This is a genomic window from Paraburkholderia sp. EB58 (genome assembly GCF_050436665.1).
In the GTDB taxonomy this organism is placed as follows: domain Bacteria; phylum Pseudomonadota; class Gammaproteobacteria; order Burkholderiales; family Burkholderiaceae; genus Paraburkholderia.
In genome coordinates, this window is sequence record NZ_JBNDMQ010000015.1 from 1 (window position 1) to 57,671 (window position 57,671).

Genomic DNA, 57,671 nt, shown 5'->3' on the forward strand with positions numbered 1-57,671 from the left:
TTCGTCGATCAACCGGCACACCAGCAGATCGGCCTCGCTTGCTGCGCGCGGCGAGCGCTGTGCATACACCGTCGCCCGCGCGACCTGGGCAAGCCTGCATTGCCGGGCCACCGGCACTTCGTCCGACGCGTCGATCCATCCCAGGCGCGTTTCCCGGCTCACAGCGACAACTTTTTTTTGAGCCAGTCCACTTCCATCTTCAGCCGTCCAATCTCGCCGTACAGACGCTCCGGCGCGCCTTGATCGTCCGCCGGCTTCGGCCCCCGCTTCGCTTCAAACAGCGCCGCGGCACGCTCCTGGATCTCCTTCTTCCACTGCCCAACCAGAACCGGGTGAACCCCGTATTTCTGCCCGATCTCGTTGATCGTCTGCGTACCCCGTACCGCCTCCAGACCCACCTTTGCCTTGAACTCCGGCGTGTACACTTTTCTTGTTTTTCCTGCGCTCATTATCCGTTTCCTGTCATCTACGACGACAGCTTAAATGCTTGTCTCATTTTCTGGGTCCACTTTAGGACATCCCGGTTGCGATTTGCTGCTCTACAGATGCGCCGTAAGCTCACATTTCGCTTCGTTCGCGTTGCGGCACATCCTGAATAACGCAGCGCGCCACTAATCGGACGACAGCGATCAGACACTGGCCTGTGGTTTCATCGCTTAACTTGACGCACATAATCACCGCTTTTCTTGGACTTTTTAGTTAAATTTTTTGCTTGCCGTCCTTAACCCGCGTATCTGCAGTCCGCCGCTCGCATACATGGGGCAGCCGACCAGCGCGATACCCCGCCTGTTACGCGCGAGGCGGGCGAACGGGGGGCGGCCCTGTCGAGGCAACCTACGTAGTGTCAAACTGCAGCGTGTCTGTGACCGGAAAAAAACACCAGGACAGCTCACGAGCGCCCAGCCTTCAGGCCTTTGCATAAAACTGAATTTAGTCTATATTCAGTCTGAACGACGTGACGAATGGAGGATCAGACATGCGCCTGGCAGATCACGTAAAGCCAATCAGCTACCTGAAAAGCGATGCAGCGCAGATCGTCAAGGATCTGACGGCTTCTGGCGAGCCACTGCTCATCACGCAGAATGGCGAAGCGAAGCTCGTCGTTCAGGACGTGCAAAGCTATGAGGACACGCAGCAAACGCTGGCTCTGCTGAAGATTCTGGCTTTGGGTCAGAAGGACATCGAGCAGGGGAAATTCAGGGATGCCGATGAGTTTCTCGCCGAGCTCGACGACCTTGACCGGAAAGAACAGATCGGCTGATGGCGCAGACGGAGTTCAAGCTACAGATTCTCGCCGAGGCACAAGAGGATACGAAGGATTTGCGTCGGTACATCCTCAGGAGCTTCGGCGCTGACACGTGGAAGCAAACGTCCACACAGCTGGCCGTCACGTTCGGCAACATCAGGCGGTTTCCTCAGAGTGGTTACGTTCCGGCGGAGCTTTCAGATTTTGGCGGTCTGCACTTCCGGGAAGCACTGAGCGGTCAGAACCGGGTTATATATGAGGTGCGCGAGGACACGATTTACATTCATGTCGTCACTGATACGCGCCGCGATTTACGCACGCTTCTTCAGAAGCGGCTATTGCGCGCAAGCTAAAGAATGGGCAGCCGTACAAGGGGTGCTTAACGCATTGGGCGTAACGGCTGTTGACCATCCTTCTATACAGCGGCGGGATGACGTCCATGAGTCGCATCAAATTGGGCTTTCCCCGTTGAACGCTACAGACGAGCCGTTGCAGATCAAAGGTGCGCGGACTGGCTTGGAGAGCTCTTCGAACTCTCCAAGCCAGTGGGCAGCGGAGACGTCTATTGCGTATCCGAGGCTGGCCTTTCCGTTTCGCTTGTCATGATCCTTCCCGCAGAAGCTCACCAGTCGCGAGCAATAACAAGTGCAAACCCATGGCTGATGGTCGGAGCCGCTACAGCTATGAGCCGAGCCGGCGGTCAGTTGACCCTCAGGTTGCCGCCGTTGCCGAGACCACCATTGACGCTCTGGGCTTTGTACTGCTTGACGGAGTCTACGAGGTTGTTTAGCGAATCGGTGAAGGCTGCGACCACGACCTTACCTTGCGGTGTGTTCGAATAAGCGCCGACCGTGCCGCCGCTTTTGGTGGTGATAAAGCTCGCGAGCATGCCGAAGTCGATGTTGCTCGCCGAACCGGTCGCCGCCGCGAGTTGCACACTTGAGCGGGTGTCGACTAGCGTAAGCACCGTCGACGCTTCCTTGGTGTTCATCGATCCAGCGACGCCAGCGAGCGCGCTGCCGACTACCGGCACGTAGGCAAGCAGGCTGGATGCGCCGCCCGTGTTCTGCGTGGAGAAGGTAATGCTCGGGCTCATCTCATAGTCGGCAGCGACCATCTGCCCCTTGTGCATCTTCGAGGTCTTGCGCAGTTCGCCCGAATCGTTCAGCTGGCGCTCCGCGAGAGCGGCATTCAGCGCGCGGCCGCGGTCTACGATGACAAAGCAGTTCGATTGCTGGACCAGCATCTTGAGCACCGGGACGGTACTTCCCAACTGGTATTGTCCAGTCAGGACGCTATACCACGGTGCAGTCGTGTCTTCAACGATCGACACGGTACCAAGCGGTGTCGCGCAGTGCTTCAGTCCATCGTCCGCGTCCTGGCGGGTAGCACCCGCCACCGCCGTGCTATCCGGCGTCTTTCCCCCGCCACCGAGTTGCATTTGAGCGCACGCCGAAAGCAGGGCCAACGACGTCGCAGCGATAGCTGTCATTTTTGTAATCATGGAAATGGTCCCTCGACCGGAAATAGGTTCATACAGTGGTGCCGCCTGTATATCGGCAAACCGGCGGTGCAATTGAGGGTGCGATCAAAATTGAAGTGCAACACCTTGCTCACCATGGACAGCGCGCGATCGCTCATCCGCGCTTGACATAACATCTGATCTCGCACACAAATCCGCAGGTCGGGCAGAAGCGGGCAGGGTGCATAGGTCACGGCCCCAAGATCGTGGCGTCCTGCATCAGGCGAAAAGGTGACCCGCAGGTCGCAGTGGCCTGCAGTTTCCGTACAATTCTATGCAGTCGGCAAAAACCAATCTCCACTGACATTCGGAAACAACCTGGACGGCATCATGGCTCACTGCGATGGCGGTCTGATCATCAATGGCATAGACCGGCAGCGCTATCCTGGCGGCCCGTTTTTCAGCATTCTCTACGGAGGCATCCGGATGATCCGGATTGGCGAAATGCGAGATCAATGCAAAGTCGACCCAACCTGCTCCGTGGGCCGTGACCAGGAGGCTTGTGACCTCGCCCTCTGCAGTTGCGAACAAGAAGTGCTCAGACGCCAGCGCATCGCGATTACCACTGGGCGGCTGGGTGTAGCTTTCTGAAAATGCCGAAGACATCGCCATGCTACCGGCGCTAACGCCCAGGTAAGCCAGTTCAGCTCGCAGTGAAGGCAATAGCTCGGCGAGGCCGGAACGACGCATCCAGCCAGCTAGATAGATGCGGCGATGTATTGTTAAAACGGACCGAAGGTAGTGCGCAGTCATGCGTGTAGTTGCCGTTGAAAACAATCGTGGCCTGCCACTGCGAGGAAAACTGCAAACCTATTGCTGCACCACGGGCTACCTGACGTTTCAGCGCGGCCCTTGGAATGGCTAGAACCTTTTAAGGAGTCCTGGTTGGATCGGTTTTCTTTGAGGCTCGTATGGGCGCACAACAAAGTCTGCACCATTCAATAACTGCTGTCGTGCCGCCGCCCGTTCCATCTCTTTTACGCCTGGTGTGGTCTTGGCTTTGGACAACCAGAAGAGGGGGGGGTGAGTCCTGCGGCACTGGACGGGAGGGCGGCACTCGTATCGTACGTTCCTCGTTTCCACGTTCGAACCCGATACGGTGCCTGGACGTATCGCGCGTGTGCTTAAGTCTTATGCGGTAAGGCGAAAAACGATCGAGGCAACCGTTGCCCTTTAACTTTGTCTCAAACCAGACGATAACAGGAAAGCATTTAACGGAGGAGCGATCAGCCAGACCGGCAGCTGCTAGCGAACGGTTTTTCTCGAATTCTGAGACGACCCCTAAAGCAACCATATCGTCATCGCGGAAGTTGGGGCCGTTCGACGGCCTGTCATAGTGGGTCTCTGTATCAGCAGACATTTTTTATGTCACCTCGCACGACTGCGAGGATCGACAGAAATTTCAGACGTCTGAATTTGTACGCCAAAGACTCCTCGTGTGCATGAGATCACCATGATGGTCTCTGTACTTCGTCGTGACTAGACATCTCACGAAATACTGCCGAAAGCGGATCACTGGCGCAGCTCGCAACCTTTGAAGATCCTGGAACTATTGCAGCAGGCTTTCCCGCGGCCCTCATAAAACTCAATGTCCCAATAGGAGCAACGTGAGTCAGTCATTCAAGCTATCTCGCCGTGCCTTTTTCAAGGTCAGCTTAGTGGCCGGAATCAGCGTCTGTATCGCCCCGTGGAGCCAGGAAGCATTGGCCGAGCTGTTCGAGGAGCGACTCTTGACTCCGGTGCGCTGGGACCCGCGCACCAGCAAAACCGCGTTTCGCATTGATGGCGTCGCCAAGGTGACCGGACAAAAGATCTTTGCACAAGATATCCGGGCGCGTGACATGCCCCATTGGCCCCAGCAACAAGGGCATGCTTTCATTGTGCGAATCCCCTGCGCTGATCGGATTTATCAGGGCATCGACCTGGGCTACCTTGGCCCCGATCTGCAGCCCGACCGTGTGGTGACCGCCGAAAGCCTTGAGCGGGACGGCTTGGTGCTGCCGGGGTCTTACGGCGGCGAGCCGTTTCTTGCTACCGGCCGTTCCGCCCTGTATCTCGGCCATCCAGTGGCGATGCTGATCTATCGGGACTTTGCTCGCTTCAACCGCGCCAAGGCGCGCTTGAAATTCAACGAGGACAAGTATTTTCGCTACGGGGCACACGCGCCGTTTCGTGAGAACGACCCTTATGCGAGTTTCCGTTTTGTGCGGGTGGCCGGCGATGCACGCCAGGGGCCAGACGTTTACTCGTCGTTCAAGGACACGGAAATCTTCGGACACTATCTGAAGAATCACAAAACGGCCTGGCCGGAAGCGCTCCGGCACGGCAAGCTCGACGAACAGGGCATGGCCTATGCACAGGAGATCCGTGAGGAACTGATCTCACCTCCTCCGGAGTGGCTGGTCATGACCCGGCAATACGCCTCGCAGTCCACCGACGGTGGAGCGATGGAACCCGACAACGCCAACGGCTGGTACGACGCTGGGCAACAAGCCCTGCATCTGGTGATCACCTCCCAGTCACCGGCCGAAGATGCCAATGGGATTGCTGAAATGCTGGCCAGGAGTCGCTTCGGCATCAAGTCGCTGTTCATCCACCCCTGCCATACCGTGGGCTACGGCACCAAGGAGAACAGCATCTTCCCGTTCTACGGCCTGATTGCCGCCCTGTACGGCGCCAGCTTGCCGGTGCGGCTATCCAACGACCGCTACGAGCAATTCCAGTCCACCCTGAAACGCCATGCCTTCGACATATCGCGCACGATTGCCGTGGACCGCAAGAGCGGACTCTTCCAGATCCTGCAAACCTCGCTGGTAAGCAACGGCGGCGGACGTGCCAATGTCGGTCCCGCCGTTGCCGTCAGCGCAGCCACGGCCTCCCAGTCGATCTATTACTTTCCACGTAACGACATTGATGTCGTGTGCAACTATTCGCGTGCGATTGAGTCGGGCTCAGTGCGTGGCTTTGGCACCCTGCAGAGCATGCTTGCTACCGAAATGCTGGTCGACGAACTCGCAGAAGCCCTGCATATGGACCCGATCGAGCTGCGGCTGCGCAACGCGCTGCACAGCGGCGACCCAACCACTCAGGGGATCGCGGCAGCCGGCGCTGAACGTATCGTCGAGGTGCTGCAAAAAGCGCAAGACCACCCCATCTGGAAGCAACGAGCCGCCACCAAGGCGCGCTTTGACGCCGGCCATCCCGGCCAGGTCTACGGTGTCGGCTTCGCCTGTGTGCAAATGAAATTCGGCCACGTTGGCGGCGAAGCCTCGTTCGCCAAGGTGGAAATCGACCCGCACGGACGGATCACCCTTTACCACACCTGCACCGAGATGGGCACCGGCATGTCGACCTCCCAGGCGGTCAATTGCGCGCGCTGGCTCGGGCGCCCCGCCGATAAGGTGCACACTTCGTTGCTCGCCTGGCCGGAATTGCCGCTCAAGACCGGCGGCAATCCCCATGCCATGTCCCAGGCCGAACAGGACCGGTGGGCGCGGGACTCAGCCTGGACACCTATCCTGGTCACCGCTGCGAGCGCCAGCAACTCGTCTTACTTTAATTCGCATACCACACTCGAAGCCTGTCGCCTGATCTTTGACCATGGCCTGTGGCCGGCAGCCATGGCGATCTGGAGCCAGGGCCCTGGCGGCGGCCAGGCCTCATCGTATCTGGTGCGCCCGGAAGACGCACGCTGGACGCCGGAGGGCCTGACCGCCAACGGCATGGAACCGTTGCCGCTAGAGCATCTGGCGGCCGAAGCGCATGCCCGCGGGCTCCTTACCGGGACCATGGTCCATGCCGTCAGTCGCTACGAATGGGCCGAGGCCACGTTCGACTTCGACGGGCAAAGCAAACACGTGCCGCTCGACGGCGTCTCGGTCCGGCATGGTCTGGCGCCCTACCGCATGCTGCCGCGTCAGCAGGCGTTCTACCCCGATGTTCAGCGCAAATTCGCTATCGCGACCTATTTCAGCCTCACCAGCACCCTGGTCGAACTATCGGTGGAAATCGGCACAGGAAAGGTGACAGTGCTGAACCATCACCACGTAGTCGACTGTGGTCGGCCGATCGTGCCTGAACTGATTTCAGGGCAACTGCAAGGTGGTGTGGCTATGGGTATCGGCCACGCGCTATATGAATACCTGCCCTTATATGAGGACGGCCCCGGCAACGGCACCTGGAACTTCAATCGCTACCATCTACCGCGCGCCAGCGAAGTGGCGGTCTGGCAGCAAACCGGCGAATTGCTGCCGCCCTTGTCGGACACAGACCCCAGCAAGGGCATGGCCGAAGTGGTGATGATTCCGATCGTGCCGGCCATTGCCAATGCCATTCACCACGCCACCGGACACCGTTTTTACGACCTGCCCGTCACTCCGGAAAAAATCAAGGAGAAAATGTCATGAGTCTCGTGGGCAAACCACTAGCACTGCAAATCAATGGTCAGCAGATCAAGGTCGACAACGTGCCAGAAGACGTCTGCATGGCGGACTTTCTGCATGAATATGTGAATTTGACCGGGACGCGCGTCACTTGCGGACAAGGCATATGCCATGCCTGTGTGGTGATCCTGGATCAACCCGACGGCAAGAACGAAACCATGCGCACTTGTATCACAGGCGCGCACCTGTTCGCCGGCAAACGCATTCGCACTATCGAAGGCCACGCGGTGGGTGACCCGAACAGTGTCGAGATGAAACTCACTCAGGTGCAGGATGCCTTTCTGAAAAATTATTCGTTTCAATGCAGTTACTGTACCCCGGGGTTCGTCAACGAATCGATTGTCCTGCTTGAGCAGCTCAAGCGGCAGCCAATCGCCCGCAAGGATGTCGAGCAAGTCATCATGGACGCACTCGATAGCCATCTGTGCCGCTGCACCGGTTACGTCCGCTACTACGAAGCGTTGCGGCAGCTGATCGTGTCTACCCCTGGCTTGATCAAGGAGTAAGGCATGCTCCACGTATGGAAAGGCAAATACTTCGCGCTGTGGCTGGTCGTCGGATTGATACTGCAGGGATGTCATGGCAACGTGCCGGACAACGCCGGCTCAGCGGTAAGCGCACCGGCGGATGCCGCCAGCATCGCACGCGGCGAATATCTGGCCAACGCTGCCGACTGCGTCAGCTGCCATAGCGTGCCGGGCAAGGGCGCGTTTTCCGGCGGTTATGCCATGGACACGCCCTACGGCCCGATTTACGGCCCCAACATTACCCCGGACAAGGAGACAGGCATCGGCCACTACACGCGCGACGACCTATACCGCGTCTTGCACGACGGGCGCCGACCGGATGGTAGCCCGCTCTATCCCGCCATGCCGTACACCTCCTACCAGGGGATCAGCCGGGCTGATAGCGACGCCATCTACGACTATCTTATGTCGCGGCCGGCGATCCGTCACGCCAACATCCCTTCCGGAATGCACTTTCCCTACAACATTCGCAGCGTGATGTTCGTTTGGCAGTGGCTGTTCATGCCCTCCGCGGATGAGACGCTGCCGGATGGCGCCAGCGCAGAATGGCGGCGCGGCGCCTACCTCGCCAACGCGCTGGCGCATTGCACGGAATGCCACACCCCGCGCACCATGACCGGCGCGCTGGACACAGCAGCGCGTTTTAAAGGCGCAATGATCGGGCGCTATGAAGCGCCGGACATCACCCCCGCAGCGCTGGCACAACGCGGCTGGACTGAGCGCGATCTGGCGAGCCTGCTCGCCACCGGCATCGCGCAGCAAGGTAGCGCGTATGCCGACATGTTCCCGGCGGTGCATAACAGCACGCGCTATCTCACCCGGGAAGATACCGCCAGCCTCGTGCGCTACCTCGGCGGCCCCGCTGGCCTGCCTGCCCCGACGCACGTCACACCAGTGAACATGCCGCAGGTTGCGCTCCAGCGCGGTTGGCATAGCTACGCCGCCTTGTGCGCAAGCTGCCATGGCGCGCAGGGCGAAGGCAGGCCGCATGTCGCGCCAGCACTGCAAGGCAACGCCAGCTTGCGGCTGACCTCGCCCAACAATCTGCTGGTGGCGATGCTCGACGGGGTGGAAGCACAGCACATTTCGACACTAGAGAACATGCAGGCCATGCCCGGCATGCCGAACTTCGTGTCCGACCAGGAAGTCGCTGATCTGGCCAATGTTCTGCGCACGCAATGGGGTGGCGTGCCCTCGCAGGTTTCCGCGGCAACGGTCAAAAAACTGAGGTAGCAGCATGCGCTGTGAAGGGGTCGCAGTAAGGGTAGGTGGTCGCGGTGGGGACAGGAGTTACCTCCCGCCCACCGGGCGACCGGAGGCAGCCACCCGCCACCTGTAGTGGTCCAGACGTACTTCTTTGACGCGCAGTGTGCTGCACCGTGACGACTCTGTTAAGCGCGATGCCGAGCCGACCCGGTGCAGCTCCCATCATGCAGGAACGAGCTCGTCCTGTACCGCGCCGACTGTATAGAAGCTGCGACGGAAGTAGATCAGTGCCGCACTATCGCTGTGACGGACAGCTTCGACTTCGACAAAGAACACGGTGTGTGTGCCCTTCTCGACCACGTCAGTGATTCGCCCATCGAACGAAACAAGGGCGTCCTGCAGCACAGGTGCACCGGTCGCCAGTTTTGTCCAATCGCCGCTCTCGAAGCGTTGCTCAGGACTACACCGGGTGGCACCGGCAAACACGGAAGAGATTTCCGTTTGCGAGGAACTGACCGTGTTCACACACAGAACACCATTTTTTTTGAAAAACGGATTGCTTCGGTTTGAACGGTTGATGCATACCGCAAGCATAGGCGGGTCGTCGGTTACGCTGCATACGGCGCTGGCCGTCACGCCTGCACGACCGGCGGCGCCGTCGGTTGTGATGACATTGACTGCAGCACCTAGCTGAGCCATGGCGTTGCGAAAGTCACGAGGTTCGACAGACATTGATCTTCTCCTTTGCGGTAGGAATCGCGATGCAGCAAGCCGGTCTTCTCGAATTCGGCTGTTACTGCATGACTTGAGTATTGCCTCAGGCATTTCGCAAGTGAAGCCAACTAACTGCGAACCACTCTTTCACTGCTGACGGGAATCGGGGACCTTGGGCTGGCCGTTGCAGCACCTCCGGCCTATTGCAATTCATTCACAGCAATTCTGCAAGGTTGCTTGCCAGCCTGTCGTCTTCTGCGCGGCGCGCCATAGCGGGATACGTTCTCCACCGTCATTGCGGTTCCAACCGCCCTAAGGAGAAAAGACATGCTTTTTGGATTGTTTGGCAGTGCGCAGGCTAACAGTACGGCATTGGGTGCAGGCATCGGCCAAGGCTTCCTCGACTACATCGACTTCAACGTAGAAGCGGAACAGCTTGGGTACTACAGCACGTACCTCGTAGAACACCACTTTACAGGCTGGGGTCAGGTTTCCTCGATGCTGAATGTTCTGACGTGGTTGGCTGCGCGCACGACTACCCTCCGTTTGGGTACGGCTACGATGGTGCTTCCGTGGCACAACCCGGTCCTGCTCGCGGAGCAGGCTGCGACACTTGAGCTTCTTTCGGGCGGCCGGCTCAATCTTGGCGTTGGCAAGGGTTATCGCCATGCCGAATTTTCGGGCTTTAACATCCCTATCGAAGAGGCGGAAGCGCGCTTCGAAGAGTGTCTTGACGTGATGCTCAAGGCGTGGGGCGCAAGCGAGCGGTTCTCGCACCACGGAAAATTCTGGAACTTCAACGACATCATTGTCGAGCCCAACCTCGTCAAGCGGCCTGCAATGTGGATGGGCGCCGGCAGCGAACCGTCCATCCGGAAAGTTGCTTCGCGCGGCTTCAATCTGTTGCTCGACCAGTTTGCCGACCCCAAACTCCTGCGCCAGCGCATTGAGATATTCAAGCAGGCTATCAGCGAGCAAGGTCGTGTCTACAACCCGAACGAAGTGACAGTGGCGCGTGAGCTCTTCATCGCGAAGGACGAGCAGGACAAGCAAGCGGCGATTGAGCGCCTGAACACGGCACGCCGACGCACAATCGAACATGCTCGTGCGCCGGACAAGGCCGGCGGCTCGCACATTCTGTCGTACGCGAAGGAAGGCCTGCCCCCGACCGACACCGCCTTGATTGGCACTGTCGCGGAGATTCGTGACCAGCTTCATGCCCTTAAGGAAGCCGGCGCTGGCTACCTAATTTTTACCATCCTCGGCGGCTCTCGCGACACCCTCCAGCGCTTCGCTGGCGAGATCATGCCGGAGTTTTAAACGGCTCCGGATGAGGAGGATGTGTCTGTCGCCTGATCAGTTGATATGCAGATTGTCATAAACAGGAGTTGCTTTTTATGCTCGTCAAAATTGCCAGTGACTGGTCGGTCTCGCTTGAGGACCCGGAAGACTTCAAGCGATTTGGCGTTAGCGTTGCCACGAGCGCGGACGAACTGCCCCGCCTCCGTGATGCAGTTTCTCGTGCAGGGAGCCTGATCGACAAGGACCCCATGTGGGTCAGCGAAGCGTGGCTCAGAACTGCACCGGGCCGCATTGAGGGAGAGAAATGGCAGGACTCCGTGTCCGCCATGATTGCAGGGGCGAAGAAATATGGCTGGGTCGACGAGGCGAACGGCTCGATCAAGGCTCACGTTGTATGGGCCGTAACGGCTATCTAATCGCAAGCATGCTTAGGAATTTGCAAATGAACCAGCTCAAACTTGATACGGCTTCGCAGATCATCGACGTCGCATTGGCAAAAGGACGGGAGCTTGCGCTCGCTCCTCTTTGTGTCGTCGTGTTAGACGCCGGTGGCCACCTGATTGCGGCCAAGCGGGAAGATGAAGCGAGCCTCTTGAGACCGGATATCGCAACGGGCAAGGCGTACGGATGCCTTGCCATGGGGTTCGGTGGGCGGGAACTGGCTCGCCGTGCGGAGAGGTCGGCGCCATTTTTTACCGCGCTTTCAGGCCTGACAGGAGGGAAAGTGGTGCCCGTTCCCGGCGGCGTCCTGATACGGAACCGGGAAGGATTTCTGCTCGGTTCGATAGGGATTAGCGGCGATACCTCTGTAAAGGACGAGGAGTGTGCCCTTGCAGGAATCGCATCTGTCGAGTTGGTCGCCGATACGGGCGATGCGATGTGACTAGTCACGCCAGCCGACACCTCATGGCGATCCATTGGAGAGACTGATGAAACGTGCAATCTACTGGATCATGGCAGCTGCCGCAGGTGTCGTCGTGGCGAACAACTACTACAACCAGCCGTTGCTGGCTGACTTCGCGCGCGACTTCCATACCGGCGTGCGGCAGGCCGGCATGGTCCCGGTCGCCGCGCAGGCGGGTTATGCGCTTGGCCTGTTGCTGTTCGTCCCGCTCGGCGACCGGCTCGAACGCCGTGCACTAATTAGCACGCTGCTCGCGGTTGCCTGCGTGGCGCTTGCCGCGATCGCGCTGTCTCCGACGCTCGTATGGCTTGTCGCGGCCAGTTTCGTCACCGGTCTCGCGAGCGTGGCGCCGCACTGCTCACACCATTTGCCGCGGAACTCGCCGGTGCCCGGCAACGCGGCGAGGCGGTTGGTATGGTGATGTTCGGGTTGCTGAGCGGCATCCTCGTATCGCGTTCCATTTCCGGATCGATCGCACAACATTTTGGATGGCGAACAGTCTATTGGCTGGCCGCCGCGGCGATGATCGTGACCGCTACTGTATTGTCGTGCGCGTTGCCGAGGGCAGAGCGGAAGTATACCGGCAGCTATCGCGGCTTGATGCGCTCGTTGTGGACCCTGGTTCGCGAAGAGCAGCTGATCCGGCGGACTTCCGCGATCGGTGCGCTGCAGTTCGCCGGGTTCAGTGCATTCTGGACGACCCTGGCGTTTCAGCTTCATACCCTGAATGCCCATTACGGCAGCGAGGTTGCCGGGTTGTTCGGGCTCGTGGGCGTGGGTGGTGCGCTCGCGTCGATGGCCGCGGGCAGATTGACCGATTCGCGCGATCCGCGTCAGGTGGTGGCGGTGGGCAGTGCCATCTACCTCGCGTCATTCGCCGTCTTCGCACTCGCCGGCCACACGATTGCTGGGCTGATTGCCGGCGTGGTCTTGCTCGACCTTGGCGTGCAGAGTGGACACGTGTCGAACATGGCGCTCAACATGAGCATCCGGGGCGGCGCGATGAGCCGTATTAACACAATCTACATGGCGAGCCGATTTGGCGGTGGCGCACTCGGTTCGTCGTTGGGCATCTGGGCGTGGAGTTTGTGGCATTGGCCCGGCGTCTGCGGTGTCGGGCTGCTGGTCGGGTGCGCATCGTTGATACTGCAGGTAGGGCGCCGATCTAAATCGCTACGCGAAGCGCAAGTCGACTGACTTTTCCGAGATTGTGCGAGTAACCCGTGCGCGTTGCCATCGGGGCGTTCATCGCCACGGTCGTTTGTTTACAAAGTATCGAGCAAGGCGCGTGAATCGCGCCAATCCGCCGATGAATGTCCATCTGGAATCCTTAGCAGGATATCCTCTAGCAGGATTCGGGCTTCCGATTTGCGCGTCTCGTCGGCGAGGCGTCTTGCAAGATCAAGGGCAATTCGCAATTCCCACGCAGGCATTCCACACGCTTTCGCATGTTCGAGGGCGTTCCACAGGTGGCCTTCCGTCATGATTGCGTCCGTTTGCATGCCATTCTTCGTCGGGGCTGCGAGGCGCATGAACTCCGGCGTGGCCCAGTGGCGTTGCGGCGCTTGTCCCGCCCTGTCGGCTGCGGCGCGTAAGACATCGCGTGAAGGGCGCGCCAGCCTTTCGTCGTCAACCAGATCCATCAGCATCGGCGTGTAGTGAAAACCGAAGCAGGTACGCTCGAGCGTGGCCAGCAGCGCGACGGTCCGGTCGACGGTCACCCTCGTGGGTTCGGCGCGGGCAAGGGCCCAGAATTCGAACAATTCTCCGTATGTTTTCCAGAACTGGAGACCATGACGCGCCGCCGTTTCGATGAGCGTGCGGGCCGATGCTTCAACCTTGGGAATGTCCCGATTGAGCATGGACACCATGCACATCCCTTCCGCGAGGACGCAACAAAGCGTACAGGCATGATCGAGGGCGGTGGCATGATCAACGGCGAGTTCGGCGGTCGAGACGGCCTGTCCGGCGTCTCCCTGCAGCCACAGAATGCGTGCCAGGTACGCAAGTCCCGCAGCATGCTGACCGAGGCCGAAACGAAATGCTGCGTGCGACGGATGGCTTTCGTGCCAACGCAGTGATGCTTCGACCTGCTCGCGGGCAGCGGCCTGATCACCGCTCACATGAAGGGAGAGACCGACGATTCTTCGCGCAACGGCAACGGCCTCGACGTCATTCGCCAAGGTAGCTGCATCGAGCATGGCATTCGCTTCGCGGAGCGCCTCGTCGTGGTCTCCGGTACGTACTCCGTAGAGCCACAAGCCGTAGTGTGCCTGCAGTTCGATTTCGATATCACCCAGCGTATGGGCAAGCGTCAGTGCGCGGGACCATGCAATCTGCGTTTCCGGGATCGGACCGCGGGCCCATGTCAGCGACGTCCCCAGCGCGGCCCGCAACGCCATTTCATGCCACGCGTCCAGGTCGACGGGTTCACCGAGCGCAAGGGAGATCCAGTGCCGGCAATCGTCCAGCAGGGAAAATTCGACCCAGAAGGGGATGGCAACGGCCAGCAGCCGAATGCCGACATCACGTGATTTTTGTGTGGTCAGAGTCCGCGACAACACGCTGTGAATGTCCTTCCAATCGCGCCGATACGTATCGCGCCAGTCGTTTGTCGGCATGCGCTTCCAGTCGGCAAGCGCTTGCCGGCTCCGTTCAAGGAACCAGGCAGCGTGACGGCGCGGCACTTCGTCGACGTCAACGCTTGCGCCAAGCTGCTCCTGAGCGTACTCGCGAAGTGTCTCGAGCAGTCGGTACCGGACGACGCGCCCGGGAAGATCGGTTTGCAGCAGGGACTTTTGAACGAGACTGGCCAGCAGGTCGGCGGTCCGCCAACGATCGTCGCAGAATCCCGCGACCGCGTGCGCCGCCTCGAGTGTGAATGCAGACATGAACGGAGAGAGGGCGTGGAAGAACCGCCGCTCGTCGTCGTCCAGCAGGCTGTCACTCCAAGCCACCGTCGCACCCAGGGTCTGGTGCCGGTGCGGCGCGTTGCGGCGGCCGCCAGTCAATAGCCGGAACCGATCCGTCAGGCCGGTCAGGACGCCGTGAACGCCGAGCGTTGAAACGCGCGCGGCCGCCAGCTCGATGGCGAGCGGTATGCCGTCGAGGTGCCTGCAGATCGTCGCGACCTCGGCCGCCTGGGTGTCGTCACAGGCGAACTCGTGCATGTGTGCCACGACGCGGTCGACGAAGAGCTGCACGGCCGGATACCCTAGCGTAGCCGTTTTCGTCAGGACGTCAGCGGGCGGGGTCGCAAGTGGCGCGAGACGGAAGATGTACTCCCCATCGGCGTTCAGCACTTGCTGGCTGGTGGCGAGGACGTACAGGTAGGGGTTGATCCGGCTCAGGCGCTCGACGATCCGGCTGATTTGTCCGACGAGATGCTCGCAATTGTCGATGAGGAGGAGGATGCGTTGCCCCTGCAGCCCGATAACTGCATCCGGGGTGGGCTCACCGCCCGTCGGCTCGATACCCAGCGCTTCGGCCAGCGCTGGCCAGGTGGCTTCTGGTGTCGCGACGGCGGCCATTTCCACGAAATGGACACGGCCATCGAACCTCTCCGATCTTGCGCGGGCGGCTTCGAGTGCCAGCCGCGTCTTGCCGATACCTCCAGGGCCGACAATCGTGACAAACCGGTTGTGGTCGAGCAGGCGGACGACCGAATCAAGGTCCTGATCACGCCCGATCATCGGGGTCCGGGTGACCGGCAGCGGCAGGGGGGCGATGTTTCCCGCAGGCGCCCGAAGCATCGACGTGGCCGCTCGCGCCGGTAGGATCGCTCGATAGCCCCGGCCGAACTCCGTGACGATCATGTCGCGGTCGGCTCCGAGCACACGCCGGATGGTGGAGATGTGGGCCTGCAGGTTGTTTTCTTCCACGACTTCGTCGCCCCAGATCCGGGCCAGCAGCGCGTCTTTGGTCACGCATTCGCCGTTCGCCTCCACGAGCACCCAGAGGACGTCGAACGCCCGCTCGGTCAACTTGACCTTTTCGCCGCCGTGCAACATGAGCTTCAATTGCGGGAAGAGGCGGTAGGGTCCGAACTCGATGCCGACATCGCTCGGTTCGGGGTTCGGCATGGTTTGATTCATGGAAGTGAAGCACAGAATGGGCGGTCGACGGCGTGCGACAGGGCCTGACGATTTTAGCAGCACATCGCTCATCTCTGGAGCCGCAATTCAGACGTCTGAAATCCAATCCCAAAGACTGGTCGCCGGATGTGGCGGACGATGCAGATTACGGCGCAACGTGTCTGCGCGGCACTCTTTCAATAATCGGCGCGAGCGACGGATTGCGAAAGTGCATGCCGGCGGGGCACGGACAGATCGTCAACGAGCAAGAAGATGCGGACTGATTCGACGTTTTAGATACTTGTACGGGCGAATTCACTGAATGTGGAAAGCAACATGACAAGAGTGCTTACGATAGAAGACGATGCAATTACCGCGGGCGAAATTGCGGGGGAATTGCGGACGCGTGGCTTCAGTGTCGACTGGGTCGACAACGGAAGAGACGGCATGGCACGCGCGATGAGCGACGAGTATGACGTCATCACGCTCGACCGCATGCTTCCCGGCGTGGACGGACTCACCATTGTTTCCACCATGCGCAGCGTCGCCGTGTACACGCCCGTCCTGATGCTGAGCGCGCTGGGTGACGTCGATGAACGCATTCGCGGCTTGCGCGCGGGCGGCGACGATTACGTGACGAAGCCGTTCAACCTCGCCGAGATGTCGGCTCGTCTGGAGGTGCTGCTTCGTCGTCAGCAGGCGCCGGCAGTTCAGAAGGAGGCGACGCTGCGCGCCGGCCCGCTCGAGCTCGACCTTATTGCACGCAAGCTGAAGCGCGGCAACGAGGAAATTGTGCTGTTGCCGACCGAGTATCGCGTGCTGGAGTTCATGATGCGGCATGCCGGCAGGACGATCACGCGCACGATGTTGTTCGAGGCGGTGTGGGGGTACCACTTCGATCCGGGTTCGAAGCTCATCGATGTGCATATCGGACGTCTGCGCAAAAAGATCGATCCACCCGAAGCACCATCATTGATTCAGACTGTCCGCAGTTTCGGCTACGTCCTGAGCGAGAATTGAGCAAGACCACTTCACTCACGCAAACCCTCGCGTTCGCGCGACGCTGGCACTCGACGTCCGTCCGGCTGATACTTCTCCATGCGGCTGTCTTTTCGGTGTCCATCATGGTGTTGCTCGGACTGATCGCTTGGGCCGTTACGCGCAACATGGAGCGCCAGACGGATGCCATCATGAACTGGCAATTGGTCTATTTCGACTCCGTGGCGGACAGCGACTTAAGCACGGTCATACGCAGGCGGCTCGAACGCGAGCGCATGCACACCAACTATTACGGTCTCTTTACACCGGACCATCGCTATCTCGCAGGCGATGTGATGGCCCTGCCGCCGCAGTTGCCGAGCGACGGTAGCTCGATGATCATTCACCGGACACTCCAGGTTGCCGGAGCGCAGCATCCCCGTGTCGTGCGCGCGAAGGAGGAGCGGCGCGCGGACGGCAGTATCCTCGTGGTCGCGCGGGACATCGGCGAGGAGTCGCAGATCCGCAGTACGATCATCAACGCACTGATTGCCGGCGGGTTGCTGTGTCTTGGCGCGGGCCTGGCGGCGGCGTTCGGATTGAGCATGCGTCAGATGCGCCGCATAGCGCAGATCCGCCGTGTAATTCAACGCATTTCGCAAGGCCATCTTGCCGAGCGCCTGCCGACTGGTGGGCGCGACGAACTGGACATGCTCGCGCATCTCGTCAATCACATGCTGGAGGAAGTCGAGCGTTTGATGAACGAGGTTAAAGGGGCATGCGACGGTATCGCTCACGACTTGCGAACGCCGCTCACCCACGTGTGCGCGCTGCTCGAACGCATCGAGGAACATGCATGCCGCTCCGATGACGAACTGCTGGCAAAGCTTGTCACGCAGGCGCGGGGAGAGACGGATGCGCTGCTCGAGCGGTTTCGCGCGATGCTTCGCATTTCGGAGATCGGCTCGATGAACCGGCAGGGCGGATTCGGCGAAGTCCGGCTCGAAGAGCTTGTCCGGGAAGTGGGTGGACTGTACGAACCGCTCGCGGACGATGGTTCGACGAAACTGTCGGTCGAGGTGACGCCGGTCGAGCCAATACGCGGCGACCGCGCGCTACTCTTCGAGATGCTCACGAACGTCGTGAACAATGCCGTCAAGTTCACCCCTCCGGGCGGCGCGATCCGCATCGCGCTCATGAGCGCACCTGGCGGGACGCGGATCGAGGTGGTCGACGAGGGGCCCGGCATCCCCGAGGACGAGCGCCATGCAGTGCTTCAGCCTTTCTACCGGGCAAAGAACGCGAGTCGGTTCATCGGCTCGGGATTGGGCCTGAGCATCGTTTCCGCGGTTCTTCGCGTCCACGACTTTTCAATGCGAATTACCGATGCGGAACCTGGTACACGAGTGACAATCGACTGCTGGCCGAAAACGCTCGCGTGACGAGGAAACATGGACATTTTCGGAGTTTGCCCCTTTTATGCGCACATTGTTCATTCCCTGTCGGCATCCGTATTCAGCGTGGCTATTCGATGCGCTTCATGAGAGCGGGCATAGCCTGCAGCGTGCCGAGGACTTGCCAGACGGCATCCTGCTGGCGGAGCAGGAAGTGTTCGACGCCGTCGTTGTCACAGCACTTGATCCTCAGGCCCAGGACACACTAGTCGCCGCACTGGGCGTCCTGGCGAGCGCAGCGGGGCCGGCGGCCGTCGTCACCATGATCGGTCAATCGGCGCCGGCCGACCGTGTTCGCATGCTTCACGCCGGTGCGGCGGGCTGCTTCTGCATGCCATTGTCGTTCATCGAGTTGCACGAGCGGCTGCATGCATTACAACGCTTAAGAGAGACGCGACTGCCGCGGTCGCAGGTCGCACAGCATGGCCTGAAGCTGGATCCGGTCCGGCATGTGCTGATTGCGGGCGAAGAGCGTGTGGCCGTGACTCGACTCGAATACCTCCTTCTCGAATGCCTGATTCGACACTTCTTTTCCCCGGTCGCGCTCGATCAGTTGATCCGTTATGCGTGGCCTGATGCGGAGCATGTCGGCCGTTCGAACGTCAATGTTGCCGTTACGCGATTGCGCCAAAAGATTGAACGACGTCTGCCGTGGGTGCAGATCGAAACCATCAAGCGGTATGGCTATCGGCTCGCCATAAGCGGGGAGCGCCGGCCGGCAACAGGGTCGCGTCAAACGTTCGATGCCTCGCTGTCAGGCACGTCCCCGATATTGGACCGTGCCGTTACCGCTTAATTTCCGAAATACCGGGCGCAGTAGTCAGCAGTGCCAACCCATCCACTCGATGCCGTGTGGCCAGCTGGCCGTCACGCTCTGCCTGCACCAGTTCGGGATAGATCTGCGCCCGCGTCTTTGGTGCGGCCTCCTTGTCGTTTGGAGCACGCCTCGCTTACCGCGATCTGAGCCTCGCCGTTAGCGGTCAATGCAGGGCAGGAGCGTGCCTGGGCGTAGGCTGAGGCAAAAGCCGTGCAGCCGAGCAGGGTGACAATCCAATAGGCGTATTTCATTTCAATCGTTACTGGAACGGAGAAAATATGTAATCCACAAAACAGAGAATTCGGTTTATCTGTTTATAAGTATGGGACTTCGCCGGTATAGCGATAGCAATAAAGCCGTAAAGAAAATTTAACCACTCCGCGCACCGAGGATCGCTGCGTAGTCCAGATAGCCAGGCAGACGTTCCTGCGCCAACGCATCCGGCCGCAAGTAAAAGAAAGTTTTACCTGATTGAACTGCTTCCTACGGCCGCGTTCGCGGAAGATGCAACATGTCCGTAACTTCTTCTCGCTCTCCTATGAATCAGCTGCAGGCATTTCACGCGGGTCGTCGAGCAGTTCGACGTGTCCTCTTTGGCCATCGCCTTGCACGTTTCCGGACTAGAGGCGCACTGGTCTACGTAGGACTGCGGCCTATGCGCGCCGAGATATCGCACCTAGTACGTCAATGCATGGCCCTGGTGCCGCGCCGACGCAATGCCCCATCCGACATCGACACTTTCAAATGAACGCCATTGTTCTGGTTGCCCTGCGCCGCCCCCTCACCTTCGTGGTGATGAGCATCCTCATCGTCCTGTTCGGCGCGATGGCCGTATTGAAGACGCCGACGGATATCTTTCCCGACATCCGCGTTCCGGTGGTCGCGGTCGTGTGGAATTACACCGGATTGTCCCCGCAGGACATGTCCGGCCGTGTGGTCTATTACTACGAGCGCGCCTTGACCGCGACTGTGGCTAACATCGAGCACATCGAGAGCCAGTCCCTGTACGGTGCCGGCATCGTGAAGATCTTCTTTCAGCCGGGCACCGACGTCGCCGCTGCCCAATCCCAGATCACAGCGATCTCGCAGACCGTGCTGAAGCAGATGCCGGCGGGCATCACGCCGCCTCAGGTGCTCGTCTATAGCGCGTCCTCGGTCCCGGTGCTGGACCTTCAGGTCTCGGCGGCGAACCTGACGTCCGCGCAGTTGTGGGACATGGCAGCCAACCTGATCCGCCCGCAACTGGTGTCCGTGCCGGGGGTTTCGATTCCGAATCCGTACGGAGGCACAACGCTCAACGTCGAGATCGATCTGGACCAGAGCAAGCTGCTTGCGCACGGCCTCACGGCCGCAGACGTAGGGGCGGCGCTCAGTGCGCAGAACGTGGTGCTGCCTGCGGGTGACCAGAAGATCGGCGCACTCGACTTCATGGTGCAGACGAATTCGACGCCTATCGAGGTGCCGACGTTCAACAGCATGCCGATCAAGACGGTGAACGGAGCGACCGTCTATCTGCGCGACGTCGCCTACGTGCATCGCGGCGCGCCGCCGCAGATTAACGCGGTGCTGGTGAAAGGCAAGCAGTCAGTGCTGATCCAGATTTTCAAGAGCGGCAACGCGTCGACGCTTTCGGTGGTGGCAGGCATCAAGAAGGCGCTGCCCGGCGTGATCCGGACGTTGCCGGCGGGCGTGCAGATCACACCGCTTAACGATGCCTCGGGGTTCGTGCGCGACTCAGTGCTCGAAGTGGTTCAGGAAATGATCACCGCAGCGCTGCTGACCGGCATGATCGTGCTGCTCTTTCTCGGCAGCTGGCGTTCGACGCTGATCGTGGCGACCTCGATTCCGCTTGCGATCCTGTGCTCGATCCTGGTGCTGCACTACACCGGGCAGACGATCAATGTGATGACGCTCGGGGGCCTGGCGCTCGCGGTGGGTATTCTGGTCGACGACGCGACCGTCATGATCGAAAACATCGATTCTCACCTCGAGGCGGGCGCCGAGCTAGAGCCGGGGATTATTACGGCGGCAAACCAGATCGTTGTGCCGACGCTCGTCGCGACGCTGTGCATCTGTATCGTCTGGCTGCCGTTGTTCCAGTTGAGCGGTATCTCTGGGTATCTGTTCCGGCCGCTCGCCGAAGCCATCATCGCCGCGATGCTCGCTTCGTTCGTCCTCTCGCGTACGTTGGTGCCGACCATGGCCGCGTGGCTGCTGCGCGGCCAGGTGAAATCTCATGGGCATGGGCATGAACACGACGCCAATGCTGGCTTCTTCACCCGGTTTCAGCGAGGCTTCGAGCGCAGCTTCACGCAGTTTCGCGATGGATACCGCGACGTGCTGACCGCCGCGGTGATTAATCGCAAGCGCTTTGTCATGGGTTTCGTCGCCTTCGCGGTCGCGTCGATGGGACTGCTCACTTTCCTCGGTCGCGACTTCTTCCCGAGCATCAAGTCCGGCGAAATCGACATGCATATGCGCGCGCCGATCGGTATGCGACTCGAAGATGCATCGAAGATCTCCGTGCTCGTCAATGGCGAAATCAGGAAGCTTCTGCCGGGCCAGGTCACCAATGTGGTCGACAACTGCGGGTTGCCCGTAAGCAGCATTAACCTGGCCTATACCTCGGACGGCGCGATCGGCCCGCAGGATTGCGACATCACCGTTAGCCTGAAGAATGAGCACTCGCCGGTGGACGACTACCGGCTCAAGCTGCGCCGCGAACTGCCGAAGCTCTTTCCGGGCACGGTGTTCAGTTTTTTGCCGGGCGACATTACCGCAAAGATCCTGAACTTCGGCCTGCCCGCGCCGATCGACGTGCAGGTCTCGGGGCGTGGACAAGCGGAGAACATGGCTTACGCGCAGCAGATCGTGGCACGCCTCAGCAAGATTCCCGGTATTGCCGACGTCCACATCCAACAGGCGTTCAATGAACCGACGATCAAGGTTGAGGCGGATCGTTCGCTTGCTTCCGGCATGAACCTGTCCGAAGCCAACATCGCCAATAACGCGCTTGCGACCCTGTCCGGCAGCGGGCAGACGGCGCCGACGTACTGGCTCGACACGACCACGGGTGTCTCGCACCTCGTCAACCTGCAGACGCCGCAGGACCAGCTCGCGTCGATGAACGACCTCGAGACGATTCCGGTCGATGCAGGCAACGGGGACCCCGGCGGCCAGCACTCGCAGTTGCTTGGTGCGCTCGGCACCATGACGCAAACGGGTACGCCGCTGCTGGTCTCTCACTACAACATCCTGCCCGCGATCGATATTTACGCTAGCAACCAGGGACGCGACCTCGGTACCGTCTTCGATCAGGTCGAACAGGTCGTCAAGCAGATGAATTCGCAGCTACCGCACGGCGCGAGCGTGTACCTGCGCGGCCAGGCTACGACGATGAGCACCGCCTACATACAACTGCTGGAAGGGCTGGCGCTTTCCGTCCTGCTGGTGTATCTCGTGATCGTCGTTAATTTCCAGTCATGGCTAGACCCGTTCATCATCATCACGGCGCTGCCAGGCGCGCTAGCCGGCATCGTCTGGAGCCTCTTTCTCACGCATACGAACGGCTCAGTGCCGGCGCTCACCGGCGCGATCATGTGTATGGGTACGGCAACGGCCAACTCGATCCTGGTTGTGTCCTATGCCCGTGAGCGCCTCGCGGAACACGGTGATGCAATCACCGCAGCCATCGAAGCCGGCTACGCCCGGATCCGCCCGGTTCTGATGACCGCGCTCGCTATGGTCATCGGGATGCTGCCCATGTCCATGAGCAATACGCAAAACGCGCCGCTCGGACGAGCCGTCATTGGCGGACTTCTTGTCGCGACGTTCGCCACTCTGCTCTTCGTCCCTTGCGTATTCGCGATGATGCATCGCACCGATAAAAAAGCCACGGAGTCTCATCTATGAACGTAGTAAATCGCGAAGTTGCGGACACGCGCCGAATTCGACCTAAACTGATCGCTGCGATCGCCGCTGTCGTCCTTGGGTGCCTTGTCGTCTACGGCATCGTCGAGCGTCACGACAATGTCACGAATCTCAAGACGCTCGCCGACGACGAGTCCGTACCCCAGGTGCAGGTCATGGTGCCCATGCCGGGGCCTGCCACGCGCGCGATCACGCTACCCGGCAACATCAAGGCCTGGTACACCGCGCCGATCTATGCCCAGGTCAGCGGGTACGTGCACAAGTGGTACGTGGATTACGGCGCGTTTGTGAAGTCCGGAACGTTGCTCGCCACGATTGACACGCCTACCGTCGACGAGCAGTACCAGACGGCGGCCGCCAATCTCGATGTGGCGAAAACCAACAGCACGCTTGCCGACGTGACCGCGCAGCGCTGGAAGTCACTGGCGGGCACGGAAGCCGTCTCGCAGGAAGAGGTGGACGTCAAGGTCGCCGCTGCCGCGGCGCAAAAGGCCGAGGTGGTAGCAGCGGCCCATGAGGTCGCGCGTTACGGCGCGCTGGAACAGTTCAAGAGTATCGTGGCACCGTTCGACGGCGTGGTCATCTCGCGCGACACCGACATAGGCAACTACGTCAATGCTGCAGGCGGCGATGTCAGCGCCCGGGGGACGGGGACGGCGGATGAGATGTTCTCGGTCGCGGATATCCACGAGATGCGGCTCTTCGTCTCCGTGCCGCAGGACTACGCGGACATGCTGAAGCCGGGCCTCGAGGCGACCTTCACGCTGGCCCAGTATCCGGGCCGCGAGTTCAAGGCAACGCTTCTGACGACCGCTAACGCGTTCGATCCGCAGACGCGCACCGTCGTGACGGAACTGGTGGCGCAAAACCCGGATCATCTGCTCTGGCCAGGCACCTATGCGACTGTTCACTTTGTCGCGGCAGCGGACCATAACGTGCTCGTCGCACCCGAGCAGGCGTTGCTGTTCCGCGACCAGGGCATGCAGCTGGCGCTCATCGACGCCAACAACAGGGTGCATCTGCAAGACGTCAAGCTCGGGCTGAATCTCGGCCAGAACGTTCAGGTGCTCTCGGGCCTGAAAGCCACCGATCGTTTTCTCGTCAATCCTTCCGCGGGCACGCTCGAAGGAGAAAAAGTGCAAGTCGTCAGCGGTGTACCGGGAGTCGCGCCGGAAACGGCGTCCCCGACCACGGCATCTGAGCCGGCGGCGCATCCAGGCGGGGATCAGCCGGCCAAGGTCGCAACTGCCGAAAGCGAGCCGAAATGATGCGTGACTTCAAACCTGCTCGCCGCCTTGCAGGGGCCACGCTCCTGGCGTTGCTCATGCCGCTTGCCGGCTGCAACCTTGCGCCGCCCTATAAGGCGCCACAAATGTTGCTGCCGGCCAGTTACAAGGGTACGGGACCCTTCGGGCTCGCGCGTCCGGAAGCCCAGCTCGCGCAAGGTGACTGGTGGAAGATGTTCAGCGATGAAAAGCTCAATGGTCTCGAAGCCAGCCTGATCGCGGCCAACCCCGATCTTCAGGCGGCTGAAGAGACCTATACCCAGGCGCGCGACATCGTGGGCGAGGCCCGCTCGCAGCTGTTTCCGCAGTTGAGCGCCCAGACTTATGCCACGCAGAATCGCCAGTCCGAGGACCGATTGTTCCGCGTCAACGGTGGCGGGGCGAATGTGGAACCGTCGGTCGGTTACGGGGCAGCCCTGACGTGGGAGCCGGACTTCTGGGACGAGATCCGGAACCGGACGAACTACGCAAAGTCCAACGCCCAGGCCACCGCTGCGATGGTCGCATCGGCCCGGTTGAGTCTCGAAGTCGAACTGGCCAACGACTATATGGCGCTGCGCGCGCTCGACTCCGAGCATGCCGTCTATACGAAAACGCTCGGCTATTACGGCGACGCACTCAAGATTACGCAGCTACGCTATGCCGGGAAGATCTCGGCAGGTCTCGATGTTGAGCGTGCGCAAAACCAGCTCTCTTCGGCACAGGCGGCCGATACCGACATAGAGGCGCAGCGAGCCGTGCTTGAACACGCCATCGCCGTGCTTGCCGGCGAAAATCCGTCGACCTTCAGCCTGCCCCCAGAGGACCTGGCACACCTGACGATTCCCGTGATTCCGGCCGGCGTGCCGTCCGCGCTGCTGCAACGGCGGCCGGATATTGCACAGGCCGAGCGGCGAATGGCGGCGGAAAACGCCGCGATCGGCATCGCGCGCGCGGCGTTCTATCCGAACATCCAGTTGGGCGCCAATGGAGGGTTCGAGAACGACGCCTTCGGCGGACTTGGTACCCTGTCCAACAGCCTCTGGTCGATCGGCGCGACGGGTGTGCTGCCACTGTTCGAAGGTGGACTGCGCAGAGCCGAAGAACAGCAAAGCCGCTCCGCGTTCGTCCAGGCCGGGGACAACTACCGCGCGACTGTGCTGCAGGCGTTTCGCGAGGTCGAAGACCAACTCGTGCTGACGAACAAGCTCGCCTCGGAGTATGGCCAGCAGCAAGAAGCGCTTACGTCCGCGCTCAAGGTGCAGGACCTCGCGCTAAGTCTTTATACCAACGGTCTGGACAACTACCTTAATGTGACGGTCGCGCAGGTCGCGGCACTGAGCAGCGAGCTTGCGACCGTTCAGGTGCACAGCCGCCAATTACAGGCAGCTGTCGGGCTGATCGGTGCAGTGGGCGGCGGCTGGAGCACGGCGGATCTGCCCACCCAGAAACAGACCATCCCGTTCAACCCGCTTGCGCTGCACCACTCGCCAGGCGACGTTAGCGAGCCGGATTAAGCACGTGAGCCGCCCCGCTTTGCCTGACAACCGGCGGGACGGCTATTCAGTGTGAAAGCGACCCATCAACTCACTTCGAAGCGACCATGAATCAACTTCAAGCCATGCGCGTCTTCGTCCGCGTCGTTGACCTGGGGAGCTTCGTTCTCGCTGCACGACAGATGAACCTTTCGCCGGGGGCCGTTACCCGTTTGATCAGCACGCTTGAGTCTCAGCTCAAGATGCGGCTTCTGACCCGATCCACGAGAAGCCTTTCCCTCACTGATGCAGGGCGCCTCTATCTCGACGGGTGCAGGGAGATCATTCAGAAACTCGATGAGGTCGACGCCGATCTGAAGCGCGCCGCTCGAGACCCAAGCGGCGTGCTTCGGCTCGCGGCTCCGGTGCTCTTTGCATCGAGAGAGCTCGGGAGCCTGCTCGCCGCCTATCGATCCATTAACGGGCGAGTCGACTTCGAAGTGACCATCTGTGACACTCATGTCAATATGATTGAAGGTGGATTCGACGTGTGCTTTACGTCGAGCCGAGATGTGGTGGGCGCGTCCCTCGTCACTCGCCGCCTGATGTCTGTGAAAGACATAACCGTCGCGTCACCGACATACCTCTCCCGGCGCGGAACCCCAACCGAACCGAAAACATTGGTTCACCATGACTTGCTAACGGTGTGTGATGGCTCTCGACCGTGGCAATTTGTCGACGAATCAACCCACTCCCCGGTTACGCTCAGAAGCATATTGAACTCGACCAACTGCGCCATGGTCCGTGAAGCAGCGCTTGCACACATGGGAATTGCATTCCTGCCGCGGTCGCTTGTGTCCGATGACCTCGCAAACGGTTCACTAAGAGAGGTGCTCGGTCAATTTGATATCGCCAACGAACCACAGCAGGTTTCAATCGTCTATTCCGGACGCAACTACCTCTCGATGAAGGTTCGTAGTTTCGTTGACTTTGTGGCCACTCGTTATCTCGCTAGGGTGGAAGCGGTTGACCTGCGCGTAGTGGCAAGCTCGCTCTCTACAGTAGTTCAGGCCCGTTGACCTGAATGATCGTGCCTGCTTAACGCACCTGAACCTCGAAGTCGACAAGGTATCCGGATACCTCTGTACCGTGCGCGCGAATCAGCGCGATAAGGTCTTCCGGCGTAATCTCGAGACGCCATTCTCGCTGAGTGCCAAGCTTATTCGTATCTAGCGCGACCAGGAGCACGCTGCGACCATCGGCTGAAGCTTCGAGGTGCATCGTACGGTTAATCGTCTCTGTCTGCGGATCAATTTCCGTCAGTAACGACAACGTGCCATGAGTACCAGAAAAGTGCGGGGAGTTCATGAATGAAAGGTTCCTGATAAGTTCGAGGCCTTCACTGGAAAGGCATGCACTTGTTTGCGATCGAGCCCGACCGCCGAATTCCTCGGGTTTGCTTCTTGACTTGACAGCGGCCGGGCAAGAGAGCATCAGGCTTCCGGCCACTGTCGACGTTTCAACCCTTGGTGTTTCCGTAAGCAGCAAGTCTTCCGGAAAAGTGAAGAGCAAACCCGAGCAACGCCAATGTGCCGCCGAATACGCACGCTGTATTCCATCCGCCGAGTCGCCAACTGATACTTGCTCCCCAGGAACCCGCGGCGCCGCCTACAAACATGCCGCTCATGAATAGCGTGTTGATTCGACTTCTTGCCTCCGGTCGAAGTGCGTACACCACGTGTTGGTTGGAGATGAGAGCCGATTGCTCACCGAAATCCAACAGGATGATGCCGACGATCAGGCCAACGAGGCTGCCCCAAAGACCCAGAACCGCATATGACAGCAGCATGATCAGGCAACCAAGCCCGATAACGGCATGGGGTCCACGACGATCAGCGACACGGCCAGCAAGTGGGGCAATCAGAATACCGGCTGCACCAACGATCCCCATAAGGCCTGCCACATCAGCTCCCAAGCCGAAGGCCGCGTGCAGACGCAATGCCAGAATTGTCCATAGCCCAATAAAGGAACCGAACAGCGCGGCTTGAATGCACGTTGCACGGCGCAGTGACCGTTCCTCTCGCCACAACTCCATGAGTGACTTCATCAGGCCAAAGTAGCTGTGGCTTGTCTTGGGTTCGCTGTGTGGGAGTCTGATTAGCAACATTAACCATACAATTGCGCTCATCGCGGCCCCTAGCCAGAACGTGGCACGCCAGCCCCAGTGATCGCCAGTAAATCCGCCGACGGCCCTACCCAGTAGAATGCCGCAGAGCACACCGCTCATCACGGTACCGACGACCTGGCCACGGCGATTGGATGCGGCTAGTTCTGCCGCGAACGGTACGATTTGTTGGGCAACGGAACCTGAAACACCTACTACCGCTGAAGCGATTACCAGCGACCAGGCATTCGGGGCTGCAGCAAGGCCTACCAATGCCACGATTAACACTGCCGCTTGCCAAAGGATCAATTTTCTCCGATCAATCCGGTCTCCCAAGGGGACCAGAAAAAACAGACCGCAGGCGAAACCCAGCTGCGTAGCCGTTGGAACCAGGTTGATCAGGCTAACTGATCGCGGGAAAGCCTGCTGCAATAGTTCCAGGATCGGCTGGTTGAAATAAATATTTGCGACGAAGACACCGCAGGCGACCGCCATCACCATCAGCAGTGAAGTATCCAGCTGATGTGTTAACGCAGGCTCTTCAAGGGCGGCGGACTGCGCCCGAGATTCCCGACCAACCATATTTTGTGACATGTCCAGACTCACGACGAAGTACAGGGACCTTCATGGTGATATGGCGCACGCGAGAAGTCTTTCACCTACAAGTTCAGACGTCTGAAATCTCTGTTGGTCCGCGCAATCTTGCTGTTCCGACAGACTAGGCGCAGCACGCCAACTCGGGCTGCGGCTCTCACCTATCGCGTTTCACGCCCCATAGGGTCGGCGCTTTTCTCGCGTTCCGCCGTAAGCGATCGCTGACCGAACACGGGAATGATCTGCGGCAGCATCGCGGCGCTGGCAAAGACGAGCCCAACGCCACACACGCCTGTCCAATGCCATAGGCTCCACGCATAGTTGGCAAGCGCGGCGCCGATCGCCCCGCCCGCAAAGCGGATCGTCATATAAAGCGTGTTGGCGCGGCTCATCGCAGTGCTCCGAACCGCCAGGTTGCGCGCCATGTTCGAGACATGCGAGCTTTGCAAGCCGAGGTCGAGCAGGATCACGCCGACGATTAACCCGCCGATGCTCGCGCCTTTCCAGGTAAGCAGCACATACGAGGCGATGAAGACAATGCTGGCGGCGAAAATGACACGGCGCGGATCGCGGGTATCGGCCAACTTTCCAACAGCATAGGACGCGCTTGCGCCGGCGACACCGACGAGGCCGAACAATCCGGCCGTCTCGCTGCCGTAATGGGCGTTGAGGGCGTGCAGGTGAAACGCGAGCGTCGTCCAGAAGGCGCTGAAGGCGGCAAATTGCAACGCCGCGATCGAAGCGGTCTGCCGTACGACGGGCTCCTCGCGCAGCAACGCAAACAGCGAATGCATCAACACGCGATAGCTGTCCGAGAAGGTCGGCTCGACGCGTGGCAGCACGCGCGCAAGGATGGCGGCAACGGCCACCATCGCGACTGCCGCGAAGGCGTAGACGGCGCGCCATCCGAAATACGCAGCGATCGCGCCCGATACCGTGCGAGAGACGAGGATGCCGCAAAGCAGGCCCAACATCACGATGCCGACGGCCTTGCCGCGGCCTTGGGGTCCTGCAATCTGTGCCGCAAAAGGCGTGAGCAGTTGCGGTGCCACACTTGCCATGCCCGCGGCGAAGCTCGCCGCCACGGCCCAAGGCAGCGTGGGCGCTGCCGCCATCGCGACGAGCGCGACGACGGCCGCTGCCAAAGTGACTGTGAAGAGCTTGCGAAGCTCAACCTTGTCGCCGAGCGGAATGAAGAAGAGCAGGCCGAGCGCATAACCTGCCTGCGCGGCGATGGAAATCGCGCCGGCCTGACCTTCGGTAACCCTGAACGTATGCGCGAAATCGACGAGCAGCGGCTGGTTGTAATAGTTGTTGGCGACAACGAGCCCGGCTGCGAGTGCCATGACCCAGTAGATCGATTGCTTCATCTGCGTCCCTCCTTCGCTGGAAATTTTCGAAGTGCTCGCGCACTCGATCCGAGGCGTCGCGTGCGGGCTTTTGCGGTTTGCTCAAAGCTGAATGTAGACTATTTCTTAAATCGGGAGTACGGTCATAAAACGGTAAGGATTCTTGCGATTTGAGGAAGGGTGACTAATGGACCGATTCGACGCGATGAATGTGTTTGTCCGAGTGGTGGAAGGCGGCAGTCTGTCTGCCGCCGCACGTGCGATTCCTATGTCGCTGACTTCGGTGAGCCGACACTTGTCGGCGCTCGAGAAACAATTCGGCATACAGTTGCTGCGGCGCACGACACGGCACATTGCACTGACGAACGAGGGGCGCCTGTTGTTCGAGCGCGCGAAGTCGATCCTCGCGGAGCTGGATGAAGTGGGCACGTTGCTCGGCGCGGGCCGCAGCGAGCCGGCGGGCCGTTTGCGCATCGCTGCGCCCACGCTGCTCGGCCGAACCGTCATCGCGCCGCTCTTGCCGTACTTCCTTGCCCGCCACACCGCAGTTTCGGTCGAGCTGCTGCTGATCGACCGCTCGGTAAATCTGGTAGAGGAAGACATCCACCTCGCGATTCGGGTGGGCCGCCTTCCCGATTCGGCGCTCGTGGCACGCAAGCTCGGTGACGTGGGCATGATCGTTTGCGCCGCGCCGTCTTATATCGAGCGCCGCGGCGCGCCTTGCTCGCCTGACGAGCTGCGCCAGCACGACTGCCTCGTTTTCTCCGACCAGCCTGGCCCCGTCGATTGGCGCTTCAAGTCCGCAGGCGCTCGCCATTCCGCCCGCATTACGGGCCGTCTCTGGGCCAACGCGCTCGACGTGCTCGCGGCCGCGGCGATCGACGGCGCGGGCATCGTGCGCGCCCCGTCGTGGCAAGTGGCGGACGACCTCAAGCGCGGCCGGCTGCGGCGCATCCTTCAAGACTACGAACCAATGAATGCACCCGTGAATGTGCTCTTTGAACGCGCCCGACGCACGGCGCCCTCTGTGCGGACCTTCCTCGACTACCTGGTCGAATCGACGAAAACGGGGCCGCTCGCGGGCACGTCCTGCTTCGGCGAAGCGAATGGTGCGGCAAACGGGTGAAATTACGCGACTTCGCGTAGCGCAGCTGCATTTCCAAACGTTCGGTATTGGGTGACCGCGTAGTCGATGAACGCGCGTACCTTGCGCGGCATGTTTTCACGGCCCGAATAAAACAGAGAAACATCACGCGCGCCGCCGTTGATGCTAAAGCGCTCGAATAGCCTGATGAGCGTGCCACGCATAAGATGTTCGGTGACGAACGAGGCGGGCAGCAGCGCAATGCCCATGTGGCTGAGCACGGCCTCGCGTGCGACCAGGCTGTTCGTGGTTGTGAGTCCGTAGCGCACATCCACCTGATGGCTCTTGTTGCCGTCGGTGAACGTCCATGTACGCGGCGTTTCGTATGGAGTGCCTAGCAAGCTGTGCTCGACCAGGGCGTCTGGCGTGGTCGGCGTGCCGCGCTCGGCAAGGTACGTGGGCGATGCCACGAGGATTTCCTTCATTACCGCAAGGCGGCGGCAAATGAGCATCGAGCTGGCGAGCCGATGGTCCTCAGAGAAGCAGACGTCAAAGGAACCTTGCACGAAATCGATGCGTGCGTCGAACGCGGTGACGTCGAAGTTGACGCGAGGATACAGAGCCCTGTAGCCCGAGAGTACTCGCGCTAGTCCGGAGTTCACGATTGTCAGCGAAGCGGCGACGCGCAACGTACCACTGACGTCCCCACTGGTTTCTCGCAAATTGGATTCCAGTGCATCCAGACGCTGGACAATGTCGCGGCATGATTCGTAGTACTCTTTGCCGCTTTCGGTTAGCGATATGTGCCGCGTGTTCCGGTTGAGCAGCCGTGCCTTCAGACGCTCCTCCAGCCCGGAAACGTACCGGGTGATGGCCGAAGTGGACGTGTCGATCTGCTCGGCTACCTTGGCAAAGCTGCCTAGCTCGACGACCCGCATAAAAATTCTCATTGCCTGAAGCTGGTTCATAGGAGAGCGAGAAGACGTTACGGACATCTCGAATCTTCCACGAACGCGGCCATCGGAAGCACTGCAATTGGGTAAAACTTTCTTTTACTTGCGTCCGGACGCGTGAGCGTAGGAACCTTCGCCAGGCTTGCTTGTTTTGCAGGCGTTCGACGCGGCGCAGCAACCACCTATCGGCTTCGCAGATCATCGCAAGGTCGCCGGATCGGCGACCTTGCATGTTCAGATCGATTGATTGAGCGCGGCGCGCTGAGTGCGGCCGCGGCCGAGCACCGCGAATGCCGCGCCAGCCACGACCGGTCCAATCAGCGCTTCGCCGTATTCCGGTACCCACATGTGCACCATGGTCGCCGCGATCGAGCCCAGCGCCCATGCTGCGAATGCCTTGCCATGGAACGGTTCGGCGTCGTCGACTCTACCCGCGTTGCCGAAGAACAGTCGGTCCATGATCATCACGGCGCCGATCGGCGACACGAACATCCCGAGCATGCTGAGCCAGTACGGGAACAGACTCCAGACCCCCGCAACCGCGGCCAACCCGCCGATGAGGCCCAATACCAGGGTCATCAGGCGCATGCGGCTGCCGAACAGATGGCTGTAGCCGACTGCACCGTTATAAAGACAGTGCGCACAGACCGACCCCAAATTGACGAACACGAATATCAACGCCAGGACCGACACCACGGGCCCGTGTCCGCTCAACAGCGGCAGGAAGTCGCCGCCGTTTTGCGCCGGGTTGACCGCCGCGCCCGCCGCCACCACGACCGCGCCGAACAGGAAGGCAATCGAGTTGGCCACGGGGAAAGCAGTGAAAGAAGCGAGCACGCCTTCCGGGCCGTTCTTCGACCAACGCGTGAAGTCCGCCGTCATCGTGCCGGCGTCCGCAAAGCCTGCGATGACGATCGTGACCGCGCCACCGAAGGTCATCGTCCCCGCGGTTCCGGTGTACGCCATGATGCTGGAAATGCCGTGCTCTCCCGCGGCGAATCCCACGCCCACCAGACCCATGATGACAAAGAAGGGCACCGCGATCAGGCCGACGATGGAAAGCGCCTTGATGCCGAGGAACGTGATGAAGGCGTAGAGAATCATCGCGAATACGATCACGGCTGTGGCCTTCCAGCCGAACGCAGTATGGATGCGGAAAACATCAGGGTTCGGACATAAACGGCGGGACGAACAAGATCAGGAACCTGCGGCTGGATTTGCACTGAGGTTGGTGACAACGGGAGGCTGGATATGGCGCCACGGCTGCGCGACTTCGAACGCGGCGGCGGCACGCAGCACGGTGGCGTCGGCGAGATGGCGGCCATCCGCTTATCAAGATGAATGTCGCACTGCAGACTCCACCTATCCAGGAACTCTATCGTGATCTGAAGAGGGTAGTTTTGCTTAGAGAAACTGGTTGCTGCGTCACCGCGCCGAGCGGCTTTGGCAAGTCGTTTGCATTGCGCCTGTTACAGGCAATGTTCCGCGAAGACTTCCCCCACCTGCCCGTGTATAGGCACAGCGTATTTAATCATCGCGTTGAGTCGGTGCGATCGTTTTTCAAGCATTTCCTCGAGACAGCGCGCAACGGCAACACCACCGGCGAGACGTACGATCTTAGGTCTCGCCTGTCACACACGCTAGTCGACGAGACTCAGTATTGCGAAATGGGAATGGTCCTTCTTCTCATCGATGAAGCCCAGGAAAGGCTTTGTCAAGTTGACGGCTGTAGACTACCTGTTTGGCTAAAGCGTAGTTATCCTTATTACATAGCTTTCTGAGATGCGGAAGTGACAGTCCAACCATGCCATGTGGCGAAGCGTTCCTGAAGTACGGCACGATGACTTGCTGCGTTCATCTGATGTCTGGGCAGCGCAAAGTGCTGCCGGATCGGGCCAAAACATGAGAGAAACGCTTGCGTGCGACGCGCATCGCGAAAGCCGCACATCTGGCGTTCGCGCCTGCGGGTCGGCTGGTGGCTGTTCTCGGCACGGTTGTTCACACGCGCAGCCGCCTTGAGGAAAACGTGCTTCACATGAGCAAGCTCAGGAATGTCAGCCTTCGCCGCTGGATAGCTGCGCAACTGGTCCGTCACGATCTTGCGCGGCACCGGGTTGGAACGCAGCACCTTCCGGAAGAAGCGCTTTGCCGCAGCCTTATCGCGCCGCTTTTTGCACCAGCACATCGAGCTCAGCACCGTACTCGTCGACCGCTCGCCACAACAGATACGGCTCACCGCGCAGTGTCACGAACATCTCGTCCAGATGCCATATGCTGCCCGCCCTGGGCCTCGCTGCTTTGGCGCACCGGGCGAATTCGGCGCCGAACTTGTCGCACCAGCAACGGATCGTTTCGTACGTGACCACGACACCACGCTCGAGCAACAACTCCTCGACGTCGCGCAGGCTAAGGCTGAACCGGAAATACCACCGAACCGCGCAGCTGATGACGACGGCAGGGAAGCGGTGACGGTGATAAAGCGATTTCGTTTTCTTCATCAATTCATTCTACCGCCGCCTCCCCATCAACCTGACAGTGCCTCGCCGAGCTTTATTGACAGCCACTTTGGCCCGTCGAACCGTAGCACGCCGATCTTTGCCGCGCACGGCATATACGACGACGTGTTGCCGATCAAGTTAGGGGAGGCCGCACGCGACTTTGCGATCACGCGAGGTTACAAGGTCGACTGGAGCGCGTATCCGATGCCGCATTCAGTGTGCGCGGAAGAAATACATGCGCTGCACGCCTGGCTTGGCACGCGCCTCGCAGCATCTTCCTGAAGCGTCCCGCAGAGTGTCTTGTTGTAGAGCACAAGCCGCTCCCGGCGCGTCCGAGCCGAAGTTGGCTTACATCTTGCGGCGGCCACCAATCGGGCGCGAGGATGGGCGCCGACAAATGGAAACGGCGTTGATCTGGTCCGGTCGGGGTCCGTCCTGAATAAGCGGAGAAAAGCACGATCGCTCTAACGTTCGATTATCTAGCCGCCGCCTTGCCATTTAATCCGATGCTTTTCCTCGGTTTCACGGTGACGCCGATCATCATCGATGTGGAGATACTGGCTCGTTGTCGTGAGGGAGGCGTGCCCCAGATTGTCGCGGACTAACCGAAGATCCACCTGCTGATCGGCCATGTGGGAACCCGCGCTATGCCGAAGCCAGTGGGCTGATGCCTGCTCAAGCCGGCTGGCCCGCCCTGCATTCGACTCGCCATCCGTGCGCAGGCGGGTCGCTGCGCCCGCGAAAACCTCCTTCACAATCTTGTGGAGCGCAGCGCGTGTCAGCGGCTTGCGTGCCTCGCCAACCGGCAGCACCAGGGGCGTACTTTCGCCGGGCAGCGGCAGGGCGGATAGCTCATGGGCGCGGCGATAGCGCGTAAGCTCCGCCATCATTTCCGCAGTCGCGGGCACCAGCCGCTCACGGTCGCCCTTGCCGGTCACCTCGAGCCACCAGCGATCGCGCCCGGCCGCATCGCGCCGGCTGAAGAACTGTCCCATCGTGTTGGCGCTGACCTCAGTGATGCGCAGGCCGCCCAGATACAGCAGTGTAAAAAGCCACCGCACTCGCGCGTGATGAAAGCGCTCGCGCGCCGTTTCGCGCGGCATCGATCCGATGTAGCCCTTGACCTCCTGCCACAGTTCCGGCTCAAGGTACCGGGTGATTCGTGGCGGGGCCTTGCGCGCCCGCTGGCGTGACAGGGACAGCGGATTGCCGGCGAGATAGCCGGCCTGCACCAGCCACGCAAACATCACATTGAGGATCACCATTGCCTGACGCTGGCTGGCGGGGGAGAGCGGCCCGTAGAAAGGGCGCCAGCGTGAGTCGCTGCGCGGATGTTTCCGCCCACCCCCCGCGACCCAGACGGCTCGCGGCTGGGGATCGGCGAGGAAGTGCTGGTAGACCAGCAGGTCTTCGTGGGTCAGCGAGGAGAGCGGCTTGCCCAGCTGGACGATCGCCCAGAGCAGCAGGCGTTCGGCTTCCTTGCGGTAGTTCTCGAACGTGGTTTTCGTGTCGGTGAAGCGCGCGAGCCACGCGCGGAGCGCATCGAGGTCAGTGGTCGCCGCGATCTGGGCCTGTTGCCCGGTGGCCCGGTTTCTGCCATCCCGCCCGTCCAGCACGGCACGGATCACCAGCGCGTCGAGCGGCGCGGGCACGATGGACACGGTTGGGGTGGTGGATTCGGGCATGGCAAAAATGAGACTTAACCGGAGACGGACCTGAGCCTCTTATTTTCAACATTATACGCATAATGTCAAAATTATAAAGTATATGCATTAGATATATAGCGGTTTACGTTATATTATTTACTTAATTTCACCGAAATTGCACCCATGTCCGACGTCCTGCCCGATGAAGTCCGTCTTGCCGCCGAAATCGACCGCCTGAAGGCCGCATTCCCGAAGACCCGCGAGCTGTACCGTGAAGTCTGCGCGCTGCTGTTCTTCCGCTTCGGGATCACGCCGACCGCGAACCGGCTCTATCAGCTGGTGAAGCGCGGCAGCATGAGTACGCCGACTCACGTGCTCGGCGAGTTCTGGGTTGAGTTGCGCGAGAAGAGCCGGGTGCGGATCGGGCATCCCGATCTGCCGGCGGAGTTGCAGGCGGCTGCCGGGGAACTTGTCGCGACGCTGTGGGCGAGGTCCACCACGTCAGCACAGGCGGCGCTCGAGGCACTGCGGACTGACGCCGAGGCGGAGAAGGCCAGCGCGCGCAACGAGGTAGTGTCACTGCAGGCCGAACTCGTGCGGACCGAAACGGCGCTCGAGCAGCGCACCGGCGCGTTGCTGGCGGCACAGGTGCGCATTCAGGAACTGGAGCAGGCGCAGGCCGCCGGGGAGGCGACGCGTCAGGCGCTCGAGACCGAAATCGCGCGACAGCAGGACGAGATCGGTGCGCGGGACCGGGCACTGGTGCAGGCGAGGGCAGATTTTTCGGGTGAACTCGACAAACTGCGGAGCAGCGCTGAGCTCGCGGAAGAGCGTTTGCGGGCGGCCGAGAAGCGGGCGCTGCTTGAGATCGAACGTGAGCGGGGCGTGAATGCACGGTTCCAGAAAGAGCTTGAGGCGACCGCGCGCAGGGCGGAGCAGAGCGAAACCCGGCAACGGGAGGAAATCCAGGCGCTGCAGGTTCAGCTTGGCGACGCGCGTCATCGTTCAGGTGTCGTGGAAGGGAGTCTGGAAGCGCTTCGCATTTCGAATGCGGCATACGCCAAGGAACTCGATGCGCTGAGATTCCAACTCGCGACCACCGTCGCGAACCAGGCCGCGACACGGAAGCGCCCGCTATCCTCCGTCGAGACCAACAAGCCTCGCCGCGCTGCACCCAAGGTCGCAGCACGAAAGCGATCACCATCCTGATTTTAGTATTGGCCCGTAGAAGGTGTTATGCAATGTTGTTAAGGGCTGCTTCAATGTCGTGCTCAGCCGGTCACCCCACTTCGATGCCGCCTTGGTTCATGCGAAGCGCATCGATCGGTAGCCGGCTAGTACTAGTCTTTACAAGTGGGCGCAGCGCTTTCCGCTTCAGGCTGAAAACAGTCATTCAGTGCGCAAACTTCGAACAACCTCGTGCTATAAAGCTTCCTACACGCGAGTCGTAAGATTTAACTCGACAAATAAAGAATGATCTCAATCAAGCCTGAGGACGGGGCATGCGGATAGAAAAAATCGCGATCGAGAATTTCCGGCTCTTACAGAGCACTGAAATGTCACTTGAACGGACGACGACACTGATCGTCGGCCGCAATAACAGTGGCAAGACGTCTATCACGGAGTTCTTCGCACACGTCCTCGGGGATGAGCCGAAAAAGCTGCGGCTTGAAGATTTTTCGGCAGCGAGAAGAGATGCCTTTCTCGTCGCCAGGCGGCTGCGTCGCGAGGGCAAGGACGAGAAGGATGTCCTTGCGGCGTTGCCGGTCATAACGGCTACCGTGTTCGTGACTTACGACCCAGCCAACGAACTTGGTGCACTCGCGCCATTTGTGATCGACCTCGATCCCGAGTGCAAGACCGCAAAGATCCGTATTGAATATAAACCGGCACAGACGGGCTTGGCTTTGCTGCTTGATCCACCTGTCCCGGCCGGAGAAGCAGATGACGCTGCGCATTTCTTTAAGAACCTCAAAGAGGCTGTTCCGAAGACCTACGAGTATCACGTTACGGCGGTTGATCCCACCGATTCTTCCAACGAGCGCATCATTGAACTAAAACAGCTCGGTAAGCTTTTTCAGTGCGGACTTGTAGGCGCGCAAAGGTCTCTTGATCAACACAAGCGCGGAGAGCCAAACGTCCTGGGTAAGCTGCTAGAGGCATTGTTCACCACGGCGACAAGTGCCACAGCAACCACAGCAGACCAAGCGATTGCGGCTGAACTGAAGGCTGCTGTCTCGAACATCGAGCAAAGCATCCATGAGGGCTTCAACGAGAAGCTCACCGCGTTGCTGCCTAAGATCAAGAGCTTCGGGTATCCAGGCCTCAATGACCCGGACTTGCGGACGGAGACGGCTCTGAATGTCGCCAGTCTCCTCAGTGAACACACGAAGGTCTTCTACACGGGGGCACATGGGGTCCATCTTCCTGAGGGATACAACGGTCTTGGCGCTCGAAATCTGATCTATATTCTTCTTCAGCTTCTGAGTTTTCACAAATCTTTTCGCACTAACCCAATCCTACCAGTAGTGCATCTGATCTTCATCGAGGAGCCTGAGGCCCATTTGCATCCGCAAATGCAGGAGGTCTTCATCAAGCAGCTGAATGCAGCAGTCCAAGCTTTTTCGGTGGAGTATCCAGATCAAGAGTGGCCGGTCCAGTTTGTCGTCACGACGCATTCATCGCATATCGCGAACGCGGCCCCGTTTGATGCAGTCCGCTACTTCCTCGCCAAGCCCTCCCCAAATGGCGCAACGCGGCACACAGTCATTAAGGACTTTCGGAAAGGAGCTGACAAGATCAAGGACCCGGATCGGAGCTTTCTGCATCGATACATGACCTTGACGAAATGCGACTTGTTCTTCGCCGACAAGGCCATTTTGATTGAAGGCCCAACCGAGCGTCTCTTGATGCCGCGCATCTTCCAGCTCATCGACGAAACGCTAGACGAGTCCAAGAAACTCTCTCAGCAATACGTATCGACAGTGGAGGTCGACGGAGCGAACGCGAAGATTTTCTCGCCGCTACTTGACTTTCTCGAGTTGAGGACACTGGTCATCACCGATCTTGACGCCGTAAAGATTGGCGATAAGGGGCGCTACGTGAAGTGTCCCTACTCGCAGGGCGAGCGGTCATTGAACACGACTCTTCGCGATTGGTTCAAGATCAAAGATGGTGAGGCACTCACCTTAGACATTCTAAAAGCAAAGACGCCGGAAGATAAGGTACAGGGCTATCGACGAGTCGCTTACCAGATTCATGAAGCTGAATCTAAGTTCTGCGCGCGCACATTTGAAGATGCATTCATCCTCGCCAACCCAACGCTCTTTGCTTTGAACACCGGCGACCATTGGGGCGACCTTTCGTTCGGCATTGCCGCAGACCTGGGCAAGGTCGAGACCGCATTGAAGTACGGTCTTTCCGAAGACGCATGGAAGGTGCCTGCGTACATTAATGAAGGCCTCCTTTGGCTCGCAGATTCCACACCGCTGCTACCTGCCGCCCCGGCCGTAGATGGAGGCGTGGCTCATGGCGCCTAAAAAACTAAGTCCTGCGGTTGAAGCTGCGCAAAAGGCGCAGGAGCGCGTCAATCATTGCATTGAACATCACCAGTGCTTCCGGCTCGAAGCCGGCGCAGGAGCGGGAAAAACCTACTCCCTCGTCCAAGCCCTTAAGCGGCTCATCTCTGATCGCGGCTCAGATTACTTGCGTCGCGGCCAGAAAGTCGCATGCATCACTTACACAAACGTCGCAAAGCGAGAAATTTCGCAAGAGATTGACGAGCACCCGGCCGTACTGGTTGAAACCATTCATGCGTTCTGCTGGGGATCCATGGGCCAGTTTCAATCCGTTCTCAGAGCGGAAGTAGGAAAGCTCCAAAGGCATGCGGACAAGATCACAGAAGCGGGCGGCGTTGGCAACCGACGTATTGAGTACGACCTCGGATATTTCGGCATCCACGATGACCGGATCACTCTACATCACGACGATATCCCAGAGCTGATGGCCCGCTTCCTGGCGATGCCGAAGTTCCAGCAGATATTCACTGGGTCTTACCCGGTACTGTTCATTGACGAATACCAAGACACGAATGACGAGTTCATGGGTGCGTTGGCGGCATACTTTCTAGAGCCTAAGAAGGGCCCACTAACCGGTCTGTTCGGCGATCACTGGCAGACCATTTACCGGGACGATTTCGACTTGGCTGCACTGCCCAACGTTGAAGGAATCGATAAGGGCTCGAATTTCCGCTCTGTGCCTGCCGTAGTCGACATGCTCAACCGTCTTCGGCCTACTTTGCCTCAGGTCGTTGATGACGAGACAGCGCAGGGTGAGGCGCGCGCGTTCCATACTAATAGCTACACAGGGGAGCGGACTGACACCGCACACTCAAAACTGGACACGCCACCAGATGTCACGCGTGCCTATGTCGCCGCGCTTCGCAAGCAACTTCAGGATGATGGTTGGGACTTCTCCCCGGGAATCACGAAAGTTTTGATGCTAACGCACGCCGCCCTCGCGGCCGAGCAAGGCTACCCCTCAATCGTTGAAATATTCAAGTCCCATCAAGACGCCATTTCCAAGCTCGATGATGCAACTTTGGAATTTCTTGGCAGAGTTGTGGAACCTACATGTGCAGCGTACAAGGCGAAAAAGTACGGGCAAATGTTCGACCTGCTTGGCGTGGCGGCAACCCTGCGAAAGCCTTCAGAAAAGCAGGCTTGGGCAGGTGACATGAAAGCTCTCGACGCTCTGCGCGAAAGCGGCACTGTTGGCGAGGTGCTGGATCTCCTAAAAAGGACGCGCCGACCTCGTTTGCCTGACAACGTAACCCGTCGTGAGGACGACATGGCAGCGTTTGATCCGTCTGCGGGAGAGCCAGAGAAGCCCTCGGTTAGCCGCCATCGACGTTTGCGTGACGTGAAGTATCAGGAGATCGTGAAACTCGTACGCTTTGTCGATGGCTTCACGCCCTTCGCCACTCAGCATAGTGTCAAGGGCGCAGAATTTGAGAACGTCCTCGTCGTCTTCGGCGGCGGTTGGAACCATTACAACTGGCCGCGCATGCTTGAATACATGGTTGCCGGTGCGAAACCGACGGCCGCACATCAGAAAGGCTTCAACCGCGCCAGGAATCTCTTCTACGTCAGTGTATCTCGGCCAAAGCGCCGTCTAGCAGTGCTTTTTACCCAGACGATGAGCGACAAGTCCTTGGGGGTGCTCAATACGTTGTTCGCCAGCAAGGTGGCTGCGGTTAACCTAACCTAGACTTCAGCCAATCACATCGGGCGGCAGTCGGCTAGGAGCGGACGTTTATGGGACGCAGACAATGCCCGCCTCAGGTTGATTGGAGACGTTCAGCAGAACCGTTCAGGCAGTGGCAGCGCGCCCGTTGAGGAGGGTTATAGAGCCAGCGCTGGTGACCGCTCCGTGGTGAATGAAGACTTCAGTCTGGCTTTGAACCGACGAGGCCACAGGGCAAGAGGGGCATGAAGAACAACCGGGTCGCCTTAACTGGCCAAGTAAGCCTGATAGTCCACGTACCCTTCAGCGCCGCCATCGTAGAACGTTGTTCGGTCAGGTGTCCCCAGCGGGCAGCAATTCTGCAAGCGCGCGACAGGGTCTCCCGCCTCGCGCTGCGCGACGATCAGCTCAATTAGGGCATGTCGGCCGCCCCGTAGGACGCGACCAGTTTGCAATGGCATATCCGGGTTCCTGATAATGACCAACACCATTTCAAAAGGGGCAAACGAAAAAATGAGCGAAGCAAGAGATCTGAACCAAGCTGTCAAAGCCGATCCACTGGGGCCTGCCGAACGTGCCCGCTCTAACTTCGTACGCGACATGGTGCAGCGCCGTGATGGCTCAACGCTCGCCTCGACGACGTGGTCTAGCCCGACTCCAAAGCGCATCGTGCAATTCTGGAACGATCTGCAGCGATTGCCTGAAGACGTCAGAGCCTGCATGGACTCGTGGAAACAACTCGAACGGATTGGGTTTGAGTTAGAGGTGTTCGATGAGAGCTCTGCCAGAACGTTCATTCGAAACCGCTTAGGTGCTCGCCATGAGAGAGCCTTTAACAGGTGCTACCACCCTTCAATGATGTCGGACTACTTTCGTTACTCGTACGTGCTCGTTGAAGGAGGATTCTATATCGATTCCGACGATGTCTACCACGGCACGCCGATCGACCAACTGTTCCTGGATGGACGGCTGAAGCTTCAGCCGTTCTGCTACGACGTCGCAACGTCTCAAATGGTGGCACCGTCGATCTTTGCTGAGCCTGACGCCCACCAGCCGGGGTGGATCTTCTACTTCAACACCACACCTCTGATCGCGTCGCGCCATCATCCCATCGTTGAAAGAGCGTTGTTGAACGCCACCTTATCCCTTGAAGCGAATCTAGCGAACGGGTTGCCCGAGGTCCAGGCTACGACCGGTCCTGGCAACCTCACCCGGTCGGTGTTCGAAGTGTTAAACGAAGGATGCTCGCCTGACGCGATGATGGTTGTGCACGATTGGGAACTGACATCCACCAGCCAGTGGCCACTTAGCTACCGCAACGACTCGAGGAACTGGAGGCTGTCCAATCAGCAGGCGTACCGTTCATCCCCACTTTCGGACTTGCGATGAATCCGGCACGTCCCCCCCTGGCCGCTCTTCGTTTGGCGTTCCGCCTAGGGCACAGCCTTCGCAAGATGCTTCCGGTGCAGACGTCGAAAGCATTCGGCGCTCAACGGATGTCGAACGGTCCGAAGATTGAAAAGATCTACGTAATCAACCTCGACCGGGAGCCAGCCCGTTGGTCACGCGTCAAGCAAGAGCTTGGACGCATACGAGATAGGTTCGGCAATGATCTTCTCAACCTCACGGAACGGCATGCCGCTGTGGATGCGAGGCGTTTTTCGCAGGACCCTCTCAAAGACGCAGATGTCGATCCCTATTACACGTTGGCAGATCAACTTTTTGTCGAGCCTCAGCCGCAGACACTTCCGACGCGGTACGAGCTTGAAGCACCGATCCAAATGAGCAGGGCTGAGGTGGCGGTTGCCAAATCACACATTGAGGTTTGGAGACGAGTTGCGCAGGGTACGCAAGAACATGCTCTCATCCTCGAGGACGACGTGTGGTTTCATCCCAGTTTTGCCCGTCATTTGGACCAAGCTTGGAAGGATATTGCGATCGACCGCGGAAAGCACGAAGGCTTCGATGTGCTTTATGTGTCGTACATGGAGGTAACACATGGTGCTCCAAAAATGTTTGTGTCGAGCCATGTATTCCGACCGGTTCGCGGACTGTGGTATATGTCCGGGTACATACTCTCCCGACAAGGCGCAGAAAAGCTTCTTCGTTTGCTACCTTGTCGCGGGCCGGTCGACCTTTGGATCAACCACCAGTTCAGCGTGCTGAACGTGCGAGCAACGAGGCGCTCTCTTGTTCGTCAAAGACGAGACGCCTTCTCCACCAATTCGTACTCGATTCTTCCCACCCTCTCCACGATCGGCGCGATCAACAGCGAGGGCGCTGCCCTGTTCAACATTCGTCCGACTCAGCTACCTGTTTTTGCATTTGGCCCTGCCAACTCGGGTCAGTCTTCTCTCGCGTTGGCGTTGTCGATGCTCGGGTACCGATGCTGCAGCGATTTGAACGCGCTGCCATTGCTAGAGTTGACGCGGCTTCGTGAGGGCAGTATTGACCGGGTCTTTAATGCGTACGTAAACGTGGGATGTCTGGAATCAATGGTCAGGGACCTTCGACGCGGCTATCCTCAAGCGAAGTTCATCGTGACGGCCCCTCCAGGCGACGCCGCTACCCAAACCGCCTGGAGCGTTCCACCCGGCCTCGAAGGCGCGGACATCGTCGTGCTTGATTCAGGCAACATAAATGCTTGGCGGATCCTCTGCGAGCACCTCAGGTGTGCTCCACCTTCATGCTCGTTCCCAAAGTTAGAAGACTTGGGCCAACGGCCCACCCTCGAAATAGACCTGCAGGCTGACCTTGCTCGCAAGCGCTCTACACCTGACCGGGATCGGTCCCCATGGGTCGTTGAGGCTGATCATCGCGGCTGGTTAGGTGTCCGGGTCGTACCCACGACCCATGAGAGCAAGGGGAAGTGGGTAGATGTCGACGATCGCCTAGAGCGCCTCGACCCGTTGCGCTGGACTGCAAGGACCGATACCTTCAACGGTAATTTGGCATTGTTTCGTCCGCTGAACGTCGAGTTCCGTGGTGTCGAGGGCGCAACGTTTCACATACGCCGAGAAGAGCTTGGCGTGCGGCAGTACAGCGCAGGCGCTCTGAGTAGCCGTGCCCAGTACCTTTTCGGGAGGTTCGAATCTACCTTCCAGGCGTCTAACGTGCCAGGGGTGATCACTGGGTTCTTTCTTCACCGAAATTCACCGCATCAGGAAATTGACGTCGAGATTGCCGGCAACACGCCAAACCGCCTCCTCGTCAACGTCTTTTACAACCCGGGAGATGAAGGCGCTCAGTTCGATTACGGCTACAGAGGTGCCCCAAGCCACATCGAGTTGGGTTTCGACGCATCGAAGGGTATGCATCGGTATGCCATCGAATGGACCCCGTGCGAGATCCGATGGTTGGTGGATGACCGCCTTGTTCATCGACGAGTGCTTTGGGATCCAACCCCGATTCCACACTTGCCGATGAAACTGCATGTCAACACTTGGCCCTCTCGGTCCACTCAGTTTGCGGGACGACTTAACACCCGTCGGCTTCCGGCCGCGACACACGTGCAATCGATTAGCGTGAGAGCGCACTGCCCGCCGTCACTCGAGCGTCAAGATGGGATGCATCCAGCCCAGCACGGGCCAGTTATCAGCGGAGCTGCAACATGAAGATACTTTCTTACAACCCTGGCCATGACGGCGCATTTGCGTATGTGGAGGACGGCCGCTTGGTGTTTTCCATCGAAGCCGAGAAGGGTTCGAAGTACCGACATTCATCGCTATCTGTTCCCGATACATTCGACGTTTTCGCCGAACTTCAGACGGTTCCCGACGTGCTGTGCAGAGGGGGCTGGTGGCCCGGCGACTCTCCACTCGGGAAAGAGGCCGTGGCTGACTACCGTGGCAGCCATCACGACCAGGTAGTTGTCAGTAAGCGGCGCTTGTTGGGCAAGACCGTCGACTTCTTTTCATCGCCCCACGAACGATCGCACATCCTATGCGCGTTCGGGATGTCCGACCTGCCGAAGGGAACTCCCTGCTACGCGCTGCTTTGGGAGGGAGTCATCGGAGCGTTTTACGAGATCGATGCAGAGTTGAATGTGACGAAGGTCGGCGATGTCATGCCAGAGCCAGGCCATCGATACGCAATGCTCTACGCATTGGCAGATCCGACTTTCGACAAAAGCACCGCCGGATTCTCCCGGCTTTCTGATGCCGGAAAATTGATGGCGCTCGCTTCGTTTTCGAAGAGAAGCCAGCCATCGGACGAGGAAGAGAAAATCATTTCCTTCCTGCTGCAGGATTGCCAGCACCTCAAACCCAGGCAGTGTGAAGCCTTGAAAGAATTGCGGCACTACAACGTGGGACTGGACGATCCGGAATTCCGCAACTTCGCAGGTATCTTCAGCGACCGCCTGTTCGACCGCTTTCAGCGGTTCGCTGCGGCAAATCTGAAACGGGGCATGCCATTGTTGATAGCGGGAGGATGCGGGCTCAATTGCGACTGGAACACGAAGTGGAGAGAGTCAGGATTCTTTTGCGACGTGTTCGTCCCTCCGGTCGCGAACGATTCGGGTTCAGCGATTGGGACAGCCATCGACGCTCAGTTCCATTTCACCGGCAATCCCAAGGTCGCGTGGGATGTCTATTCCGGGCTGCATTTTTTGTCCGACGAAGCTGTCGATGCCGCTCAATTCGATGAGTGGGAACCGAACATTTCGACCGTTGCCGACATGTTGGCCAGTGACTTGATCATGGGGTGGGCAAATGGCCGGTACGAGATCGGACCGCGCGCTCTTGGTAATCGCTCCATCTTGGCCGCGCCTTTTAAAGCCAGCACCAGAGAGCGGCTGAACGTCATCAAACAGCGAGAGCAGTTCCGCCCGATCGCTCCCGTCTGCTTGGAGGATGATGCTGGAAAATGGTTTGGGTGCAATCGCCCAAGCCCGTTCATGCTCTACACTCATCGGGCCTCCACGGATGCGCTGGCAGCGGTGACCCATGTGAACCGGACTGCGCGCATTCAAACGGTATCCGGTCTGACCAACCGCCCGATGTTCGAGTTGCTGACTGCGTTCAAGGCGCTAACCGGCTATGGCGTTTTGTGCAATACATCTCTGAATTTCAAGAACAAGGGCTTCATCAACACAATGTCCGATCTTTCGGCTTACACGTTACTGAGGTGTACTGTCAACAGCGGACACTCTTTTCTTAAGCCGCCTGTTGTTGTTTGCTGAACGCTTCAGCAAACAACGCGGGCGGAACATAACCTAGGCGCGAGTGGCGCCGTTGGCGGTTATAAAAGCTTTCGATGTACTCCTGAATTGCCGCCTTCGCATCGGCACGCGTGGCGTAGCGATGGTGATGTATCAGTTCGTTTTTTAGACTGCCCCAGAAGCTTTCCATCGGAGCGTTGTCAAAGCAATTGCCCTTACGCGACATTGAGGCCTGCATGCCGAATTGTTCAACCAGCTTCCGATAGTCATGAGCACAGTATTGACTCCCACGGTCCGAATGATGAATCAAGCCTTTCTCGGGGCGTTTGTTGCGCACAGCACGCCACAGGGCTTGCGCCGTGAGTCCTTGTGTCATGCGCTCACCCATGGCGTATCCAACCAACTCACAGGTGAAGACGTCCTTAATGCCGGCGACGTAGAGCCATCCCTCGTCGGTGGCACAATAGGTGATGTCTGTCACCCAGGCTTCGTTTGGCCGCGTTGGCGCGAACGTCTGGTTCAGCAGATTGTCGGCGACAGGCAAGTTGTGATTCGAATTCGTCGTGGCTTTGAATTTGCGCTTCTGCTTACAGCGCAGATTCAGCTCTCGGCGCAGGCGGGCGATGCGGTCGCGGCCGGCTATAAAGCCTTGTGCCTCAAGCTCAGGCTGCACGCGTCGAGTGCCATAGGTCTCGCGGCTCTGCTTGTGCACAGCCTTGATGGCGACTTTCAGGCGTTCATCAACCTGCGCACGTGGAGACAGCTTACCTTTTGACCAGGCATAGAAGCCGCTGCGCGAAACCTTAAAGGCACGGCACAGGACAGCAATTGGATAATCGAGTCGCATCGTATTCATGACCGCGTATTTGGCAGCGACTCCTGCGCAAAATACGCTGCCGCTTTTTTTACGATATCTCGCTCCATCCTGGTCTCCGCCAGTTCCCTGCGTAGTCTGACTACCTCGGCTTCCAATTCGGGAACCGTGCGACTGCCTGGCGCCGTCACGGCGCCATTGCCAAGCTTGGCTGCTTTGACCCAAGTGGCCAAAGTCCCCATCGGAATTGCAATTCGCTTCGCCGCTTCATCTAGCGTCAGGCCCTGCGCAAGCACAAGCTTTACAGCTTCTTCACGAAGCTCTGGTGTGTATGTTCTTGGTTTCGTCATGTGTGCTCCCATTGATAAAGTTTATCAAAAAGGAGTGTCCGAAAAAGTCAGGCTACCTCAGATCAGGCTGATTCGAAAGGAAAAACGCCGTCTCGCTAAAGACGGAATACAGAGTGGACCTTCCGTGCATGAGGTTCGTATCAAGCCATCGACGTTACAAAGGATATTTTGTGACGAGTTGCGTCGCAGAGGGATAACTGACCTCGAGTGGCCTTTTACAACAAAATATAGAGGCAGACGGACGATTCAGCAATATATGAAACTGGTCTCGGAGAGGAATCCGTTGCGCACTGTCGAGACGCGGGAGAGTAATGATGCACGTGCTCACATGGCAACTGGGGGAGGTTTTGAAAGGCTAATCCCTTACGCTGAACCCTACGATGCCGTTGAAATTGACGCCTATCATATAGATGCGTTTGTTACGGCCGTGTTCGGCACCCCTGAAGGAACAGAAGCAGAAGTCGTGTTGAGCCGACTGTGGATCCTTGCGATCGTAGAAAGACTTTCGACCGCCGTTTTGGCCTATCGCCTAGTTTTTCGAAGCGAAGTAGGCGCCGCCGATGTTGCTGCGCTAATTCGGGACGCCATCTCTGGGCGCTGGGAGCCGAAGCAACTGAGTGTCAGGGGGCTGCAATATCCGAAAAAAGGTGGCTTCCCTAGTGGCGTACTACCTGAAGCGCAAGGCGCTGTTTGGAGTGTGACCATGTTGGACGGCGCGTTAGCAAATTTGGCCAAATTGATCCATGACACTGTGCGTAAAACTGCCGGGTTCGTCATCAATTGGGGACCTCCGGGTCATTTTGAGCGACGCCCGAACATAGAACGCACCTTCAAAAAAATATCTACTGATCTGTTCCACCGGTTGCCTTCGACAACGGGTTCGAGTCCGAGGTCAGGCCGTGCCAACGACCCAGTTTCGTCTGCACAAACGCACCGCATTCGCGCGACGGAAATCGAGGAACTCATTGACGTGGTGTTTGCGGAACATAACGGCTTACCGTGTGAACGCAACTCGTTCAATTCGCCCTTGGAAACACTCGGATATTTCATGTCTGGTCCTGACCCGAAGACATTGGTTCGAAAACTCCCTAACGCGATGGCGTCACGAGCATCTCTGATTGCCAGGCGACAGACGTGTACTGTCAGGGGAGGGCTGGACAGTGGGAGAAAACCGTACATTCAGTTCGAAAATGTTCGCTACAGCAGTTCGGTTTTAGGAGAGGCTGTTGGACTAGTAGGCAAAAAACTCATTATCCACATCGACGAAAGCGATCTGCGTCAGGTGACTGCGTTTCTCTCGAGCGGGGCCGAACTTGGAATTCTCAAAGCAGCCGGAAAGTGGAGCCTAACAAAGCATGACCTCAAGACTCGAAAGACGATCTTCCAACTGATTACGAAGCGTATCCTGGCTCTAACCGAGTCAGCGGATCCAGTTCACGAATACATGAAACACATTTCGCTCACGGCACCAGGTGCGAAAAAAGGCGCACAGCTGACGCCTAAGCAGGCCACCGAAGCTGTCCGAGTTGCACACGATGCGAACGTAGCACCAATCTTAGGAAAAGTAACCGCGTCTCAGCAAAAGCTTTCTAAGTCGGAAGTCACGCCCACGCCGGATTCCGGAAAGAGACGCTTCTTGCTGCCCCCGCCTTCAGAAGAACTTTTCAAGACGAAGAATCGTTAGGAGAAAGCCCGTGAGCGCCAGCACCGCAACTTATCCATCAGGCGATAAAAAATTCTCCGAAACAAGGGGGAAAGTTCGTGGTGCTGATCAATTATCGCCCTTGGAAGACAAGCCTGTTTTTGAAAAATCTTTGGATCAATCAACTTCATGGCTGTTAAATAATAGGGAAGGGCTGATTAATGCACACCCAGTTGCAAGACGCGACTACGTCATTCCCACTCCCATGATTCGACTTACATACAATGTGGCGAGAGATCGCGTGTACGCACGTCGGCCTGGAGTAGTTTTCTACGGCGAAACTCGTGCAGGAAAAACTACCTGTGCGAAAAGCATCAAGAGGTATCTCACGGAAGAGTTCAAAAACGTTTATGTCACACTTGCAAGTGCGCGGAGTACCCCAAGACCTCAAGCGGGTCATGTCTGGCGGCTAATTCTCGAGGGCAGTGGGCACGTATGCTCGCAGCGAAAAGATCCGAATCTTTTATTGCGCAACGTAGTAGCGGACGTGCAAATCTGTACCCATAGCAAGCATGGAAATCAGTACGTGCTTATTTTGGACGAAGTTAATCTATTGGGAGAGTCAGACCTAGTTAACCTATTGGAGCTACACAATGCACTTGACCTAATTGGAATTAGAATGACAACTATCTCATTTGGTCAGCGAGAAATTATTGATCGTATTACGGCTTTAATGGCTCAAGAAAAACAGCAGATAGTCGCTAGATTTTTTCAAGCCCCGCAACGATTTGTCGCTTGCGATTCACTTGATTCACTTAAAGCTTTTTTATCTTATTTCGATGAAAAAACTGAATGGCCCGGGGATCCGAGCTGCACTTACACGCAATTCTTCTTTCCACGGGCTTTTAGCTGTGGTTTCCGATTTTATAAATATTCGGCAAAAATTTGGGACCTGTTGTCGGCCGGTTGTCTTGCAACAAATCTCGAATGCACCATGGATTTTATTTCGCTCACTATCGAAGATATCTGCCTAAGCCTGTGGCGTGAGGATCATAATGATTTTGTCATTGACGATGAAGATATTATGGCAGCACTTCAGGCAGCATCCGTGCTGCCGTACTCGCAAATTTAACATTTTTGTTGCCAACGTGTCATGAAGAATAGCGGCATCCGGAACCGACTATCTTGGAATCCAGTGCGGCCATGGCCTTTTGAATCATCCTGGAGCACATTTTTAAAATTAATTACTATTAACGCTCTTTCGTGGAAAGAGTTGCAATATTTAATCAAAAATGACAATTTCTTAGGGCCGGATGATAACCTAAAACCGTTGTTTTTGAGTTACTGGATCGATTTTACAAAGTACTCTTCTTTGATCGGTGTCGACGGCCGTAAGTTGAAAGAGGGATTTTTGGATCAACAAGGTCTCAATGTTGACCACCGCGGACAGTTTCGGATTCGCCACTGTAAGGACTGCTGGCAGATGGGATACCATTGTACTTTGTTCACGCTGGATTTGGTTTCGCATTGCCCTTGGCACGGCGCTCCGCTAGTTGACGCCTACGACAAGCTCGAAGACTTGGAACTCTTCGGTGGGAGGATCCAACCGGAAGAGATTTTCACCGAAGGAACTGCTATGCCGTCCAAGGCTAACACGGTTCCTTCGCTGCGAATGCCGCTGAGCGAAATCGGCTCTTCTCTCTCGGAGGAATTCGCAAGTGTCATCCCTTCATTTTGCAATCGGTTGATTGGCTGGTGGGCGACGTTGAATATTTCCGATCCCGATGCAGAGCTTCTCCTCCTGCCGCTGAAGAAGTGCGGGAGCGCTCGTGGGCTTTCAAGAACGCCAAATGTTGAACTTTTGCTCGGTTATGCGCAGACACTCGCTCCAAGGCCTATTCCCTGGCTGTGGAGCATTAAAGATCATTCGAGTACCGCCGTTCTTTGGAGAGATTATGCTCCTTTTCTTGAAAATAGCTCTTTGAACCTAACCGAGTTTTTCAGGTTGGCGAGGAAAGCAGTGCGTCGTCATGTGTTTTGCCGGTTCGTAAAACCTCATCGCGCATGTTTGCGAAAAATTCTTCGTATGAAAAATTCGGAGCGACTTAACTTGCATAGCGGAACTGTTTGTACAGTTTGCCTTGCTTTTCTGGCTTGGACGCGAGTATACGACGCGTGCTACTCACTGGCTCTGCAACGGATGTCAAACGAAGGTATAGACGATTCGACTGCTTACCGGCGAACTTTGTACCTTTCTCCGAACGCGCAATATGCTAATTTTCTTCGGATATGGGCACACCTCGAAATTTTACTAACAGAAACAAATATTTATATTGATCGACCATTAGAAGGGAAAATTACTTTCGACTTGCCATTCACTATCTTGGATCGAGAATCATCTTTGGAAATAAGCGGCGATCATTTTTGTGTAAAAGTAATTATACCAGATGCGAGATATTTGGCTTCTATAACTACCCGCCGTTGTCAGTTCAGATCGAGGATATCTAGCTCAATGTACAATCAAGCGGCGGCTGATAAGTTTGATAATTGGAGCTGGACGAATTCGGTACACGATGAATTATTCAGAATCAAAAATTTTTGTTTCGAGCTACGTTCTTTTTGGCATTTGATTGTGTGAAGTTATTGATCTTTGGAAATTATTAAATGTTTTTATATAAAATACTAAGTTGAACAATGTTTTTGTGGATTAAATTTGGTGGTGGGAGAAGAGCGCTATGGCCGTATTTCAGCGTCTTTCGTGGGACCCAGCCGGACCCGCACCGTATGAATCGGCTTGGGGTTTGTTCACAAAGATTGAATCCGTGAATTCTCTTCGACGGTATGAAATGATTAGATTGTTTCTGCCGTCCTCTACTAAGATTCCAAGGCAAACAATGCTGCTTTCGAGTCAATCTTGGCAGATTGAAAAATTGGCGGATCTCATAGGGGTCGATATTGAGCGGATCCGGAATTGTTTTTTAAATGAGTTGGGATTTCCTACCTTCCGACCGAAACGTTATCAAGTACGGCACTGTCCGTCATGCGCCGCCTTGGGTTATCACTGTACGCTCTTCAATTTGCCAGTGATGAAGTATTGTCCGTGGCACAAAATACCATTATCAGAGGGTTGTGCTCGATGCGCCGACTCGATAGGTACTATTAGATCCTCGGATGAGGAGAAAAGATGCTGTGATTTTTTTTCATATTACCTGATTGATTTTCACAATCAAGCGGGAGTGCAAGTTAATCGGGTGGGTCCGCTTCTCGCAAAGGAAATTGAAGCGAGTTGCGAAAAAATTGTGAGTTGGTGGCGCTCGCTCTCTGATGCTTCAGGTCGAACGCAAGCGCTGATTGATCCGCTGGCAACCGACGGCACGGAAACGCCTTTCTATCGAGCATACTGGCGGGCGGGTTGGGCGAATGACTTGGCTCCGCTTCCCGTGCAATGGATGCATCATGACCGCCTGACACCAAGTTCTGTTCTCGCTCCGCTTACCTTGACTGATGCTTCAACTCTCGGGGATGACGATGAAGAGGGACGCTCCGCTTTGTCAGAGGCGTATCGAGTTGTTCGGCGAGCCGTATTCAGGAAATTTATGCGCCAGCATCGACGATGTTTAAAAGAGATATCTATGATGGGGAAATTCGAACGCCTTGCGCTCGACGCCCCCCATATGTGCTCGGCAGCGATTGCCTATCTAAGTTGGCGATCCGCGCACGAAACACTGAATCCCCAGTTGGGGGCATCTTGGAAGGGCGCTCAGCCTAATATCATAAGACCAGTGGCGCTAGCCAATTTTCGGTCGAGGCATAAGACGAGCATAACTCGATTGCTTTACCTCAACTTCATGCGTATTTGGTCGGCTATTGAGGAGTTTACCGTATCGTCGGGCGTGCGCATATTTGTAACGGGGCCGGTCAGTCCATGTGATGTTCCGTATTGTCAAAATGAAACAGAAGATGACGTACAGATATCTGTTTTAATTCCAAAACCGGAACCAATCGCCAAGACCTCCGTAGAGCGTTGTGCCTCTCGTCGAACTACCAGGCGGTTGATGTATAGCGCAGCCGTGGCATACGCAGCATCCGGATGGAATGCCGTTCCCGATGAAGAATTGTTGTTTGAGATAGCGCATCGCGATCACCAGTTCCGAAATACGTATTGGTACGTTAACGTTTAGAGCGTGAACAGGAATATCACTGGCCAATCGAATGCGCACGTGCCGACCTGGACTTAGCTCACATTTTTTATTGCTCATCCGTCCGCTGATGTTTCGACGTATCCCGATCATACCGCTTGCTTCGGATGCTACTCTGCTTTGCGGCGCGGGTTTCTCGCCGACACATCATCTTTGATCTTCGGTCCCGATTTAAGGGGTGTCGGTGTCTCTTCGTGCTGGGTCAACAATTGGGCTTCATCGACCCCTAGCGCTTCGGCTAACGACACCAAGGTGTCCAGCCTCACGCTCGCAAGTTCGCGTTCGATCTGACTGAGTTGCGTGCGATGCAGTCCGGCACGGTGCGCGAGTTCTTCTTGAGACATGCCCACCTTCCCGCGGAACAATTTAAGGTTGTTCGCGAGTCGTCTTCGGACCGACGCGAGGCGCGGATTTTTCTGGTCTGCCATATGGGGCAGGAGCATTACTCATGGCAGAGATAAGATCTACAGTCTTCACAGTGACCGTTTAAAAACTGGCAGTCTTTACACTACATAATTTCGGATTTACAATCTGCATGAACTTGGTTTTGCGCTGTGACCCGCGATCGGTTGGTTGGGACCGGCACAGCGGTGGAGATGGGAGAGCGGGCGGTGCAAGAAGCGCGCTGCGCGTACTGGTATAGCGAGAAACAGCGTATTTGGCAATGTCTCAGCCGATGTATTCACCGAGTGCATCTAATGAACTCAGTAGTCCAATCTGAATCGGCAAAGATGACTGACCAACGTTGAACACTTGAGGGGGACCGGTAGGTGAACGCGCAGCGGCCAAAGCGTCAAGCAAAGCAAGTCGAGGAACTGCCCATTGAGCAGGAGCTTCGTCCTTGGCGTGCAATTGACAAGCAAGAACAATTGTTCTCGCGGTATCCGTTGTTTTTCCGGCCAGTGCATTTTCCCGAGGCATACCCTTCGAACCTCGCGTTCTTTGGCATCCAATGCGGGCTTGGGTGGTATCCGGTGATCGAATTGGTCGCGCAAGAAATTGAGGAGCTGTTCCACGCGGTTTGGAAAGACCAGGCGGAGTTTCCGGACAACTTGGCTTCGATTGATCGCAAGCTGTTGCTGGGGCCGACGCCGTCGGATGCGCTTTTTCCAGTCCTTCCTTATTGTTACGAAATTCGCGAGACAGAGGGCAAGCTGCGGATAGCGGTCACTTCTGGGTCTATGCTCCACAGCTTCGAATGCACGTGCATGCACGAGTTCGCCAAACACGCGGAGTTCCTTGCTCAAACGGTGTGCGAACGATGCGGCAAGCCTGGAGAGTTCAGGAAGGGCTACTGGGACCATGTTTATTGCGACGAATGCGTTAGCCCGCCAACCTTCAAGGTCAAAAACGCCGAATGAGCTTCTTCACGGCATACGAGGTTAAATTGATGGAACACCCGCAGCATATCGTGAACACGTCGACCCCGACGCTCTTTGTCGACTTTGATGGAACGCCGCACGTTGGTCACGGTCTTCTCGACGTGGACGATCAGGTGACTCTCGACCCTGGCAGGCCCCTGTTGGAATACGCGCCACTACTTGTCGAGATGCTCAAGCCGTATCCGGCTGTTGAAATCGTCCTCACTACATCATGGTTGGAAGCGATGGCAACGGAGAAAGTCGTTTCTTACCTGCCTTTCGAACTGGCGCGAAGGGTAGTCGACACCACCCGAGGCCGGAAACCGCGGCTCAGTTACATGCTGAACGGCTCGGGGCGTACAGACGTAATCACCTGCTACGCGTTCGGTAAAGGCCTGACGCAGTGGCTAGCAATCGACGATTCCGTCTACGGCGCTTACCACTTCGGTCGTGAGCCAGGCGAGCTGATGCGAAGTTTTTTGCTTCTGGACTCTAGCCGCGGCATCAGCGATGAAGGCGCTCAGCAGCGAATTCAAGAATGGCTAGTCGAGGCGCACAAGGATGCGAAGACGTAGCTTTCCGAACTCGATCAACTCGACATGTCGAATCTTTGGGCCATAGCAGCGCTGATTTTCAATTTTCTCAACTGATACTGAGACCGAGGTACGCCTTCGATGCTCAAAGTAACTGTCGAAATGTGGCCTGACGGCCACGAGAACAGTAGCCGCGTATTGGCTACTGCGAAGATTGGTCGAGTGCGTACTGGTCCTCTTGCCGACTATCGGGTCGAACTCAGCGAGGAACCGCATGGAAAAATATGTGGGTCTCTGGACGGCTACCCGCGCTACGCATCTACCCTGTGGGACCTTGTAGCTCGCTCAGTTGCGGTCGCGCTGACAGGGAAGGAGGAACTGCCTCCACGCCCACAACAACTCGATGTACCCATACGCACCTCCTTCGGTAACACGCCGTACGTGCGGCTTCGGGAGATACCGGAGCCTGCGCGAACCCTGTTCCAAGAACGCATGGCTCATTCGACACGTCCCGTAATTGAAGAAGACCCACAACCCATGGACTGCGTCTACGCATGGGATTGGACCGATTTTTTAGCTGGACGTAGATAGTGCCATCGACATTGACCAGGCGGCTCTAACATGAATTGGCTAACGCGTTTCGCTTCATCGCAGAAGAACATCGATGGTGTTGCGAAATGGTTCGGCGGGGCCATCGCCTTACTCGGCTTGGTCCTCGTTCTCGTGATACTGGTCCCCAAGGTTTTTAAATGAAAGCAATCGCTTGGAGTTATGGCGATTTCCAGAGGACGCTGCAGTCAGGACTCTGCTCCGACGCGGTACCCAAGTCTTTGCACGTGGTAGGAGCGACATGGCATCCGTACCGACCGAGGCATGAGATGAAGCAGCTCAACCCCTTTTCGAAATGGCTCCTCCGCTTCACCTCGTCGCAAAGGAACGTTGACCGCGTGACGATTTGGCTAGGTGGGGGTGTCTCATTGCTCTGCATGGTGTGCGCTGTCGCATTCGTCATCTACATGCTAGTCCGTTGAGGGGAACATGAACGTCAGGGAAGCAGCCAGATACCTTTTCGTAAGCCATCCGCACGTTCGGGTTCTCGTTGAGCGTGGCGCTCTGACGGGCACTCCCACTGAAAGCGGCGATTACGAAATCGACGAAGTATCCGTTGAGAAATACGCGGCGGATAGGAAGCGCGCCGCCAAAGAATATCTCGATTCGCAAACCGAAGACAATGACCCACTCGGCCTATGAGGTCGCACTCGCTATCCGAACCCAGCGTCCGAACCGGCTGACAATTATGAAATGGCTATTTCGGTTTGCATCGTCGCAGAAAAATGTTGATTGCGTCGTCCTGTGGGTCGGCCGGTTTGCCGAGGTACTCGGGCTGATAGCTGGCATCGTCCTAGTGGTCGCAATCATTCGGAGATAACACGCCTTTACCGAACATCTCGCAGGAATCGTTTTTAGGAAACCTAGATGCCAGCATACGACGAAGACTTCTACGCATGGGCGCACGAACAAATTCGATTTCTACGGGAACGTCGCATTGACCTCCTGGACATCGAACACCTTACAGGTGAGCTTGACAAAGTTGCGAAGGCAAAACTACACGTGCTTGTTGACCGGACGGTCAAACTTCTGGTGCATCTATTTAGGTGGCGATACCTGCCCACCGAGCGCACTGATGGTCTGAGGGCAATGATTGAGGCAGAGCGGTCATCGGTCCTTGAGGGGCTGCGGGAGTCTCCTAGCTTTAGCAACACCACGGACGAACCCAGAAACTATCAGTTGGTATGGGACAAGGCGCTTTCTGAAGTTACGACCGAGAACCAACGAGACTACTTTCCAGATGAGTGTCCATGGTCGATTGACGACGTGTTGTCTCGAGGCTGGCTGCCCGCTGTGGACGAGTCAGGAACCGGCGGTTGAACTTCTATTTCGGGTCGGCTATTCGGCAATGCTGTAGATAGTGTCGTCCACGGAGTTTATATGCCAGCCTTCGATGAAGACGTCTATGCCTGGGCTTTTGAACAAGCTCGATTTTTGCGGGAAGGTCGGTTTGACCTCCTCGACATCGAGCACTTGGCCGATGAAATTGAAAATGTCGCGAAGGAAGAAGTTCGCGAGCTCATCAAACGAATGTCGGTCCTGCTCGCCAGCTTGCTCAAGTGGAGCTATCTGCCCGCAGAACGAAGTAGCAGTCGCTCGGCACGGGTTGAAGCAC

Annotated in this window: 46 protein-coding genes and 4 pseudogenes (1 of these 50 running past the window's edge); 35 read left to right on the forward strand and 15 right to left on the reverse strand. The window is 57.8% G+C overall.

The features are described 5' to 3' along the window. A pseudogene (locus tag P3T40_RS21890) lies at positions 1 to 449 on the reverse strand (transposase); the annotation flags it as partial. A 527-nt stretch (positions 450 to 976) separates the two neighbouring features. Here P3T40_RS21890 and P3T40_RS21895 point away from each other — a divergent pair. Together P3T40_RS21895 and P3T40_RS21900 are read left to right on the forward strand one after the other, a co-directional pair. Beyond that, the gene (locus tag P3T40_RS21895) at positions 977 to 1,261 is read left to right on the forward strand and encodes a type II toxin-antitoxin system Phd/YefM family antitoxin (RefSeq protein WP_429269824.1); all 285 of its coding nucleotides are present in this window, start codon (positions 977 to 979) and stop codon (positions 1,259 to 1,261) included. Beyond that, positions 1,261 to 1,599, forward strand: a complete 339-nt coding sequence (locus tag P3T40_RS21900) for a type II toxin-antitoxin system RelE/ParE family toxin (protein ID WP_429269825.1) — start codon at positions 1,261 to 1,263, stop codon at positions 1,597 to 1,599. The genes P3T40_RS21895 and P3T40_RS21900 overlap by 1 nt, the downstream gene beginning before the upstream one ends. Positions 1,600 to 1,946: 347 nt before the next feature. On the opposite strand, the gene P3T40_RS21905 is transcribed toward P3T40_RS21900, so the two are convergent. Beyond that, a complete protein-coding gene (locus P3T40_RS21905; protein ID WP_429269826.1) occupies positions 1,947 to 2,738 on the reverse strand; it encodes a CsgG/HfaB family protein in 792 nt (263 codons plus the stop codon). Between the two features lie 249 nt (positions 2,739 to 2,987). Continuing rightward, positions 2,988 to 3,521 (reverse strand): hypothetical protein, encoded by a 534-nt coding sequence (locus P3T40_RS21910; protein WP_429269827.1) that lies wholly within the window; start codon positions 3,519 to 3,521, stop codon positions 2,988 to 2,990. Between the two features lie 854 nt (positions 3,522 to 4,375). Between P3T40_RS21910 and P3T40_RS21915 the strand changes: the two genes are divergently transcribed. The 3 genes from P3T40_RS21915 to P3T40_RS21925 are packed head-to-tail and all read left to right on the forward strand — an operon-like array spanning position 4,376 to position 8,970. After that, positions 4,376 to 7,174 (forward strand): xanthine dehydrogenase family protein molybdopterin-binding subunit, encoded by a 2,799-nt coding sequence (locus tag P3T40_RS21915; protein ID WP_429269828.1) that lies wholly within the window; start codon positions 4,376 to 4,378, stop codon positions 7,172 to 7,174. Further along, positions 7,171 to 7,716 carry a (2Fe-2S)-binding protein gene (locus tag P3T40_RS21920; RefSeq protein WP_429269829.1) on the forward strand — a complete coding sequence of 182 codons (546 nt, stop codon included), beginning with the start codon at positions 7,171 to 7,173 and terminating at the stop codon, positions 7,714 to 7,716. Before P3T40_RS21915 ends, P3T40_RS21920 begins: the two co-directional genes overlap by 4 nt. Positions 7,717 to 7,719: 3 nt before the next feature. Then, complete coding sequence (locus tag P3T40_RS21925) at positions 7,720 to 8,970, forward strand: c-type cytochrome (RefSeq protein WP_429269830.1); 1,251 nt, start codon at positions 7,720 to 7,722, stop codon at positions 8,968 to 8,970. A gap of 195 nt (positions 8,971 to 9,165) precedes the next feature. Here the strand turns inward: P3T40_RS21925 and P3T40_RS21930 are convergent, their stop codons facing one another. After that, entirely contained in the window at positions 9,166 to 9,675 is a 510-nt protein-coding gene (locus P3T40_RS21930; RefSeq protein WP_429269831.1) for a flavin reductase, read from the reverse strand. A 309-nt stretch (positions 9,676 to 9,984) separates the two neighbouring features. Here P3T40_RS21930 and P3T40_RS21935 point away from each other — a divergent pair, with 309 nt between their 5' ends. The 5 genes from P3T40_RS21935 to P3T40_RS21955 all read left to right on the forward strand — a co-directional run bounded on the left by P3T40_RS21935 (position 9,985) and on the right by P3T40_RS21955 (position 13,060). Further along, positions 9,985 to 10,977 carry an LLM class flavin-dependent oxidoreductase gene (locus P3T40_RS21935; protein ID WP_429269832.1) on the forward strand — a complete coding sequence of 331 codons (993 nt, stop codon included), beginning with the start codon at positions 9,985 to 9,987 and terminating at the stop codon, positions 10,975 to 10,977. A 77-nt stretch (positions 10,978 to 11,054) separates the two neighbouring features. Beyond that, positions 11,055 to 11,375, forward strand: coding sequence for a hypothetical protein (locus tag P3T40_RS21940; RefSeq protein ID WP_429269833.1), 321 nt, complete (start codon positions 11,055 to 11,057; stop codon positions 11,373 to 11,375). Positions 11,376 to 11,401: 26 nt separating this feature from the next. Beyond that, a complete protein-coding gene (locus P3T40_RS21945) occupies positions 11,402 to 11,842 on the forward strand; it encodes a GlcG/HbpS family heme-binding protein (protein ID WP_429269834.1) in 441 nt (146 codons plus the stop codon). A 46-nt stretch (positions 11,843 to 11,888) separates the two neighbouring features. Next, on the forward strand, positions 11,889 to 12,284 hold the full coding sequence (locus tag P3T40_RS21950) for an MFS transporter (protein WP_429269835.1): 396 nt from the start codon (positions 11,889 to 11,891) through the stop codon (positions 12,282 to 12,284). Next, a complete protein-coding gene (locus P3T40_RS21955) occupies positions 12,278 to 13,060 on the forward strand; it encodes an MFS transporter (RefSeq protein ID WP_429269836.1) in 783 nt (260 codons plus the stop codon). Before P3T40_RS21950 ends, P3T40_RS21955 begins: the two co-directional genes overlap by 7 nt. A gap of 68 nt (positions 13,061 to 13,128) precedes the next feature. Here P3T40_RS21955 and P3T40_RS21960 read toward each other — a convergent pair whose 3' ends face one another. Further along, positions 13,129 to 15,945 (reverse strand): ATP-binding protein, encoded by a 2,817-nt coding sequence (locus P3T40_RS21960; protein WP_429269837.1) that lies wholly within the window; start codon positions 15,943 to 15,945, stop codon positions 13,129 to 13,131. A 327-nt stretch (positions 15,946 to 16,272) separates the two neighbouring features. On the opposite strand from P3T40_RS21960, the gene P3T40_RS21965 reads away from it, so the two are divergent. The 3 genes from P3T40_RS21965 to P3T40_RS21975 are packed head-to-tail and all read left to right on the forward strand — an operon-like array spanning position 16,273 to position 19,164. Continuing rightward, positions 16,273 to 16,956, forward strand: a complete 684-nt coding sequence (locus tag P3T40_RS21965; protein ID WP_429269838.1) for a response regulator transcription factor — start codon at positions 16,273 to 16,275, stop codon at positions 16,954 to 16,956. Then, entirely contained in the window at positions 16,953 to 18,356 is a 1,404-nt protein-coding gene (locus tag P3T40_RS21970) for an ATP-binding protein (protein WP_429269839.1), read from the forward strand. The genes P3T40_RS21965 and P3T40_RS21970 overlap by 4 nt, the downstream gene beginning before the upstream one ends. 37 nt (positions 18,357 to 18,393) lie before the next feature. After that, the gene (locus P3T40_RS21975) at positions 18,394 to 19,164 is read left to right on the forward strand and encodes a response regulator transcription factor (RefSeq protein ID WP_429269840.1); all 771 of its coding nucleotides are present in this window, start codon (positions 18,394 to 18,396) and stop codon (positions 19,162 to 19,164) included. On the opposite strand, the pseudogene P3T40_RS21980 reads toward P3T40_RS21975, so the two are convergent. Next, a pseudogene (locus P3T40_RS21980) lies at positions 19,154 to 19,294 on the reverse strand (DUF4148 domain-containing protein); the annotation flags it as partial. The gene P3T40_RS21975 and the pseudogene P3T40_RS21980 sit on opposite strands and share 11 nt — an antisense overlap. A 635-nt stretch (positions 19,295 to 19,929) precedes the next feature. Between P3T40_RS21980 and P3T40_RS21985 the strand changes: the two are divergent. The 4 genes from P3T40_RS21985 to P3T40_RS22000 all read left to right on the forward strand — a co-directional run bounded on the left by P3T40_RS21985 (position 19,930) and on the right by P3T40_RS22000 (position 26,934). Next, positions 19,930 to 23,097, forward strand: a complete 3,168-nt coding sequence (locus tag P3T40_RS21985; RefSeq protein ID WP_429269841.1) for an efflux RND transporter permease subunit — start codon at positions 19,930 to 19,932, stop codon at positions 23,095 to 23,097. Continuing rightward, positions 23,094 to 24,383, forward strand: coding sequence for an efflux RND transporter periplasmic adaptor subunit (locus P3T40_RS21990; RefSeq protein WP_429269842.1), 1,290 nt, complete (start codon positions 23,094 to 23,096; stop codon positions 24,381 to 24,383). The genes P3T40_RS21985 and P3T40_RS21990 overlap by 4 nt, the downstream gene beginning before the upstream one ends. Further along, positions 24,383 to 25,897, forward strand: a complete 1,515-nt coding sequence (locus tag P3T40_RS21995) for an efflux transporter outer membrane subunit (protein ID WP_429269843.1) — start codon at positions 24,383 to 24,385, stop codon at positions 25,895 to 25,897. The genes P3T40_RS21990 and P3T40_RS21995 overlap by 1 nt, the downstream gene beginning before the upstream one ends. A gap of 86 nt (positions 25,898 to 25,983) precedes the next feature. Continuing rightward, the gene (locus tag P3T40_RS22000) at positions 25,984 to 26,934 is read left to right on the forward strand and encodes a LysR family transcriptional regulator (RefSeq protein WP_429269844.1); all 951 of its coding nucleotides are present in this window, start codon (positions 25,984 to 25,986) and stop codon (positions 26,932 to 26,934) included. A gap of 19 nt (positions 26,935 to 26,953) precedes the next feature. On the opposite strand, the gene P3T40_RS22005 is transcribed toward P3T40_RS22000, so the two are convergent. The 3 genes from P3T40_RS22005 to P3T40_RS22015 form a co-directional block, all read right to left on the reverse strand. Then, a complete protein-coding gene (locus tag P3T40_RS22005; protein WP_429269845.1) occupies positions 26,954 to 27,223 on the reverse strand; it encodes a hypothetical protein in 270 nt (89 codons plus the stop codon). 151 nt (positions 27,224 to 27,374) lie between these two features. Further along, positions 27,375 to 28,613 carry an MFS transporter gene (locus P3T40_RS22010; RefSeq protein ID WP_429269846.1) on the reverse strand — a complete coding sequence of 413 codons (1,239 nt, stop codon included), beginning with the start codon at positions 28,611 to 28,613 and terminating at the stop codon, positions 27,375 to 27,377. 161 nt (positions 28,614 to 28,774) lie between these two features. After that, positions 28,775 to 29,983 carry an MFS transporter gene (locus P3T40_RS22015; protein WP_429269847.1) on the reverse strand — a complete coding sequence of 403 codons (1,209 nt, stop codon included), beginning with the start codon at positions 29,981 to 29,983 and terminating at the stop codon, positions 28,775 to 28,777. Between the two features lie 166 nt (positions 29,984 to 30,149). On the opposite strand from P3T40_RS22015, the gene P3T40_RS22020 reads away from it, so the two are divergent. Further along, positions 30,150 to 31,088 (forward strand): LysR family transcriptional regulator, encoded by a 939-nt coding sequence (locus P3T40_RS22020; RefSeq protein WP_429269848.1) that lies wholly within the window; start codon positions 30,150 to 30,152, stop codon positions 31,086 to 31,088. A 2-nt stretch (positions 31,089 to 31,090) separates the two neighbouring features. Here P3T40_RS22020 and P3T40_RS22025 read toward each other — a convergent pair whose 3' ends face one another. Continuing rightward, positions 31,091 to 32,041, reverse strand: coding sequence for a LysR substrate-binding domain-containing protein (locus tag P3T40_RS22025; RefSeq protein WP_429269849.1), 951 nt, complete (start codon positions 32,039 to 32,041; stop codon positions 31,091 to 31,093). 192 nt (positions 32,042 to 32,233) lie between these two features. Then, entirely contained in the window at positions 32,234 to 33,151 is a 918-nt protein-coding gene (locus tag P3T40_RS22030) for a cytosine permease (protein ID WP_429269966.1), read from the reverse strand. 185 nt (positions 33,152 to 33,336) lie between these two features. On the opposite strand from P3T40_RS22030, the gene P3T40_RS22035 reads away from it, so the two are divergent. Further along, positions 33,337 to 33,780, forward strand: coding sequence for an AAA family ATPase (locus tag P3T40_RS22035; protein ID WP_429269850.1), 444 nt, complete (start codon positions 33,337 to 33,339; stop codon positions 33,778 to 33,780). On the opposite strand, the pseudogene P3T40_RS22040 reads toward P3T40_RS22035, so the two are convergent. Next, positions 33,765 to 34,497 (reverse strand): annotated as a pseudogene (locus P3T40_RS22040) (IS6 family transposase). The gene P3T40_RS22035 and the pseudogene P3T40_RS22040 overlap by 16 nt on opposite strands. Before the next feature lie 42 nt (positions 34,498 to 34,539). Between P3T40_RS22040 and P3T40_RS22045 the strand changes: the two are divergent. Beyond that, positions 34,540 to 34,779 (forward strand): annotated as a pseudogene (locus tag P3T40_RS22045) (alpha/beta hydrolase); the annotation flags it as partial. A 197-nt stretch (positions 34,780 to 34,976) separates the two neighbouring features. Here the strand turns inward: P3T40_RS22045 and P3T40_RS22050 are convergent. Continuing rightward, the gene (locus tag P3T40_RS22050) at positions 34,977 to 36,182 is read right to left on the reverse strand and encodes a tyrosine-type recombinase/integrase (protein WP_429269851.1); all 1,206 of its coding nucleotides are present in this window, start codon (positions 36,180 to 36,182) and stop codon (positions 34,977 to 34,979) included. 144 nt (positions 36,183 to 36,326) lie between these two features. Here P3T40_RS22050 and P3T40_RS22055 point away from each other — a divergent pair, with 144 nt between their 5' ends. From P3T40_RS22055 to P3T40_RS22080, 6 genes are all read left to right on the forward strand, one after another. Then, a complete protein-coding gene (locus P3T40_RS22055) occupies positions 36,327 to 37,352 on the forward strand; it encodes a DNA-binding protein (protein ID WP_429269852.1) in 1,026 nt (341 codons plus the stop codon). Positions 37,353 to 37,645: 293 nt separating this feature from the next. Next, positions 37,646 to 39,682 carry an ATP-dependent nuclease gene (locus tag P3T40_RS22060; RefSeq protein ID WP_429269853.1) on the forward strand — a complete coding sequence of 679 codons (2,037 nt, stop codon included), beginning with the start codon at positions 37,646 to 37,648 and terminating at the stop codon, positions 39,680 to 39,682. Beyond that, positions 39,672 to 41,411 carry a UvrD-helicase domain-containing protein gene (locus P3T40_RS22065; RefSeq protein WP_429269854.1) on the forward strand — a complete coding sequence of 580 codons (1,740 nt, stop codon included), beginning with the start codon at positions 39,672 to 39,674 and terminating at the stop codon, positions 41,409 to 41,411. Before P3T40_RS22060 ends, P3T40_RS22065 begins: the two co-directional genes overlap by 11 nt. A gap of 453 nt (positions 41,412 to 41,864) precedes the next feature. Beyond that, entirely contained in the window at positions 41,865 to 42,776 is a 912-nt protein-coding gene (locus P3T40_RS22070) for a glycosyltransferase family 32 protein (RefSeq protein WP_429269855.1), read from the forward strand. Next, complete coding sequence (locus P3T40_RS22075; protein WP_429269856.1) at positions 42,773 to 45,001, forward strand: family 16 glycosylhydrolase; 2,229 nt, start codon at positions 42,773 to 42,775, stop codon at positions 44,999 to 45,001. Before P3T40_RS22070 ends, P3T40_RS22075 begins: the two co-directional genes overlap by 4 nt. Then, on the forward strand, positions 44,998 to 46,569 hold the full coding sequence (locus P3T40_RS22080) for a carbamoyltransferase C-terminal domain-containing protein (RefSeq protein WP_429269857.1): 1,572 nt from the start codon (positions 44,998 to 45,000) through the stop codon (positions 46,567 to 46,569). Before P3T40_RS22075 ends, P3T40_RS22080 begins: the two co-directional genes overlap by 4 nt. Here the strand turns inward: P3T40_RS22080 and P3T40_RS22085 are convergent. Further along, a protein-coding gene (locus tag P3T40_RS22085) for an IS3 family transposase (protein ID WP_429269858.1) occupies positions 46,544 to 47,712 on the reverse strand; the annotation gives its coding sequence in 2 pieces (ribosomal slippage) (positions 46,544 to 47,448 and positions 47,448 to 47,712; 1,170 coding nt in all). The genes P3T40_RS22080 and P3T40_RS22085 overlap by 26 nt on opposite strands. On the opposite strand from P3T40_RS22085, the gene P3T40_RS22090 reads away from it, so the two are divergent. The 4 genes from P3T40_RS22090 to P3T40_RS22105 all read left to right on the forward strand — a co-directional run bounded on the left by P3T40_RS22090 (position 47,690) and on the right by P3T40_RS22105 (position 53,535). Then, complete coding sequence (locus P3T40_RS22090; protein WP_429269859.1) at positions 47,690 to 49,396, forward strand: hypothetical protein; 1,707 nt, start codon at positions 47,690 to 47,692, stop codon at positions 49,394 to 49,396. The two genes, P3T40_RS22085 and P3T40_RS22090, sit on opposite strands and share 23 nt — an antisense overlap. Positions 49,397 to 49,406: 10 nt before the next feature. Further along, positions 49,407 to 50,486 carry an ATP-binding protein gene (locus P3T40_RS22095; protein WP_429269860.1) on the forward strand — a complete coding sequence of 360 codons (1,080 nt, stop codon included), beginning with the start codon at positions 49,407 to 49,409 and terminating at the stop codon, positions 50,484 to 50,486. Between the two features lie 21 nt (positions 50,487 to 50,507). Beyond that, complete coding sequence (locus tag P3T40_RS22100; protein ID WP_429269861.1) at positions 50,508 to 51,992, forward strand: hypothetical protein; 1,485 nt, start codon at positions 50,508 to 50,510, stop codon at positions 51,990 to 51,992. A 208-nt stretch (positions 51,993 to 52,200) separates the two neighbouring features. Then, positions 52,201 to 53,535, forward strand: coding sequence for a hypothetical protein (locus tag P3T40_RS22105; RefSeq protein ID WP_429269862.1), 1,335 nt, complete (start codon positions 52,201 to 52,203; stop codon positions 53,533 to 53,535). Positions 53,536 to 53,663: 128 nt separating this feature from the next. Here P3T40_RS22105 and P3T40_RS22110 read toward each other — a convergent pair whose 3' ends face one another. Then, entirely contained in the window at positions 53,664 to 53,996 is a 333-nt protein-coding gene (locus tag P3T40_RS22110) for a helix-turn-helix domain-containing protein (protein WP_429269863.1), read from the reverse strand. Positions 53,997 to 54,323: 327 nt separating this feature from the next. Here P3T40_RS22110 and P3T40_RS22115 point away from each other — a divergent pair, with 327 nt between their 5' ends. The 5 genes from P3T40_RS22115 to P3T40_RS22135 all read left to right on the forward strand — a co-directional run. Next, complete coding sequence (locus tag P3T40_RS22115; protein WP_429269864.1) at positions 54,324 to 54,914, forward strand: hypothetical protein; 591 nt, start codon at positions 54,324 to 54,326, stop codon at positions 54,912 to 54,914. Further along, the gene (locus tag P3T40_RS22120; protein WP_429269865.1) at positions 54,911 to 55,489 is read left to right on the forward strand and encodes an HAD domain-containing protein; all 579 of its coding nucleotides are present in this window, start codon (positions 54,911 to 54,913) and stop codon (positions 55,487 to 55,489) included. Before P3T40_RS22115 ends, P3T40_RS22120 begins: the two co-directional genes overlap by 4 nt. A gap of 996 nt (positions 55,490 to 56,485) precedes the next feature. Further along, positions 56,486 to 56,698, forward strand: a complete 213-nt coding sequence (locus tag P3T40_RS22125; protein ID WP_429269866.1) for a hypothetical protein — start codon at positions 56,486 to 56,488, stop codon at positions 56,696 to 56,698. 225 nt (positions 56,699 to 56,923) lie between these two features. Beyond that, positions 56,924 to 57,376, forward strand: coding sequence for a DUF29 domain-containing protein (locus tag P3T40_RS22130; RefSeq protein ID WP_429269867.1), 453 nt, complete (start codon positions 56,924 to 56,926; stop codon positions 57,374 to 57,376). Between the two features lie 60 nt (positions 57,377 to 57,436). Next, positions 57,437 to 57,671, forward strand: partial view of a DUF29 domain-containing protein gene (locus P3T40_RS22135; protein WP_429269868.1) — the beginning only. 545 nt of this gene lie beyond the right edge of the window; only the first 235 of its 780 coding nucleotides appear in the window; it begins with the start codon at positions 57,437 to 57,439; its stop codon lies off the right edge, out of view.

What these genes read in the sequence shown, in the direction of transcription:
- P3T40_RS21895 (WP_429269824.1), top strand. Translation starts at nt 977, where the DNA reads ATGCGCCTGGCAGATCACGTAAAGCCAATCAGCTACCTGAAAAGCGAT.
- P3T40_RS21900 (WP_429269825.1), top strand. Translation starts at nt 1,261, where the DNA reads ATGGCGCAGACGGAGTTCAAGCTACAGATTCTCGCCGAGGCACAAGAG.
- P3T40_RS21905 (WP_429269826.1), bottom strand. Translation starts at nt 2,738, where the DNA reads ATGACAGCTATCGCTGCGACGTCGTTGGCCCTGCTTTCGGCGTGCGCT.
- P3T40_RS21910 (WP_429269827.1), bottom strand. Translation starts at nt 3,521, where the DNA reads ATGACTGCGCACTACCTTCGGTCCGTTTTAACAATACATCGCCGCATC.
- P3T40_RS21920 (WP_429269829.1), top strand. Translation starts at nt 7,171, where the DNA reads ATGAGTCTCGTGGGCAAACCACTAGCACTGCAAATCAATGGTCAGCAG.
- P3T40_RS21925 (WP_429269830.1), top strand. Translation starts at nt 7,720, where the DNA reads ATGCTCCACGTATGGAAAGGCAAATACTTCGCGCTGTGGCTGGTCGTC.
- P3T40_RS21930 (WP_429269831.1), bottom strand. Translation starts at nt 9,675, where the DNA reads ATGTCTGTCGAACCTCGTGACTTTCGCAACGCCATGGCTCAGCTAGGT.
- P3T40_RS21935 (WP_429269832.1), top strand. Translation starts at nt 9,985, where the DNA reads ATGCTTTTTGGATTGTTTGGCAGTGCGCAGGCTAACAGTACGGCATTG.
- P3T40_RS21940 (WP_429269833.1), top strand. Translation starts at nt 11,055, where the DNA reads ATGCTCGTCAAAATTGCCAGTGACTGGTCGGTCTCGCTTGAGGACCCG.
- P3T40_RS21945 (WP_429269834.1), top strand. Translation starts at nt 11,402, where the DNA reads ATGAACCAGCTCAAACTTGATACGGCTTCGCAGATCATCGACGTCGCA.
- P3T40_RS21950 (WP_429269835.1), top strand. Translation starts at nt 11,889, where the DNA reads ATGAAACGTGCAATCTACTGGATCATGGCAGCTGCCGCAGGTGTCGTC.
- P3T40_RS21955 (WP_429269836.1), top strand. Translation starts at nt 12,278, where the DNA reads ATGGTGATGTTCGGGTTGCTGAGCGGCATCCTCGTATCGCGTTCCATT.
- P3T40_RS21960 (WP_429269837.1), bottom strand. Translation starts at nt 15,945, where the DNA reads ATGCCGAACCCCGAACCGAGCGATGTCGGCATCGAGTTCGGACCCTAC.
- P3T40_RS21965 (WP_429269838.1), top strand. Translation starts at nt 16,273, where the DNA reads ATGACAAGAGTGCTTACGATAGAAGACGATGCAATTACCGCGGGCGAA.
- P3T40_RS21975 (WP_429269840.1), top strand. Translation starts at nt 18,394, where the DNA reads ATGCGCACATTGTTCATTCCCTGTCGGCATCCGTATTCAGCGTGGCTA.
- P3T40_RS21985 (WP_429269841.1), top strand. Translation starts at nt 19,930, where the DNA reads ATGAACGCCATTGTTCTGGTTGCCCTGCGCCGCCCCCTCACCTTCGTG.
- P3T40_RS21990 (WP_429269842.1), top strand. Translation starts at nt 23,094, where the DNA reads ATGAACGTAGTAAATCGCGAAGTTGCGGACACGCGCCGAATTCGACCT.
- P3T40_RS21995 (WP_429269843.1), top strand. Translation starts at nt 24,383, where the DNA reads ATGCGTGACTTCAAACCTGCTCGCCGCCTTGCAGGGGCCACGCTCCTG.
- P3T40_RS22000 (WP_429269844.1), top strand. Translation starts at nt 25,984, where the DNA reads ATGAATCAACTTCAAGCCATGCGCGTCTTCGTCCGCGTCGTTGACCTG.
- P3T40_RS22005 (WP_429269845.1), bottom strand. Translation starts at nt 27,223, where the DNA reads ATGAACTCCCCGCACTTTTCTGGTACTCATGGCACGTTGTCGTTACTG.
- P3T40_RS22010 (WP_429269846.1), bottom strand. Translation starts at nt 28,613, where the DNA reads ATGTCACAAAATATGGTTGGTCGGGAATCTCGGGCGCAGTCCGCCGCC.
- P3T40_RS22015 (WP_429269847.1), bottom strand. Translation starts at nt 29,983, where the DNA reads ATGAAGCAATCGATCTACTGGGTCATGGCACTCGCAGCCGGGCTCGTT.
- P3T40_RS22020 (WP_429269848.1), top strand. Translation starts at nt 30,150, where the DNA reads ATGGACCGATTCGACGCGATGAATGTGTTTGTCCGAGTGGTGGAAGGC.
- P3T40_RS22025 (WP_429269849.1), bottom strand. Translation starts at nt 32,041, where the DNA reads ATGTCCGTAACGTCTTCTCGCTCTCCTATGAACCAGCTTCAGGCAATG.
- P3T40_RS22035 (WP_429269850.1), top strand. Translation starts at nt 33,337, where the DNA reads ATGAATGTCGCACTGCAGACTCCACCTATCCAGGAACTCTATCGTGAT.
- P3T40_RS22050 (WP_429269851.1), bottom strand. Translation starts at nt 36,182, where the DNA reads ATGCCCGAATCCACCACCCCAACCGTGTCCATCGTGCCCGCGCCGCTC.
- P3T40_RS22055 (WP_429269852.1), top strand. Translation starts at nt 36,327, where the DNA reads ATGTCCGACGTCCTGCCCGATGAAGTCCGTCTTGCCGCCGAAATCGAC.
- P3T40_RS22060 (WP_429269853.1), top strand. Translation starts at nt 37,646, where the DNA reads ATGCGGATAGAAAAAATCGCGATCGAGAATTTCCGGCTCTTACAGAGC.
- P3T40_RS22065 (WP_429269854.1), top strand. Translation starts at nt 39,672, where the DNA reads ATGGCGCCTAAAAAACTAAGTCCTGCGGTTGAAGCTGCGCAAAAGGCG.
- P3T40_RS22070 (WP_429269855.1), top strand. Translation starts at nt 41,865, where the DNA reads ATGACCAACACCATTTCAAAAGGGGCAAACGAAAAAATGAGCGAAGCA.
- P3T40_RS22075 (WP_429269856.1), top strand. Translation starts at nt 42,773, where the DNA reads ATGAATCCGGCACGTCCCCCCCTGGCCGCTCTTCGTTTGGCGTTCCGC.
- P3T40_RS22080 (WP_429269857.1), top strand. Translation starts at nt 44,998, where the DNA reads ATGAAGATACTTTCTTACAACCCTGGCCATGACGGCGCATTTGCGTAT.
- P3T40_RS22100 (WP_429269861.1), top strand. Translation starts at nt 50,508, where the DNA reads ATGAAGAATAGCGGCATCCGGAACCGACTATCTTGGAATCCAGTGCGG.
- P3T40_RS22105 (WP_429269862.1), top strand. Translation starts at nt 52,201, where the DNA reads ATGATTAGATTGTTTCTGCCGTCCTCTACTAAGATTCCAAGGCAAACA.
- P3T40_RS22110 (WP_429269863.1), bottom strand. Translation starts at nt 53,996, where the DNA reads ATGCTCCTGCCCCATATGGCAGACCAGAAAAATCCGCGCCTCGCGTCG.
- P3T40_RS22120 (WP_429269865.1), top strand. Translation starts at nt 54,911, where the DNA reads ATGAGCTTCTTCACGGCATACGAGGTTAAATTGATGGAACACCCGCAG.
- P3T40_RS22125 (WP_429269866.1), top strand. Translation starts at nt 56,486, where the DNA reads ATGAACGTCAGGGAAGCAGCCAGATACCTTTTCGTAAGCCATCCGCAC.
- P3T40_RS22130 (WP_429269867.1), top strand. Translation starts at nt 56,924, where the DNA reads ATGCCAGCATACGACGAAGACTTCTACGCATGGGCGCACGAACAAATT.